A 57,671-nucleotide genomic window follows, 5' to 3' on the forward strand; every position below is an offset into this window, starting at 1 on the left:
TTCATATAAGCTACTTCATTCAATACACATACTTTTAAATCAACTTCATTATAATAACGATCCATAAAAAACACATACAACCGTTTATTTGTAACGATTAACACATTATTAATACCGAAGTTCATTGCAAGAACGCCTATCCCTAATGTCATGGCTGTGCCTGTCTGCCAATTTTTCACACGATGATTTTCGGCAAGCATACTATATAAAATCTCTTCGCTTCCCTGTAACTCTTCTTGTACAACCTCATAACAACGTTTCATTAAAATTGTTTTTGTTACAACTTCTTTTGTACGATCTATTTTCTTTTTATCTATTTTCTCATCATTTCTATAATCATCTACACAATTATCGCTATACTGTAAGTTATTTAATTCCTGAAGTAACTTTTCTTTATTCATTCCTTTTCCCCCCCAGCAGCTTCTTCAATTTCTTTCTCCCTCTTGAAAGCCTACTATATACCGTATCTCGTGTCATACCGAATTCAAGCGCTATTTCTTGTACGCTATATTCATCTAAATACCTTTTTATAAAAATTTTCTTATCTTCTTCATTCAATTCTTTAATTAAAACGTAAAAATTATAATCTCGCTCTTCTTTTGTTAAATTGACATTTTTTCTATCTTCATATATTTCTTGCTGAAACTCTTGTAATTGATAAGACTTATTACTTTTTCGTTTATAATCAATGGCCTTAAACCTAGCGACAGATATAAGCCAGTTTCTAAACTTCCCACGATTTTCATCATAACTACTAATGTTGTACCAAACGATTAATAAAATATCGTCAACACATTCATCCACTAACACCTTACTCTGTGCAGTATCTAAAATACTATGAACTACCTTATAAATTAAATCTCCATATCGATCAATTGCTGTATGTAATGCTAACATATCTTGTTTCCGAAGACCTTCTACTATTTCTATATCCTTCACCCTTATCACCACTCTTTATCCTATTCTTTATTCATTATATATACGAATGAGCACATTCGTTTCCTGACACTTTTACAAATATTTTCTAATTGTTTTCATATTGTAGCAATGCTTAATTAATTATTTCTTGTGGAACAGGGATTATATTATCTCTCACGAATTTAATCTATGAACAAAAATAGGAGGGATAACTATGTACCAAACTATTGACGGCTTCTTGCAATCATGGACATACGAAGCAGAGTCTACTCAGAAAATGCTTGACTCATTAACCGATGCATCTTTATCACAGGAAATTGCACCTGAACATTGGACGTTAGGTAGAGTTGCTTGGCACATCGTGACGGCAATTCCTGTTATACTATCTGGCACAGGGCTAAAGTTTGAAGGAGAATCGAAAGATTATCCTGTTCCAACTTCTGCAAAAACAATTGCAGATGAATACCGTAAAGTAAACGCGGCTTTTGTTGAAACACTTCAAAGTAAATGGACTGATAAAGACTTAGCTACTATTAATGACTTCTTTGGTCGCCCTATGCCGAATTCTATATTTTTAATGACACTCATTAATCATCAAAATCACCACCGCGGACAAATGACGGTTTTAATGCGACAAGCTGGCTTAACAGTTCCTGGCGTATATGGCCCCGCAAAAGAAGAATGGGCTGCGGCTGGAATGGAAGCTCCTAAAATGTAACGACAAAAAAGACAAGATGTTTACATATCTTGTCTTTTTCTGTAACTTGTTTCATGTGAAACTATTTTTTCTTAATGGTTGTTTTATGGAAAAGATAGGTTAAAATGAATACATATTACGAAGAGGAGTAACCAAATTGAATACAAAAAATAAAAAAATAGTTATTGGAACTATTTTACTAACTTCTATTATTGGAGTTATTAGTGTATCTCTTTATTTCACCTATTATGGTACCCCTTGGGGAAAACAAGCAGCAATTACGGAATCAAAAGAATATATTACAAAATATTTTAATCTAGATGCAGAAGTCAAAAACACTTCTTACGATGCTAAAATGAATAGCTATGCAATCTCCTTTGAAACAAGTACCGACGGCGAGTTTACTATCGAATATAAAAGTCCTAATAACTTTAACATTTCTCCAGAAGTGCAAAAGTATTTAAGCACACACTCTAAATTTACAGAGTAGTAACGAAGCGTACATATACAAAAAAGAGTTGGTGTAACGCCAACTCTTTTTTGTATATTCTTATCATACAGTTATATCTTCCTTCTCTATATTTTTAATGCCGTAATATGCAATCACAACTCCAATTGCTGCAAGTGCTATTTGAAGGGGAAGAAAAGTTGCTGTAGAAAACGCTGGGTTGGTATTCATTGCAATTGATACAACGATAAGAGACGAAACAATTGTAGCTGGCACTGAACGTTTACGCATTCCGAAATATATTGGGATTAAACTTATTCCCGCAGTGGCAATGGCTAAAGGAACCAGTTTTATTCCTTCTTGCGTCAATTGCTCTACTGTAAATGGATTAGGAAGAATTGAAAAATAGCTATCTATCCCAAAGAAAATTCCTACTATTAAAATGTTAGATACAATAACTGTTATACATGTTAATGTTGCTGTAATAACCAACTTACTAATCATCATTTTCTTCCGATTAATAGGATAAGAAAACATAAGTAGTATTGTTTTGTTTTTATATTCACTAATTATTAACCTTGCGATTAACACGCTACCAAAAATAATAAATGTTGCTCTTACTAATGTACTAGCCGTTAACAACATCATCTGTGGATCCCTTATTTCCGGATCCCCTTCTACTTGAGCAACGATGCTCGTAAAGATCATTAATGCCAGTATAGCGATATTTGCAATAATCGCTCTCCTTACATACCATCCAAGCTTAAACTTCTTCATTTCTAGCTTCATTAAACGTAACATGATAGTCCTCCCTCCTCCTAAGACTTAATCAATATAAATGACCCCTGTTTTACTTAAAATCTTCACTTCGTTTTTTGCATCACCAATAGTTCCTTCTTTTATTTTTTCTGTACTTTTATCTTTCTTAAATCCTTTTAAATCCACTATTACGTCAGCCGAATTACTTTTAGCCATAAGCTTCAATGATGCCGGGACACCTTTATACCGTACGCCAATATCCCCTGATTTTGTTTCTACAAATAATGATTTTCCTTCTGTCATATCTTTCAGTAATACTTCCCCAGATGTTGAAGTGATGTTCATATTTTCTTTTTTTACATTTTTTACATAATTATCACCAGTAGTGGAAGTTATATTTACTTCTTGTAATGAACTATCTTTTAACATTAAATCTCCACTTTCGGATGTAAATTCACCCTTCTCTGCCAATAGTCCTGTAATCATTCCATCTCCAGATTTTCCTCTTGTCACGATGCTTTTTACTACTATATCGTTTATTTTCACATCACCCGATTTATTATTTAATACAATTTTATCTATTTCTTTCTTCGGAATAGCTATACATATACTATTTTTCTTCCTAAACGTAAAACCATAAAAAAATCTGTTCACCTTTTGTTTTTGCTTAATCACAAGTTTATTTTCATCATTTTCTATTTTGACGGGATCTATCTCTTTATCTGCTTGTTCACCTTGAGCGGAAATTACTATTTTATTAGCGTCTGTACTTTTAAATTCAAGATTCCAGTTTTCAATGTCTACTTCTATTGCTTTTATATTATTTATCTCAAAAGACTTTTCTTTCTTAAAATCTTTCCCCTGAAATACCTTAATACCAAAAACTACACTAGCAATTGTAATGAATAATATTGCAATTACTATTATTTTTTTCACCATTCATACCCCAGTTCGTTTTTTGTTTTAAGCTTGCTTCACGCCACATCGATCTTGTCGATTTTACGAAACGATAGATAACTAATGAAAATTCCTAATAAACAGAGCACGATTGGGATAGCTATAAAATCAAACATACTTACTTGACCGTTTCCAGGACCAAAGTTACCACTAATCAGCATACCAATTATTACTGCCGAAGTAATCGTTGTCGGTGTCGATTTCTTTCTCATTCCAAAAAACAAAGGAATTAAACTTATACCAGATATCATAAATGCACTTATAATAGTACCTGGAACGATAGCTATTATTTCACCTATCGTAGCAGGTGTTTCAATCAGTCCCATCATTGGACTCACAAAATATACGAGCAAACTAATAATGAAAGTCGCGATAATGGTACTCACAAAACAAAAACAAAAAACAATTGTTAATTTCGCACTCATTAGCATTTTCCTTTGAAGCGGATACATAAATGATAGTTGTATCGTTTTATTCTTATACTCATCAATTACTAAACGTGATAAAATGACCGAACTAAAAATAATGAATGTTATCCTAATAAAAATATTTACTAAAGCCATATTCTGTGTGAAGTCAGAGAAGAGCATGTCTTCCTCGGCTTTCATTCCCAATGCCATAAGGCTTACTGCAGCGAAAATTGCTATAATACAAATTGCTAAACTTTTAAAGTAACTAGATAATTTATGTTTCTTCCATTCGAGCTTCATTAATTTAAACATATAAATTACGCCTCCATTCTTTATATACCTGTCTCTACGCTGCTAACATTCTAATTCCAGCAGTAACGAAGCTTAACATTCCTATCACTAGTACACTGAACAACCATTTCCGCTCTGGTTTTCTATAATATAAAATTCCACTTATTAGCATTACGATAAATCCACTTACCAGGTTCAGCCACAGTCCATTAAGCATGAATACCTTCTCCATCCATTACATTTAAGAAATATTCTTCTAAGGAACTATGTTTCTTATTAATACTTTCAATTTCCACATCGTTCATAATAAGTGCTTTTGAAATGGCCTGCTGAGACGCTGACGTATCATACACACGAATCATGGTTCCACTCATTATTTTGTAGTTTTTTATACCAAGTTTATCTTCTAAAATATAAACTGCACGTTTCACATCAGGAACAGTGATTTCAATGTACTCTGTTTGTTTTCCGTTAATACTCTTCATTGAAACTTCTTTTATTAGTTTTCCATTTTGAATAACACCAATTGTATCCGCCATTAGTTCCATCTCACCTAAAATATGACTAGAAACTAATAATGTAATACCGTATTCTTTGCAGAGCATTTTAAATAAGTCTCGTAACTCTTTAATACCAATTGGATCTAAACCGTTAATTGGTTCATCTAAAATGAGCAATTCTGGCTTTGTCACGATTGCCCTTGCAATACCGAGTCGTTGTTTCATTCCTAATGAAAAATCTTTTACTTTTTTATTATCTATCCCTTGTAGTTTCACTAAATGTAAAGCATGGTCAATTGCATTTTTATCGTAGTAGCCCATATATTCACAATGCAGGTCTAAGTTTTCTTTCGCCGTTAATTTATCATAAAAAATTGGGTATTCAATAATTGTCCCCATTCTTTTTAATACTTCATAAGATGTATCTGTTAATTTCTCACCGAAGATTTCAATATCACCACTCGTCGGTTTTATTAAATTTGTAATCATTTTCATAATCGTTGTTTTACCAGCACCGTTTGGTCCTAAAAAACCGTAAATTTCTCCTTTTTTCACATGCATGTTAACACCGGAAATAACTTCTTTCCCTTTAAACACTTTCGTTAACTGGTTTGTTTTTAATATATATGTCATGTTACTTTCCCCTTTCGCAATACTCTATATTTCTATAATAGACAACGGAAATCTCTTTTTTCTTACCCGTTTCTTACAAATTCCTTACGCTGAAAAAAAGCTTGTAGAATCTACTGCTCTACAAGCTAAAATTGCATCTTTGTTAATACAATTGTAAAAATTGTTTTTTCATACGGTTTACTAGAGAGGTGAATTTTTCCGTCCATCGCTTCCACAAGCCGTTTCGTAATCGTTAATCCTAGACCGCTTCCTTGGTACAATCTATTTCTTGAATCTTCAAGTGTGTACATACGCTCAAATACTTTATCAATATGAGATTCATCAATCCCTTTTCCTTTATCCCATACGTCTATATACACACTCGTTTCATCATCTCTTAACGTCATACCAAGTGCCTTTCCATCGTCTCCATATGTAATCGCATTTGATATTAAATTATTCAATACCCTACCTAATACTTCTACATTTCCAAGTGCGTATATATTTCTTTCTGGTATATCAATATGAACCTGAAAACCTTTCGTCGTCACTAAATCATAAAAAGATAAAATCTTCTCGCGGCAAACTTCATTCATATTTACTTTTGTCATTTCAATTGCTTTGTCACCAGATTCTAATTTTGCCAAGTCAAAAAACTTATGAATTAACTCCATCACTTCTAGTGTTTTCGTATGCACTTTTTCAAGTAATATTTGTTGTTCTTCTTTATTTATCGTTTTATCCTTATTTAACATTTCTGTATATCCAAGAATAACTGTTAGTGGTGTTTTCAAGTCATGCGAAATATTTGAAAGCATTTTTCTCATCGAAATTTCTACTTTTGCATGATCTGCATTCGTTTTCTGTTTTGCATCTAATAATTGATTAATTGCCACTAATAATTTTTGCAATTCTAGATCATCTGTCATAACGAGTAACGTCTCGCCTGTTTTGTCATTTACAATACTTTCTAACTTTTCATATGTGTATCGTAAATTTTCACTACTATTTTTTCTCATTCTATATTGCATATAAATAACACATAACAATATAAAAATAATACCTATTAACAAATTGACCATATTACATCACTTCCAACTTATAGCCGATGCCCCATAACGTTTTAATATATTCTGGATTAGATGGATCACTTTCGATTTTCTCACGCAATCTTCTCATATGAACATTAATAACGTTATCGTCACCGTAATACTCTTCATTCCAAACTAATGTATATATTTGCGCTTTCGTAAATACACGATTTTGGTTCTTTACGAATAGCTTTAAAATCTCAAATTCTTTTAAAGTAAGTTTGAGAGACTTCCCGTTTTTTTCAACTGTAAAATTAATTGGATCAATTGTTAAATCACCAATTTGAATCATCTTTTCTGTTGTTTCTGTAGCCGAATATTTCGTAGACCTCCGAATACCCGCTTTTACACGTGCAGCTAATTCAATCATAGAAAACGGCTTACAAATGTAATCATCTGCTCCAAGTCCTAATCCAACAGCTTTATCAACATCTGTATCTTTTGCCGACATCATTAAAATCGGAACAGCACTTTTTTCTCGAATGATTCGTACAACTTCTAAGCCATCTAGCTTTGGCATCATAATGTCAAGGATAATCAAATCAAATGAACCTTTTAAATATGTGTTCACGCCTTCCTCTCCATCAGACGCAATTGTTACTTGAAAACCCTCTTTTATTAAATACTTTTCCACCATCTCTTGAATTGAGATATCATCTTCAACTAATAAAATATGATGTGACATATGTCTATCCCCTTTTTACAAACGTTAACAATCCAATTGTATCGTAACTACTACAGACTGGAAACAATTATATGAATTTTCAAACCAACTTCCCTTCCTTCCTTAACAATGATATGATGAAATTCACTACGATTGTTCATAATTAACTTTATATAAAGGAGACTTATCATGTCAGAAAACAAAAAAGTAAGCTTAGCTGATTTAATGCGCGAACAACTTGCTAAGAAAAAGCAAGGAAATGGAAATGGTCAAAATGCAAAAAATCAAAGCCAAGAAACGAAAAAATTACAAAACCAACAAACAAAGAAAACAAACAACCAACGTAGACGTACAGGTGTGTAAATGAACGGACAAAAACGTTCTAATATCGCGCCCGGTCTTGAAGTTGATATTGTATTAAAACAAGATCAACGAACAGGCAAATTAACACGTGGAATTGTAAAAGATATTTTAACAAACTCCCCTTCCCATCCGCATGGCATTAAAGTGCGATTGCAGGACGGACAAGTCGGTAGAGTACAAAATATCGTTCAATAAGAAAAGGAGCTCAAGTAAACTCGAGCTCCTTTTCTTTATTAACCTTTAATTTTCTCGATGAAAACTACTTTTAAGTAGTCTCCTTCTTTAAATTGATCAATGGTACGGAAATCTTCTGGTAAAGAATGTTCTTCTAATATTTTATATTTGCCATTCATTTCTTTAAAGGCTGTATCGATAAAGCCTTTAAACTTTTTCATATCGAATGCGCTACAATTTGTAGAAGCAACGATAATACCGTTATTTTCTGTAATAGCAATTGTTTCTTTTAATAAATTTTTATAATCTTTTGCTGCACTAAATGTATATTTTTTTGAGCGGGCGAAGCTTGGAGGATCAAGTACGACCATATCAAATTTCATCTTTTTCTTAGCTGCATATTTGAAGTAAAGAAATACATCTTCTACAATAATATCTTGTGCTTCATAATCAACTTCATTTACACTAAACTGCTCAATCGTTTTACTTAAACTACGATTTGCAAGGTCAACACTCGTCGTTTTACTTGCTCCGCCAAGCGCTGCAAATACAGAGAAAGCACCTGTATAAGAGAACATATTTAACACTGTTCTTCCCTTTGCATATTTATCACGAATTTGTTTTCGAACGTTACGTTGATCTAAAAATACACCAACCATTGCCCCATCATTTAAATAAACCGCAAAGTTCACACCGTTCTCTTTTACGATAAGCGGGAACTCACCGCGCTCTCCTGCTACGAAATCATCACCTTCAATGTATTTCCCTTTCGTATCAAAACGCTTTTTCTCATAAATGCCTTTAAAGTTTGCTACTTTTTGAAGAGCTGCTATAATCTCATCTCTGAAAGTGTAAATCCCTTCACTATACCAACTTACTACATAGTAGCCGTCATAGTAATCGATAATTAATCCACCAAGACCATCACCTTCACCATTCACCACACGGAATGCTGTCGTATCACTTGATTTATAAAATTGTTTTCGTTTATGTAAGGCAGATTTGATTTTACTTTCAAAGAAAGATTGATTAATTTGTTCACTCTCTTTTCTCGTTAAAATCCAGCCGTATCCTTTATTTTGCTTTCCATAATAACCTTTTCCGACAAAGTTGTTCTTCTCATCTACTACTTTGATGATTGTTCCTTCTTCACGAACATCATTTAAATTTTGAATCGCATCTTTTAAAATAAGCGGATATCCACTTTTAATTTCTTTTATAAATTTCGGTTTTATTTTTACAGTTACTTCTAATCGCATATAATAACTTCCTTTCCATTTGCATGCTTTCTCTACAGGAAGCATTTGAAAAACGAGACTGAAAAAACAGCCTCGTTTCACTATACCATATTATTGCTTTGCTAGTACAACTAGCTCATTCTCGCACTTAACCGCCACATATTTACTACGTTTTGAAATGAAAATCTCACTGTCCAAAATAATAGAAAAAAACTTATATATTTCACATTTACCATTGACAATGATAATGATTTTCATTATCATTTGATGTATATGAGTTCTTGAAAATATAGCTACATTTATAGGAGGAATAAACATGATTATTGTTACAAATACAGCTAAAATTACAAAGGGAAATGGGCATAAATTAATTGAGCGTTTTAATAAAGTAGGTAAAGTTGAAACGATGCCAGGCTTTTTAGGTCTAGAAGTTCTTTTAACACAAAATACAGTTGATTATGATGAAGTAACAATTAGCACTCGCTGGAATGCAAAAGAAGATTTCCAAGGTTGGACAAAGAGCGCTGCATTTAAAGATGCTCACTCACATCAAGGCGGAATGCCAGAATATATTCTTGATAATAAAATTGCTTACTATGATGTAAAAGTTGTACGTATGCCAATGGCTGCAGCACAGTAAGAACAGTCCTTTTTTAAAGTATAGAATATGAGAAGCGTTATCTATCACTTCTCATATTCTATACTTTTTTCTTTAATTTCTTTTTACTAATTTTGCGTGTACAACTAGCCTTCCAGCCTCTGGATCAAGCGCATAATCACAAGTAGAAAGTGTTACGATTTCATCATTAGCCGTCAATTCCGTATCCGTTTTGTACAGTGATTCTTCTTGAATTTCCTTTAAGAACGATGTATATGCTGCATCATTTTCAAAATCCGTTTCAATGTAATAAAAGTCCGTTGTTGTCGTGTATACTGAAAAAACTTCAACGTCGTATCCTTCAAATAATGTATCGTAATATAATTTATGATGGGACATGAAAAAGTCTTCGTCCAACATCTTTTTTAAACTACCAAACATAGAACCGTCTTTCATACGATGACCATATAAAATCGTATTGCGATTTCGAGATTTCACATCATTACGATGATCCATAAAAATGCTGCCCGCTCTCATATCTTCACCTTTATAATTACGAAATAAATAGTACTCATTATCTTTTGCTTGAACGATTGGATAATTAATTTGTGTATCATCCATCGTAATCCATCCGACTATCTCTGGATTAATTTTCTGGAGATCCTGAAACTGTTTACGTACCTCTCCGTCTTCCGATTTTTCTTCCATTGGACTTCTTTTATAAATATGTTGTGCCTCAGCCATTACTTTACGATTTTCATAATAATCCATGAAAATCCCGCCCAACTCATACATTGAATAGAAAAAGATTCCTAAAAAAGCAATTGTAAGTATGCGTTGAAAAAAAGAATTCTTTTTCCGTCCTTTCTTGCTATTCAAATTATCACCTCAAAACGGATTATGCTCAGCCTTTAGATTCCCATAGGTACCATGTACAATCCGGTATCTTCATCCTGCTTTACAATGACATCTACACCATATATTGCTTTAACCATTTCTTCTGTTATTACATCATTAGGATTACCTTTCGTAATGATCTCTCCATCTTTCATAACGATAATATGGTCGCTATAACGAATGGCTTGATTAATATCATGTAATACCATTACAATCGTTAACCCATACACTTCATTTAACTCTTTCACTAACTCTAATATTTCTAGCTGATAGTAAATATCTAAATATGTTGTCGGTTCATCTAAGAAAAGCATTGGTGTATTTTGAGCTAATGTCATTGCGATCCAAACTCGCTGCCTCTCTCCACCAGATAAAGCATAGATTGGCTTATCACGCTTACTTTGTAAATTCGTACATACTAGTGCGCGCTCTATCGCTTCTCTATCTTCATCTGTTTGCGGAGAGAAAATATTTTTATATGGCATACGCCCAAAGCTTATTAGCTTTTCCACTGTAATATCTGCTGGAGCCTCATTTTGTTGATGGACAACTGCTAGCTTTCTAGCAAACTCTTTCGGTTTATATTCACTAATCGCTTTCCCATCAAGTATTACTTCTCCACTGCTAGGAACGTGATTTCTAGACATGACACTAAGTAATGTTGATTTCCCGCATCCATTCGGGCCAATGATTGTTGTAATTTTCCCAATTTCTATTTCACTACTAACAGACTTTAAACGATTTGTTATGTTATCGTATGAAAAGGTTACATTTTTAATTTCCATGAACTTTATCACTCTTTCTAAGCAAGAATATTAAGAATGGACCACCAATAACCGCCATAATTGTTGCTGCTGGAATTTCGTTAGGTGGCACAATTAACCTTCCAATCGTATCCGCCGTCAAAATTAATAACGCGCCTGCAAGAGCAGAAAATGGAATTAATACTTTATGGTCTGAACCGACTAATTGTCTTGAAATATGCGGAACTAGTAATCCTACAAAAGCAATAACACCTGCAATCGCTGTTGATACTGCCGCTAAGAGTACTGCAATGGCAGAAATAATAAGACGAACTCTCGTCACGTGCAAGCCTAAGTTTTTCGCAGTCTTATCTTGTAGCGATAATAAGTTACACCAAGCTCCTACGAACAGAGCAAGAATAAGACCAATCATTCCATAAGTCACCATTATTTCTACATCGCCCCACGTCTTCATTGTTATGTTAGAAGTCGTCGTTTGCTTAATACTCTTAATAAAATACCCACAAATCGTAACGAATGATTCATTTAATCCAGTAAACATCGCGTTAATGGCAATACCAATTAAAATAATGCGAAGCGGGCTTAACCCTGACTTCCATGAAAACGAATAAACGAGATAACACGCAAACGCACCACCTAAAAAGGCGAATACGGGTGTCCAGAAAAAGAATTGCGGGAACAATGTAATAATAACGAGTGTCATAAAACTAGCTCCTGAAGATATACCGATTACCCCAGCATCAGCGAGTGGATTCTTCATAACAGCTTGAAAAAGCACCCCTGAAACAGCAAGAGCCGCTCCAGTGAACAGCGCAATAATAATACGCGGGAAACGTAAATCTTTAATGACTTCAACATCTTCATTCCCACCTGTAAATATCCCTTGCACAAGTTCAACAATACCTACTTCTAAACTCCCTTTCATCGCTGACAATGATGTCATAACAATGAGCAATGCAGTAACAATGAGGAAACTCCAAGTTTTTTTATTCATTCTGCTCTTCCTTTATATTAAAATGCATCACGGATACATCATTTTTTTCAATTCATCTAACGCTTCAATTGCTGCTAAATTGCCTGTCGTTCCAAATAAACGCTCTTCTAAATCGTAAACACGGTTATTTTTAACCGCAGCAAAGTGTTTCCAAATGTCATTTGTTTTAAATTCTTTATCAAACATTTTTACAACTTCATCAGGCATACCATGAGCTGCTCGTAAAATAATATCTGGATCAGCTTTCTTTAAATACTCTGTATTAGAAGCTAAATATTCTACTTGTTCACCTTGCACAATATTTTTACCACCTAGTTGTTTCACTAAATCTCCAATATAAGAATGCTCTGTTGCTACTAAATAACTGCCCGGCACACCTAATAAAATAAGCACTGTCGGTTCTTTCTTTCCTTTTACTTCCTTTTGAATGCTAGCAACCTTTTTATCTAACTTAGTTACTACTGCTTCAGCCTGCTTTTCACGTCCATATTTCTTACCTAAATCGCTAATAGAACTTTGCATATTTTTTAAACTCGTTAAATCTAAAAAGTTTGCTTTCATACCCACACCATCAAAAACTGGCTTTAATTCATATTCAAGTGTTGTCACAGATAACACTTCTGAAGGCTTTAATGACTTTACCTTTTCCATATCTGGACTCATTGGATTCCCAACTTCAGGTAAACCTTTATATCGCTTCGGTAAAGTTTTAGAACTTGTTGGAACGCCGACTAAATCTACTTCTAACGCATCCATAATTTCAGTAACAGCCACTGTTGTTGCAACAACGCGCTCCTTACTCTCACTCTTTACCTGCTTTGCTGTTTCTTTTTTTGGTGATGAGCATCCAGCTATACTCATTAACAAAATGATAGCCATTAGTACACTTACGATTTTCTTCACTCTCAATCACCACTCCCTTCCATACAATATGAAACAAGTCTTGATGCACGCGAACATGCATCAAGACTCCAAAAATTACAATCTACCTGCTCTATATTTACGAACTAGTAAAGCAAGTGAACCTAGCAGTAACACCATGTATAAACCAAGTTGTGCTGTATCTGCAGTTTTTGAGTTTTTCTCTTTTTTCGAATCATTTTTTGTATCTTCTTTTTTCTTCTGACCATCTGCATTTCGGTTAAAATCAGGAGTACCTACTGTTTTTACATTATCTACTTTCGGTGTAGTCACTGGATTTTTCGGTTCATTTTTCGGTTCCTCTTTAATAGTTCCTAACGCGCCGATATTATTTGTATCAAATTGAATTTGTACATCGTAGAAATGATGGTAGTTCATCTCATCGATGTCTACCTTTACTTTTGCGTTTAATTTTTTAAATAGATCTTCTACTTCAAACTGTACTACTCGCGTATTTGCATTTTTATCTTCGCTTACTACTTTCGCATCAGCGAATAGTTCCTTGTTTTCCGTTTGGAATTTCGTAATCCACGCACTATTTTTCAGCGTCATCTCAATGTATTTTTTACCATCTTTTACGATTAATTTCGCTGGATTTACAACATAGTCATTCATCTTTGAAATCTCATCTGTTTTATCTTTTAATACTTTAAATGTAATATCATATTGGCCATCTACTAAATTTTTCGGATCAACTATTACTTTCGGGTTATTATTTCCACCTTGGTTTCCATTCCCGCCTTGGTTGTCGTTTCCTCCTTGGTTGTCGTTTCCTCCTTGGTTGTTATTTCCGCCTTGGTTGTCGTTTCCTCCTTGGTTGTCGTTTCCTCCTTGGTTGTCGTTTCCTCCTTGGTTGTCGTTTCCTCCTTGGTTGTTATTTCCGCCTTGGTTGTTATTTCCGCCTTGGTTGTCGTTTCCTCCTTGGTTATCTAACGGCTTAATGCTACCTTTATCAAATGCAAATTGAATATCGTAAAAATGGTGATAATTCATTGAATCGATATCTACTTTTACTTTTGCATTTAACTTTTTCGATAAATCTGGTACTTCTACTTCCACTACGCGTGTATCAGCTTTTTTATCTTCACTTATTACATTTGCATCAACAAACGAACCATTTTTCTCAAATTCAAATTTTGTAATCCAAGAACTGTTCGTTAACGTAAATGATACATACTTCTTACCATCTTTTACTTTTAGCACACCTGGACTTTTTGTATATGTGTTCATCATTGAAATTTCGTCTGTTTGATCTTTTAATGCTTTAAAATTGATGCTGTATTCACCATCTTTAATTGTTTCAGCATCTGGTTTTTCTGCTTCTGGTTTTTCTACTTCCGGTTTTTCTACTTCTGGTTTTTCTACTTCTGGTTTTTCTACTTCTGGTTTTTCTGCTTCCGGTTTTTCTACTTCTGGTTTTTCTGCTTCCGGTTTTTCTACTTCTGGTTGTTTCTCTTCATTTTTAATTTGTTCAAGTTTATCTTGTTCAAATAAAAGTTGTACATCATGCGTTTGCTTATAATTTCTTGATGCCATTTCGATAAATACTTTTGTATTTAGTTTTTTAGATAAATCGTTTACTTCAAACTCTACTACTCTTGTATCTTTTTCCTTATCCTCACTCACTACTTTTGCATCAACAAATGCGCCATCTTTTTCCGTTTGGAAATTTTTAATTAATGAGCTACTTTTTAGTGTTACAATTGCTTTTTTCTTACCGTTTTCTACTTTTAATACTCCTGGATTTACCATGTAAGTATTCATCTTAGATTCTTCATCTGTTTGATCTTTTAACACTTTAAATGGAATGCTGTACGCACCATCTGTAATTGTGTTAGAATTTGGTTGTTGATCTGGGTCAGGCTTTTGGTCGGGCTTCTGACCTGGATCGGTAGTTTCATTTGGATCTGGCTTATTAGCTGGGTCCTCTTTTTCATTTGGTTTTTCTACATGAATTGGTGTAATGCTATTTTGATCAAATGCAATACGAACGTCGTACTCATGATGATAATTTAAAAAATCAATATCTACTTTTACTTTTGCATTTAATACCTTCTCTACATCTTCTACATCAAATTCTACTACTCTTGTGTCTTTTTCTTTATCTTCACTAATTACATTTGTCGCAACTAGCTTACCTGCTTTTTCTGTTTCAAACTTCGTAATCCATGAACTATTCGTTAATGTAAAGGATACTTTCTTTTTCCCATCCTTCACTTTTAAAGTTCCCGGGCTTACTGAATATTGATTCATCATCGATTCTTCATCTGATGTATCTTTTAAAACTTTGAAGCCAATTGAATATTCACCGTCAGCCAACTTGGTAGCTGCTTGAACTGCAAGTGGTTGTAATGTTGATACGAATGTAAATATCATTAAAAACATAGCAACAATAATTTTTGTATACCTGTTCAATGGAACGACTCTCCCTTTTGAAAATTATTTAATACTGTTCCCATCAAATACAAAGCGAATATCATACGAAGCATTATAATTAATAATTGGAATATTAATTTTCACCTTGCCATTTAGTTTTTTTGACAAGTCAGCAACTTCAAATTCTACAACTCTAGTATTATCTTTTTTGTTTTCACTTAACACGGTTGTTTCTAAAAATTGACCATCTTTTTCTACTTGGAAACTTTTAATAGAAGCACTATCTTTCACTTTAAATGAAACATATTGTTTTCCATTTTTAACTGTTAATGTTGCTGGGCTTTCAAAATAACTATTCATTCTAGACGATTCATCTTTATCGCCTTTCCATACAGTAAAAGCAATATTATATTTTCCATCAGCTAGTTTTGTAGCAGCCTTTGCATCTTGTAAACCTAGTGTTGCGATAAACGTAAATAAAACGGCAAATACGGCAATAATCATTTTAAATTGTTTAAACATATATTCATCACCCTTCAAAAGATTTATTTACTCAATTTCACTTTACGAATTAAGAAAGCACCTGAAATAAGAATTAACGCTGTAAACAATCCAATACGTGCTTCATCGCCTGTTTTTGGGTTATCTGTTTTTTCAGCTTTTCCATTTTCATTTTTTGTTTCTTTGTTCGCTTCTTTAGCTGTTTCCTTACTCTCTACTTTTGTTTTCTCTTCTTTTACTTGTGTATCTGTTTTCGCTTGATCATTATTTTTTGTTGTAGCAGCTACGCCGTTATCGCCACCTACAGCTTTTACATTTGCATCAAAAGCAAAACGAATTGTGTAGTGGTGGTCATAGTTTGCATTTGGTACAACAACATGAATTTTTACAGCTGCTGGTTTGGATAAATCATCTACTTTAAACTCTACTGTTCTTTTATCTGCCGATTCATCTTTACTAACAACTTTCGCATCAACAAAATTCCCGTTCTCTGGTGCTTTAAATTCTGTAATCCAAGCACTATGATTCATCGGAACTTGTACTCTCATCTCACCGTTTTTCACTATTAATTTTGCTGGCTTTTCAAAATAGTCATTTGCCATTGAAGCTGAATCATTTTCCGCTTTTTGAATTACGTAATTAATATCGTAAGTACCATCAGCTAGTTTTGCTGAAGCATTCCCGTATGGCATTACAAGAAAAGCTAGCATACATACGAACGTTATAATAAAAGCGGGTAATACAGAAACCTTTTTCATTTTTCTTGTTTCCTCCTTTGTTATCTTTCACTTCACTTTTTGAAAATGATAATTATTCTCAATTTATAAGAAAAAAATAATCTCTTCTACCTATTATTTAATTAGCATTCTTTTATGTAATATAAGCATTATTGATTATCATTCTCATTGAATGTTAAAAATAATATCTCACCCTATTCCTTATATGAAGGCATAGAAACTGAGAAAAAATTTCAAAACTTATTTATTGATTATCATTCTCAATATAAATCAAAAAAAATAAACTATCTCTTCTCCTCTTCTTTCACCTCTTCCCCCTAACAACACTTTAGTTATAGAAAACCCTTTTCCCTCACTTCCCTTCCAATATTTCCACAACTAAGTCAATCTTAGCCTACTCATAAATTTTTTGTCAACTATATTACGTATAAAATTTTTAATATCTGAATTTCTCTATATGTGGCTTTTTCTACAAAAAAAGAGACTTTCTATTATAGAAAGCCTCTTTTCTCTATTTTTCTACAGCAATTTCCTGCTTTTGAAACTTAGAAATTATATAACCAAATCCTATACCGATTATGCCTGGAACTAACCAACCAATTCCTACACTATATAATGGAATCTTATCTAAAATAGGTGCTAGCGCTGCAATTTGAAGGTTTGCATTGTGTAACCCATCAAAGAAACTTATTGCAAATGCTCCTACAATCCCGCCCACATACATCGCTAATGGAAGACGAACGTAGTTTTCAACAAGTGATAATACGATAAGTACGATTCCAATTGGATAAATGGCGATTAAGATTGGTAATGCTAATGCATTTAACTGAGTTAACCCAAGGTTTGCTACCATAAATGCTAATACACAGAAAATGAAAACGACTTTTTGATAAGAAAGCTTTGGTAATAAGGAAGAGAAGTAATCACCACAAGCTGCAACAATACCTACAGAAGTTGTTAAACATGCTGCTGTAATTGCGATCCCTAGTAATAAAGTTCCGTAGCTACCAAATAAATGATTCACGACATTTGTTAAAATAATTCCTCCGTTTGCGCCCATTCCAAGCGATACACTAGAAGCTCCAAGATACGCAAGCGCTAAATATACAAGTAGTAAACCAAGTGCTGCAATAAATCCTGCAAAGATTGTTACTTTTGCAATACTATTTTTATTTGTAATGCCTTTTTCTTTTAACGCATGAATTACAACATTTCCGAAAACAAGTGCTGCAAGTCCATCTAAAGTTAAATATCCATCAATAAATCCTTTGAAGAGAGGAGCACTATACGCTTCTGTCGGTGCACCAAATTCTCCAATTGGTGTAATAAGTGCTTTACCTACGATAATTGCAATAACTGCTAATAATATTGGAGTTAGTACTTTACCAATACGCCCCACTAATTTCGAAGGATTTAAAGCTAAATAGAAAGTGACTGCAAAGAAAATAAGTGTAAAGATAACAAGTGGATATGACTGACCAGCTATCTCACTTGGTAAAAACGGTGCAACACTCATCTCATAAGCTACTGTTCCTGTACGCGGCACACTTACGAATACGCCTAAACATAAATAAATTGCAGTGATAAAAACAAGTGCGAATATAGGATGTACACGTCCTGCTAGCTCATTAATATCTCCCTTTAAAGCTATAACAATTACTCCTAATAAAGGTAGTCCAACCCCTGTTACGATAAAACCAAACAGCGCGATCCATACGTCCGTTCCAGCACCTTGCCCTAACGCTGGTGGAAAAATCATATTGCCTGCACCAAAAAACAGTGCAAATAACATTAAACTTATTGCAAACATCTCTGAAAACTTTAAAGATGATTTCATTTCTACTAACCTCCTAAAATAATTAATTGACAAAATATTCTGAATTAAAATCCGTCACATATCCTCTTTCAAGCATACTTCCCCGTAAAAGAACGCAAAAAACACCCGTCCCTAACAAAGGGACGAGTGTTGAAATCGTGGTTCCACCCTTATTCTAATAAAATGAATTTATAGCAAAATAAGCTCATTTTATAGCTCGTGTAAATTGATAACGGTTTTATCCGTCAAGAATTACAATGCATCATGCATGCAGTTCACTCTTGAAGTTTAGAGGTGGTAAGCTTGTCTTTTCGTATTAGGAAGCTCACAGCCTAAGGCTCCCCTCTCTGAGAATCGTAAAATACAACTCATGTCCTCATCATTACTTTTATAAAATATCTTGTCGAAACTTGTTGTTTTTTATTATATGGGCTATTTTTTAAAAAATCAATAGTTTTATTTTTTCTGACAAAAAAATATAGGGAGAAAATTTTTCCTCCCTATAACTGCCTTTTTAATATCTCTAATTCCTCAGTTGCAATGTTCCGCCATTTTCCTACTCCAAGCTCATTTAGCTCTATATTCATAATGCGCACTCGCTTTAGCTTTATTACAGTAAATCCGAAAGCACGACTCATTCTACGAATTTGCCTGTTCATTCCTTGCGTTAAAACGATACGAAATGTTGATTGATCGACTCTCGTCACTTTGCACGGCTTCGTCATACCATCTTTAATCTTTACACCGCTGGACATCTCATCAATAAACCAGTCCGTAAAAGGTTTATCGACTGTGACAACATATTCTTTCTCGTGTTCGTGATCACCGTGTAAAATTTGATTGGCAATCGCGCCATCATTCGTTAATAAAATAAGTCCTTCTGATGCTTTATCTAATCGCCCAACTGGAAAGATTCGCTCTGGGTAATTGATATAATCAATAATATTATCTTCAATATGATCAGCTGCTGTACAAGTAATTCCGACTGGTTTATGAAATGCGATATACACCTTTTCTTTCTCTTCTTTCGCAATACCCTGTCCATCAATCGTTACAACATCACCATCGCTCACAAGTGCACCGTGCGTACATATTTCGCCATTAATAGCCACGCGTCCACCTTTAATAAGGCGGTCTGTTTCACGTCTTGAGCATGATTTTGCTTCGCTTATGTATTGGTTGATTTTCATGTTTTGTTCCTTTTCATATATAATAAAAACGTCAATCTATGGCAATATCATTATGCCACGATTGACGCTTTTTCACTTCGCAAAAACAACTAAATAAATAACCCCAATCACCAAAAATATTCCACAACAAGCTAACAATACTTTTGCAAGTTTGTCCATAAACATATAATGGTTTCCCCTTTGTTTCGTTGTTTGCTATTTTAATTCGACAACTGTTACGCCTAGGCCTCCCTCGCCCATGTCACCGTAACGGTAATTCTTCACGCCGCGGTGCTTCTTCAAGTAATCTTGTACACCTTGGCGAAGCGCTCCTGTTCCTTTACCGTGAATGATTGATACACGAGGATAACTTGCAAGCTGGGCATCGTCTAAATATTTTTCAACGCGCATCATTGCATCTTCATAACGTTCACCGCGAAGATCAAGTTCCAATGAAACGTGGTAATCTCTACCCTTCACACTTGCGACTGCTTTTTTCTCTGTTTGCTTCGGTGTGTTAATGTATTCCATGTTAGATTCTTTTACTTTCATCTTCAGAATACCGATTTGTACGCTCCACTCTGTATCACTTACTTTTTCAAGTAATTGACCCTTTTGACCGAACGTTAATACTTTTACTTCATCACCTGCGCGTAACTGTTGTTTCGGCGCAGTGTTTTTCACGTTTACTTTTTGTTTCTTCACAAGCTCTGGCGCTGTTCCTTCTAGACGGCTCTTCGCTTCAATAAGCTCATGGTCTTTCACATTTACAAGCTGTGCTTTACGCAATTGACGAAGTTCTTGAATAATACCTTCTGCTTCTTTCTTCGCAGCTTCGACTTTTTCTTCCCCTTCTTTTTGCGCTTTTAATAATTTTTCATCACGCTCATCGTTAAACTCAATAATTTGACGTTGCAACTCACGATGAAGTTTCTCAGATTGTTTGCGAAGTGCCTCTGCTTCGTTCCAGTCACGCTCTGCGTTCTTCTGGCTTTCTTCTAACTTCGCAATCATATTTTCAATTTTATTTGTATCTGTACTAATGTGGTTACGTGCTTGATCAATAACGCGATCAGATAATCCAAGGCGCTTCGAAATTTCAAAGGCGTTACTGCGACCTGGTACACCGATTAATAACTTATAAGTTGGACTTAATGTATTTACATCAAACTCAACACTCGCATTAATAACTTGCTCACGGTTGTATCCGTATGCTTTTAATTCTGGGTAATGCGTCGTAGCAACAACGCGAGCACCGCGGTTACATACTTCATCTAAAATCGAAATTGCTAGTGCAGCACCTTCTTGCGGGTCTGTTCCAGCACCTAATTCATCAAATAAAACTAAGCTTTCAAAATCAGCTTTTTCTAAAATATCTACAATGTTCACCATATGTGAGGAGAACGTACTTAAGCTTTGTTCAATCGACTGCTCATCACCGATATCAGCAAAGATATTTTTAAATACACAAATCTCTGACTCATCCATTACTGGAATGTGAAGACCAGATTGCGCCATTAATACACAAATACCAACTGTTTTCAGCGTAACTGTTTTACCACCTGTATTCGGTCCTGTAATAACAATTGTTGTGAAATCTTTACCTAGCATAATGTTATTTGGCACAATAATTTCTGGATCGATTAGCGGGTGACGAGCTTGTCTTAAATCCATATAACGCTCGTTATTTACAATTGGTTTCGTTGCTTTAATTCGTTTCGCATAAAAAGCTTTCGCAAAGATGAAATCAAGATTTGCAACTACTTCTACGTTTGATAAAACGATATCGGCTTCTACTGCCACTTCTTCTGTTAACATTAATAAGATGCGTTCAATTTCTTGTTTTTCTTTCACTCGTGCTTCTTGTAGTGCATTATTTAATTCTACAATTACTTGTGGTTCAATAAATAACGTTTGTCCAGAAGCAGATTGATCGTGAACAATACCGCCATATACGCCGCGGTATTCTTGCTTTACTGGGATTACGTAACGTTCGTTACGAATCGTTACAATCGAGTCAGACAGCATCTTTTGTGCGTTTGAAGAACGCGTCATATTTTCTAACTTTTCACGAATACGGCTTTCCGCAGTACGAATTTGAGTACGAATACCACGCAGTTTATCACTCGCGCTATCGACTACTTCACCGCCATCACCGATGCAATTTGTAATTTTCTTTTCTAAATCATATAAAGATACAATTTGAGCGACGTGAGTTTCTAAAATCGGAAGCTCGACACCGTTATCAGCCATATCTTCAATGAAACGTTTCATATTACGACTACCATACATCGTATTCGCAATATCAAGTAGTTCATTAGGGCTTAACATACTTCCAATCTTTGCACGCTTCACATTTGAGCGAATATCCGTAATGCCACCTAATGGTGCACTACCTTTTAAACGAATGACTTTCGCTGCTTCATCCGTTGTATCTTGCATTTCTACAATTTCTTCAAAATCAGTGCTCGGCACTAAATTCTTCACTTTATCACGGCCAAGTGAAGAGGCTGTATGTTCAAGTAATTGTTCTTTTACTTTATTGTATTCTAATACACGCAACGTTCTTTCTAACATGTTGCAGGTCCCCCTTGTGTTACTTATTACGTTTAATATAGTCTAATAAACGTTCAATATCCCATGTGTTAATCACGTTATCTTTTTGAATCCAACCTTTACGTGCTGCAGCTACACCTGTTTCCATATCTTCTAACATTTCAAGTGTATGAGCATCCGTATTAATCGCTACTTTTACACCAGCGTCTTGTGCTTGTTTTAATAATTTCGCGCTTAAATCTAGACGGTTCGGATTCGCATTTAATTCTAAAACTGTATTTGTCTCTTTTGCGAGTTCAATTAATAAATCTGTATCTACATCATAACCCTCACGGCGCCCGAGAAGACGTCCTGTCGGATGGGCAATCATTGTGACATGTTTATTCTCAAGTGCAGTACGCAGACGTTTCATAATCGTTTCACGGTCTTGTGAGAAGCTAGAGTGAATCGCTCCAATGACATAGTCTAATTCTTCTAATACTTCATCATCAAAATCAAGCGAGGCATCTGGTAAAATGTCCATTTCAATTCCGCGTAAAATTGTAATGTCTGGATACTTTTCATTCATACGTTCAATTTCTTTCGCTTGCTCACGAAGACGCTCTTTCGTTAAACCATTCGCTACTTTCAAGTATTGCGAGTGATCAGTAATCGCCATAAACTTGTATCCACGAGCACGGCACGCTTGTACCATTTCTTCAATAGAAAAAGCACCGTCACTCCAAGTTGTATGCATATGTAAATCACCTTGTATATCGGAAAACTGAATTAAGTTTGGATACTCTTTAATTAATTCAATTTCTTTTCCATCTTCACGCACTTCTGGCGGAATAAATGGCAGACCGAAATGAGCGAAGAAGTCTTCTTCAGTCTCAAATGTTTTCACTTCACCTGTTTCCAAGTTCTCTACACCGTACTCACTAATTTTCTCGCCTTTATCTTTTGCGATTTGACGCATTTTTACGTTATGGTCCTTTGATCCTGTGAAATGGTGAAGAGTTGTAATAAACTCTTCTGGTTTTACTAAACGAAAATCGATTGAAATATCATATTCATATTGAAGACGGACAGAAACTTTCGTATCTCCACTCGCGATTACTTCAATCATGTTATCGAATTGTAGTAAATGCTCACGTACCGCTGCTGGTTCTGTCGTTGCAATGATAAAATCTAAATCTTTCACTGTCTCACGAACACGGCGTAAGCTACCAGCGCGAGAGAAACGAATTACTTCAGCAATATTCGACAATTTCTCCTCTATTTCCCCGGCAATAGGCAATACCATCGCAATTGGTAAACGCTCTGGACGAGAGCCTACTTGATCGATTGCTTCTAATATTTTCTCTTCTGTCTTCTTACCGAAACCTGCTAAAGCCTGTACTTTATTTTCCTCACAAACAGCTTTTAGCGATTCCATATCAACAACACCAAGTTCTTTATATAACTTAGCCACCTTTTTACCACCAAGTCCTGGTAGTTTTAATAACGGCAATAAGCTACTTGGTACTTCTTTCTCAAGTTCTTGCAATACTTCAGATGTTCCCGATTCTATATATTCTTGAATAACAGCTGCTGTTCCTTTTCCGATTCCTGGAATCTTTGTGAAATCTTCAATTTCAGAAAGACTACGATCGTCACTTTCTAATGCTGCTGCCGCTTTACGAAATGCAGATATTTTAAATGGATTCGCACCCTTTAGTTCCATAAAAAGCCCGATTGTCTCTAATAATTTGATAACTTGTTTTTTATTTACTTTCATCATTGCCCCGCCTTTCTTTCATAGAAAAAAACTTCTCTTTCCGAAAAAAGAGAAGTTATACTCTGCTACCTGTCTGCCATAGTTCCTTCACCTTTTCAGATAGAATCGGTGTATCGTCTACAATTATTTTGCTAATTAATGATTTTTGTAATGGTGTTTGTACCTGTTCAATCGGAAGAATATTTCCAATGATAATTAAGACAAACAAAATAATATATACTTCTAAAAATCCGAGGATTGCCCCCGCAAACGCATTTACTTGCTTTAAAACCGGTATTTCTGCAAACATATTTAACAAATTACCAAGTAATGAAAGTGCAATTTTAGTGATAATAAACAATATGATAAACGCAAGCGCTTGATAAAATACTGTCTCAATATTATTTGCATTAATCCATTCTGGAACAGATACGTTTTTATCAAATGGATACGGAATAAATTTCGCAAGTGCTGGCGCTAAATCTTTACAGTACCAGTATGCAACAAGGTATGCGATAATAAAGCTTGTTAACTTTACAAGTTGCAGAATAAACCCTCTGCGTAAGCCGAGGAAAAATCCCATAACAAGCAGTAAAATGATAATAATATCAATCATGTTATTCCATTCCTTTTTTTGTCATACTTTCTTTCAATTTCTCATGTTCTTCTTTTAATTTTATGTAATCGTGTATGACGTTTACCGCCGTCAATACCGCTAGTCTACTCGTGTCAAGCGAAGGATTCTTGGCATTGAGTTCGCGCATTTTATCATCCACAATCGCTGCTACCATGCGGATATGACTTGTACTTTCATCGCCAACAACTGAATATTGCTGACCATAGATTTCTACATTAATTCGACTTTTCTTTCCCTTTTGTTGTGACAACTCACCGGCCTCCAATCACGTACAGAATCCTAAAGTTTATCATACCATGAACCTTCATAATATGGAAACAGAAAGAACAATCCGATATGATAAAAATAACAATATAAAAAAAGGGGCGACCATTATGTCAAATTCTATCGTAATTCAAACAAATTCTACAGTAATTGAAGACATGAAACAACAATATAAACATTCGCTTAGTCCAAAAATTCCACAAGGCGGAATCTTCATGGCAAAGGTACCATCTTGCACAATTACAGCGTATAAATCTGGAAAAGTAATGTTCCAAGGAGGCCGCGCTGAAGCAGAAGCTTCTCGTTGGCAAACTGTCTCTCAAACACCGAAAACAGCTGTAAAAAAATCTGTCGATTCCCATCGTTATGCGCCGCCCGCTTCCATCGGTACAATGTCTATTGTAGGGTCTGATGAAGTTGGTACGGGAGATTTCTTTGGACCGATGACAGTCGTTGCTGTATATGTGGATGCAAAGCAAATTCCACTGCTAAAAGAACTTGGTATAAAAGACTCTAAAAACTTAAATGACGATCAAATTACTGCCATTGCGAAACAACTTCTACACGTTGTTCCTTACAGCTCCCTTGTCCTTCATAATGAAAAATATAACGAGCTATTTGACAAAGGAAACAACCAAGGTAAGTTAAAAGCTTTACTACACAATAAAGCTATTACAAACTTATTAGCTAAAATGGCACCTACAAAACCTGAAGGCGTCTTAATCGATCAATTCACACAACCTGATACATACTATAAATATTTAGCAAAACAAAAACAGGTACAGCGTGAAAATGTTTACTTCGCAACGAAAGGCGAAAGTGTCCATTTAGCAGTAGCCGCTGCTTCTATTTTAGCTCGCTACTCATTCGTAAAACAGTTTGACGAACTAAGTAAAAAAGCTGGTATGCCACTTCCAAAAGGTGCTGGTAAACAAGTTGATATCGCCGCAGCTAAATTAATTCAAAAGCTTGGTAAAGAACGATTACCCGAGTTTGTGAAACTGCATTTCGCTAATACGGAGAAGGCGTTTCGCTTATTAAAATAGTATCGACAAAAACAGGAGCCTACAAACTCCTGTTTTTTGTTTCACCCTACTATTGTCCTTGTAATTATGTCACAACATAAATATACATATTATTAAAATTAAAGAAGATAATTCCTATTACTATTTCTATAAATGATTCTAAACATCTTACTAGGTAATCCCATGAAAGACAATTCAAAATTAGGGAGAATATCCAACTATTAAGTGAGCAACAGGAGTTCCAAAATTTAATCGAAAGATATGGTAGATCATTCCTATTAAATTTTCGGATTCGAAAATTTATCGTGAAACACGATGCACAACAAGCTACAACACTTCTGTGAGGAATTTGAATTCATGATTAGAAGAAAAGGATTGTTTACATAAGGAGGGAATTCATATGGACGCTGTGAAAGTTAAAAAATTATTATATGTTTTCATACACCTCGTAGGTCCACTTTCTTACTTCATTATTTCTACTGTTTGGGGCACTTTCTTCACTACTAAATCCACATTCGAAAACATATCTGATAGCCTTAGCGTTATGGCCATCTATTACGTGTTCATAAGTTTACTGTGGTTTTTCTATTTCGATCGATTAGACAAAGACATAAATAAGATTACAAAAGAAATTAACGATAATATGATGTAACACATAACAAAGGAGAGCCCTTAAGACTCTCCTTTGTTATATTAGCTTCGTTTCTGCTTCTTATTAGATGAAGGTACTTTATGAGAACCTGTTTCATGTGTCGTCGTTCCTTGTCCTTCTACTTCTGGAGAACCTAGGCCCGATCTTGAATGATCTTTTTTTACTTTTTTACTCATTTATATTCACCCCTTCGCGTTACTTTTTGCTACGGGGTCATAAACTATGCAAACAAAAAAGCGAGAGGAAATCCTCTCGCTTTTTTCATATTTTAGAACTCAGAAGAACCTGGAGTTCTTGGGAATGGAATTACGTCACGGATGTTAGCCATACCAGTGATGTACATTAGGAAGCGCTCGAAACCTAGACCGAATCCAGCGTGTTTTGTACCACCGTATTTTCTAAGTTCTAAGTACCACCAGTAGTCCTCTTCGTTCATACCTAATTCTTTAATTCTGTCTACTAAAACGTCCATTCTTTCTTCACGTTGACTTCCGCCGATTAATTCGCCGATGCCAGGAACTAGAAGGTCAGTAGCAGCTACTGTTTTTCCATCTTCATTCATACGCATGTAGAACGCTTTAATGTCTTTCGGGTAGTCAGTTACGAATACAGGGCGTTTGAAGATTTCTTCTGATAAGTATCTTTCATGCTCTGTTTGTAAGTCAATACCCCATTCTACTGGGTATTTGAAGTCAGCACCTGATTCTTGAAGTACTTTAATTGCTTCTGTATATGTGATGCGACCGAAGTCAGAGTTAATCACGTTGTTCATACGCTCTAGAACTGTTTTATCAACGAAGCTGTTGAAGAAGTCCATTTCTTCTGGTGCATGCTCTAATACATATTTCATTGCATATTTCAGCATATCTTCTGTAAGATCCATTACATCGCCTAACTCAGCGAATGCAATCTCAGGCTCAACCATCCAGAACTCAGCAGCGTGGCGAGTTGTGTTTGAGTTTTCCGCACGGAATGTAGGTCCGAATGTATATACATCACGGAATGCTAATGCATACGCTTCAGCGTTCAGCTGTCCACTTACTGTTAAGTTTGTTTCTTTACCGAAGAAGTCTTTTGATTCATCAACTTGTCCGTCTTCACCTTTTGGTACGTTGTTTAAATCTTGTGTTGTTACGCGGAACATTTCGCCAGCACCTTCTGTATCACTACCAGTGATGATTGGTGTGTGAACATGTACAAATCCACGCTCTTGGAAGAACTGGTGAATCGCAAATGCTGCGATAGAACGTACGCGGAACGTTGCAGAGAATGCATTTGTTCTTGGACGTAAGTGAGCGATTGTACGTAAGTATTCAAACGTATGACGCTTCTTTTGAAGTGGGTAATCAGAATCTGATAAGCCCTCGATATCAATTTTTTCTGCTTTAATTTCAAATGGTTGCTTCGCTCCAGGCGTTGCAATTACTTTACCTTCTACTTTCACTGAAGAGCTAAGTGGAAGCTTTGCAATTTCTTTAAAGTTCTCTAATTCTGTATCGAAAACGATTTGAACGCTTTTGAAGAAGCTACCGTCGTTTAATTCGATGAAACCAAATGCTTTTGAATCACGTAAGTTACGAATCCACCCTGATACTTGTACTGTTTGACCTGCATACTTTTCTGTATCTCTATACAGACTTTTTACTAATGTGTTTTCCATAGTGAAATTCTCCTTTGCTGATATATTTAAATACAAAAAAACCTTTCATCCATAAAGGGACGAAAGGTTAAACTTCGCGGTACCACCCAATTTGTCATAAAGACCAACTTTAACTCGTATGTAATACATACTTCCCGGTTTGTAACAGGCCGGATTCCCGTCTAAGTCTACTCTTGAATACAAGATTCAATTTCGGTTAGCAACTCCAAGGTGTTCTTCACATATACCGCCTCATCAGGCTCTCACCGCCCCTGACTCGCTTTGGATTATAGTATATACTACTTTTCCTTATCATCGTCTTTCATTTTGTTAAACTAAAATTAATGTACTACATTCGAGAGAAAGATGCAAGATGCCAGAAAATATATAAGCGATTTTTGTAATATATCGACTTACCGACATCTTTCGACGATTGTGCAATAAAAAAAATTGCCGGAATGAATCCGGCAATTTTCTAATTACTTACGTAACTCCGCACCAAATTTCTCTTCTACCGTTGTTAATACACGGTTATGCGCTTCTGTTACTTCTTCATCTGTTAACGTACGTTCTGCATCGAAGTAAGTCATAGAAAATGCAAGTGATTTCTTGCCTTCTTCCATTTTTTCACCTTCGTATAAGTCGAATAGTGTTACGTCTTTCAGAAGTTCTCCGCCAGCTTCAGCAATGACTTGCTTCATTTCACCAGCTTTTGTTTCTTTTGTTACCACAACAGCCATGTCACGTGTCATAGATGGGAAACGCGGAATTGCTGAGTAGTAAGTTTCTTCAGCGTCTGCACCGAATACTTTTACAAGAGATAGTTCAAATACGAATGTATTTTTCACATCTAATTGTTTTTCTGCTTCTGGGTGCAATTGACCGATGAAGCCAATTACTTCGCCATCTAATACGATGTCAGCTGTACGGCCTGGGTGCATACCTTCACGTTTTGCTGGTGCATATGTGATTTGGTTTGAAACGCCAAGTACGTCAAATAGTCCTTCTAGTACACCTTTCATAACGAAGAAGTCTACTACTTTCTTCTCACCTTGCCATGCATGGTGAAGAGCAAGACCTGTCATAACACCTGCAAGGTGTTGTTCTTCTTTCGGAAGTTCTCCTTCTTCTGTTGGTAAGAAGATAGAACCTACTTCGTATAAAGCAACGCTGTCGTTTTTACGAGCAACATTGTATGAAACTGCTTCTAGCAATTGTGGCACTAAGCTTAAACGAAGTTGGCTACGCTCTTCGCTCATTGAAAGCGCAAGGTTTACAGGTGCTTTTTCGTTTGTCTCAACCATGTATTGTTTCGCTTTGTCAGCGCTTGTTAATGAATACGTGATTGCTTCATATAAACCAGCACCCTCTAAGAAGCGACGTACTTTACGACGTTTCGTTTGTGCTGATGTTAATTTACCACGAGTCATCGTTCCAGAAGGTAATGTAACTGGAATGTGGTCATAACCGTATAGACGGCCCACTTCTTCTACTAAGTCTTCTGAAATTGCAATATCAGGACGACGTGCTGGTACATTTACATGGAATGTTCCTTCTACTTCTGTGAATGGGAATTTCAAGTTTGTAAACATTGTACCCATTTCACTCGCAGAAATATTTGTACCTAATACACGGTTTACTTTTTCAGCAGTAACAGATACTGTACGCTCTTGTACTTGTAAGTTGTCAGCTTCTACTACACCTTCAAGCGCTTCACCGCCAGCATATTTCGCCATTAAAGCAGCTGCGTGTTGAATTGCTTCAAATGTACGTGTTGGGTCGATTCCTTTTTCGAAACGTGCACTTGATTCACTACGAAGACCTAAGTCTTTTGATGTACGACGCACTGTTTGACCTGCAAAGTATGCAGACTCAATTAGAACGTTTACTGTCTCATTTGTAACTTCAGAATCCGCTCCGCCCATTACACCAGCAACAGCTAAAGCTTTTGTTCCGTTTGTAATTACAAGGTGGTGGCTTTGTAATGTACGCTCTTGATCATCTAACGTTTCAATTTTTTCGCCTTCTTTTGCAAGACGAACAACGATTTCTTTTGAACCTAATTTATCGTAATCGAATGCATGTAACGGTTGACCGTATTCCATTAAAATGTAGTTTGTAATATCAACTACGTTGCTAATTGGACGAATGCCAGCTGCCATAAGGCGAGTTTGCATCCACATTGGTGATGGACCAATCTTTACGTTTTTAACCATTTTTGCAATGTATAATGGGTTTTCTTCTTTCGCTTCTACACTTACAGAAATATAATCAGAAGTTTTTTCTGCTGTTTCTTGTAATTCGATAGCTGGAAGTTTTACTTCTCGCCCGTAAATAGCAGCCACTTCATATGCAACACCTAACATGTTTAAGCAATCTGCACGGTTTGGTGTTAAACCAAGCTCAAGTACTTCATCGTGTAAGTTTAAAATTTCAAGTGCATCTGCACCAACTTCAGCGTCACTTGGGAAGATGAAGATACCATCTGCATATTCTTTTGAAACTAACTTTCCATCAATGCCAAGCTCTTGAAGAGCACAAACCATACCGTGAGAAGCTTCACCACGTAGTTTTGCTTTTTTAATTTTGAAGTTACCAGGAAGTACAGCACCAACTTTTGCAACTGGTACTTTTAAACCTTTTGCAATGTTAGCAGCTCCACAAATAATTTGAACTGGCTCTTCTTCACCGATATCGATTAAGCATTTGCTTAATTTATCAGCTTCTGGGTGTTTTTCACATTCTAATACGTGACCAACTACAACACCTTTTACACCTTTATTTAATACTTCAACGCCTTCTACTTCAATACCACTTTTCGTGATTTTGTCTGCTAGTTCTTGTGCTGTTACATCTTTAATATCTACATACTCTTGTAACCAACGATATGATACGAACATATTTATCCTCTCCTTCCCTTACGCTCGTTTGAATTGTTGTAAGAAACGTACATCATTTGTATAGAAATGACGAATGTCATCTACGCCGTATTTCAACATTGCGATACGCTCTGCGCCCATACCGAATGCGAAACCTTGATATTCTTTTGAATCATAACCAGCCATTTCAAGTACGTTCGGGTGAACCATACCTGCGCCTAAAATTTCAATCCAGCCAGTTCCTTTACAAGTGCCGCAACCTTTGCCATGACACATCATACAAGAAATATCCATCTCTACAGATGGCTCTGTGAATGGGAAGAAACTTGGACGAAGACGGATTTCACGATCTTCACCGAACATCTTTTTCACGAATACTTGCAGTGTACCTTTTAAGTCACTCATACGAATGTTTTTATCAATTACAAGACCTTCAATTTGCATGAACTGATGTGAATGCGTCGCATCATCATCATCGCGGCGATACACTTTACCAGGACAGATAATTTTGATTGGGCCTTTTTCTTTATTATTTTCCATCGTACGTGCTTGCACAGAAGATGTATGTGTACGTAGTAACGTTTCTTCTGTAATGTAGAATGTATCTTGCATGTCACGTGCTGGGTGATCTTTCGGTAAGTTTAGTGCTTCGAAGTTGTAGTAGTCTTTTTCTACTTCTGTTCCTTCAGCTACTTCATAACCCATACCGATGAATACATCTTCAATTTGTTCAACAACAGCTGTTAACGGATGGTGACAACCTGTTTCAACAGGACGACCTGGTAATGTAACATCAATTGTTTCCGTAGCTAATTTCGCTTCAATTACTGCTTTTTCTAAGTTACCAATTTTGTCTTCTAGACGCGTTTGAATCGCTTCACGTACTTCATTTACTAATGCTCCCATACGTGGACGCTCTTCTGCTGATAATTTTCCCATGCCGCGTAATACTTCTGTAATTGGACCTTTTTTTCCTAAATACGCTACGCGTACGTCGTTTAAGCCCTTTAGCTCTTTCGCTTCTTCAATAAGCTCTAACGCTTTTTGCTTTAGCTCTTTTAAACGTGCTTCCATTTTGGAACCCTCCTAATTTTAAAAATAAAAAAACCTCGCTCCCAAAAAGGGACGAGGTAAATTCGCGGTACCACCCTAAATTGACAGAACAAGTCTGCCCACTCATTAGTTATAACGATCAATTCTGACCGGAACGCCTTTACATATATATGGTCCTGGCGTCAACTCCAGAGGTGAATTCACTTCCGTCTACCATAAGAATGCTTTCAGTCTACGGCATTCTCTCCCTATATGGCGATTTTGTAAGCTACTCTTCTCTATCAACGTTTTTCGTTATTTAACTTTTAATATAATGTACTTCAACTTATTATAAGAAGTTTTTTATTTGTTCGCAACCGGGCTTTGCAAATAATACGTTAAAATCCCTGCTGCAACCGCAACATTTAATGATTCTGCCCCACCGTAAATCGGAATATACAAGTTTTGATCCGTTTTTGCAAGAATTTCTTGGCGTACGCCATTTCCTTCATTTCCAACAATTAATGCAAAACTTCCAGCCGGAGTTACTTCACCATACGGAACTCCATTTTCAAGAGCTGTTCCATATACAGGAACGTTATTTTCTTTTAACTTGTCTACCCATTCTTCTAAGTTCCCTTTTACAATTGGTAAGTGGAAAATAGAGCCTTGTGTAGAGCGGAGTACTTTACTATTGTAAACATCAACACAACCTTCTCCAAGCACAACGGCGTGAATACCAGCTGCATCAGCTGTACGAATAATTGTTCCTAAATTACCTGGGTCTTGCAGGCCATCTAATAAAAGGAATTTCCCATCAGTAAGAGCTACTTCTTTCTCATGCTTCTCACAAACAGCAAATACACCTTGCGTCGTTTCTGTTTCACGAAGTATTTTTACAATCGCCTCAGGCACGATATACATTTCCACATCATTAACTGTCCAATCTTTCGGAAGGTCTGTCTGATCTGAAACGATAAGTTCTGTTACAATTCCTGCCTTCAGAGCTTCCTCGACTAAGTGAAATCCTTCTACAAAAAATAAACCTTTTTTATCGCGTTCTTTTTTCGTTTGCAGCTTTTTCCACTGCTTTACACGCGGATTTTGTACTGAATCAATGTTTTTCATAATATGTATTTCCCTCTCTTCTTGTCTTATCATTATAGCCTATTTTTCATACATATTTACATAAAAAAGAACAAAAACTAACGTCAGTTTCAATTCTGAAGAAGAGGTGAAAGCAATGAGTTTTAATTTACGCGGTGCCGTATTAGCGAATGTATCTGGTAATTCACAAGATCAATTACAAGAAACAATTGTCGATGCAATTCAAAGCGGTGAAGAAAAAATGCTTCCAGGTCTTGGTGTTTTATTTGAAGTCATTTGGAAAAACGCTGATGAAAATGAAAAGCACGAAATGTTAGAAACACTAGAGCAAGGATTAAAAAAATAAGCAATTTGAAAATCACCTTCGCATAAGCTAAGGTGATTTTTTTACGAAAAAAATTTTTCTTCTCCTAAACATTTCTACTTTACTAACGAACTATGATGGAGTACAATGTTCAAAATACATTTAAACCGATCGATTTTTCTTCGTATACATCATTAGATAAAAGGAGTGAATGTTTTATGCACCGTATTACGCTTGAACAAGTTTTTAAACATCACATTACACAAAAATACGTAAACCGTTCTGGAATGGTCCACGCGATCGCTGTCGCTTACCATGCGTTTCACCTAGCCAAAAAGCATCACGCCTCAGTCGATGCTGCGACAAAAGCCGGTTTCCTTCATGATATCGGACATCATACGTGGTACACAGGCGGCGAATGGGACTATGACTTATATAAAAAGAATGATATCCATGCAATTAAAGGTGCTGAAAGAGCACATAAATTGCTTATTAGATTAGGAGAACATCCAAAACTAGCAAAAGAAATTTCTATCGCAATTCTTCTGCATACAGATTCTTTCTTAGTGGAACAAGAAATTGAAAGAACATCTCTTCAAAACATTATTAAATGGGCAGACGAAGCAGATGAAGAACCAGGCGGAGCTCATCATTATAGAACGATTTCTTATGAAAAAGCACTTAAAGCTATTCAGCAATTAGATCGATTGGTAGAGCGTGAATTGCAAATAGAGCAAGCAAAATTGAATAACAAGGCAGAACATAGTTATCAATGAGAAAGAGGCATCACTACAGGGTGATACCTCTTTTATTATTTTATGGAAAATAAACCTTTATCCCGCATTAACGGGCAGTAAGACCCCCACCTCGAAATTCAGCAAAGACGAGGAAGTTAGGTGGGGAATCAACTGCCCGTAAAAGCCCGATTGGTGAGGGCTGATAATCAGTGGGGGATGAACCTCCCCAATGATTAAAGTTTCACTTTATATGTAATATTTAAATATTACATTCAAAAACATTTTACTTTATAATTAAATATACAAATATAAAAGAGGTGATTTTACAAATGCAACCCGCTACACAGCTTTCTAATGAACAAAAACACTCGATGTCATGGGGACAATTTATTAGCTCTGTTTTATTCGCCTTTTTTGGGACTGGACTTATTACTGTGTTCCTCGCAATGCCATTAACAATTTATACAGCAGGTCTTACAGATAAAAAACAAGTTGCCCTGTATGAATCTATTGCAAATACTGCAAGTACCGTATTACAACTAGCTGTATTGTTATTCTTCATTTTTAAATTCGAACCCGCAAAAAAATTACTACTAAAATCTTTTAACTTTAAAACACTGAAAGAATGGCGCACATACGTATACTTACTTCTTTTCTTCGTTATCAACATCATACTCAATTACATCTTGTTAAATTATGTGTTCCAAGACGCAACAAAGCAGCAATCTTCCGCACTAAGCTTAGACGTCTTTAAGCAATATCAAATATTATTACTTCTCAGCTTTGCAATACTCACACCCATTTTTGAAGAACTTATTTTCCGTGGTTTTATACTTCGCTTCTTCTCAGAACGCTTTCCATTTTGGATTGCAGCCATCATAACAAGTTTCTTCTTCGGTATCGCTCATACATACTCACTTGGGGTAATGGTAATTACTTTCTTTATGGGATTATTAATGGCCATTTTATGTAAAAAAACAAAGTCCATTATTCCAGCTATGTTATTTCATATTATGAATAACATGTTGGCATTCTTGAGTTAAAAAGAGGTATCATCGCGATACCTCTCTTTACTCTTTTATCATAACTTCAAACTCTTCTGCGGTTAGCGTTTTTGATAATCCGTATCGTTATTACCCATTCCCTTCAATTTATATATACTCATTAATAATATCCAAAATAAACCTCATGTAGTAAAATATAACTTAATTCACATAAAGGAGTTTACATATGTTCAGTATTATTTGGATGCTTTTCACGCCACTTCTCTTACTATGCGGGATTGCTGGTGGTATTTTTTTAATAGTAACGGGGATTAAATATCGGAAATTACTCGTTGGTTTAATGGGGCTACTTAGCCTATCCTTTGTCACACTACCTTTTGTTCTTTTAAGTGTAGGGATTCATATCGATACAATTTTCCCGATTCCAACTGCTCTTTACTGGACCCTATTTTCTTTAACTGGATTATTAGCAGGGGTAAGTGGAGTACAAGCCAAAATTAAAAGTATACGTAATACGGGATTCATTATTTTTACCATTGGAATATTAGGGGTTATTTTCTGGGTACTCATGTCTGTAGGTGATTCATTCTATATATAACATTTTTTGAAACCCACAAATCGGAGGTAATACAGAAGTGTTTGGAATATTAACTTGGATGATTTTGGCTCTTACTTTAATGTTATGCGAATTCATCGTCGGCATTTTTTTAATTATTGCTGGCATGAAACATCGTAAATTACTTACCATTATAGCTGGTTTCACTAGCATATTACTCATCGTTGTTCCTATTGTTTGTATAGGTTCTGGAATAGATTTAGAGGGGATGGTTCCAATTTCGGGAACTTTATATTGGTGCTTCTTCTCTTTAGCTGGACTATTAGCTATTATAAGCGGTAGGCAAATATCGAGTATTTGTTCTATGGGGACAATTTTGTTTATAACAGGGCTGTGCTCCGCAACTGGTTATCATTTTTTATATCTCACTCTTTAAAAAGGCAAAAAAGCAGGGAAATTAATTCCCTGCTTTTCTATTTGGTTTATTACCTGATGGTAAGAAGAACGATAACACCCAAGCAATCCCTGCAAGTATCGTTGCAATTAAGAAGGCATCGTTAATACCGTTAATTGCAGATAGCTTTGAAATTTGTCCATATAATAGTTGTGTGCTCATCGCGTCTCCTGCTTGAGCTGATCCAGCTAAGGCCGCTAAGCTTTGACCCATGCCGTGTACTTTATCAACTAAAATTGGGTTTGATGTTGTTAACATGTTGCCGTAATCTGCTACGTGAGCAGTCGTTTGTTGCGTCATAAGTGTGATTAAAATCGCTGTTCCGATTGAACCAGCTACTTGTCTTGACGTATTTTGCGTTGCTGTACCGTGAGAAATTAATTTCATCGGTAGCGCGTTCATACCAGCTGTCATAATTGGCATCATAATGAATGACATACCAATTGAACGTATAATATAATCCGTCATAATAACGCTATACGGTGTATCCATCGATAATTTTGTAAATTCATATGTCGCATACGTCGTAATTGCCAATCCAATTATCGCTAATGGACGAATGCCATATTTATCGAATAATTTACCCGCTACTGGTCCCATGATCCCCATAATTAATGATCCTGGAAGAAGTAGTAAACCAGATTCAATTGGCGTAAAGCCACGAATGTTTTGCAGATATACTGGAAGCAATAACATACCTCCGAATAATGCCATCGTAACGATTGCGTTAATTACTAAAGTAAAAGTAAATACTGGATATTTAAATACTTGTAAATCAAGCATTTTATTGTCCGTTGTTAACTCTCTCCAAATAAATAACGCTAAACCAATTACACCGATAACAAGTGAAATAATGACTTCTGCACTAGTCCAACTATTATTTCCAGCTTCACTAAACCCGTACAATAAGCTTCCTAGTCCAATACTTGAACTAACCACACCGAATATATCTAATTTCGTTTTAGACACTGGCTGAGCTAGTGTAAAGAATTTTAAAGATAGGAACGTAATAATTAAACCAATAATAAACATCGCATAGAACATTAAGTTCCAGCTATAGTTTTCAATCACCCAACCTGTTACAGTTGGTCCGATAGCTGGCGCTAAAATCATCGCTACACCTAGTAATCCCATCGCCGCTCCGCGTTTATGAGGCGGGAATAACGTCATAAAGATATTCATACCAACCGGCATTAAAATACCCGCACCAACTGCTTGAATTACGCGACCTGTCATCATCATTGTAAAGTTTCCTGAAGTAGCACAAATGATAGATCCTACCGTGAAGAATAACATTGCTGCTACGAATAATTTACGATACGTAAATCGTGAAACTAAAAAGGCACTAATCGGTACTAAAATACCATTTACAAGCATGAAGCCTGTAATTAACCATTGTGCTGTTGAAGTTGATACATTAAATTCATTCATTAACGGAGGTAATGCAACGTTAATGATTGTTTGGTTTAAAATAGAAACGAACATGCCGAGAATTAATACAGCTACAACTGCTTTTACGTTCACATTCTCTACAGGCATAGACATTTGTTTTTTCGGCACTTCTTTTTCTTGTTTTACTTCTTCTTGCTTTCCTGTTTCTAACTCAACTACATTAGAAATTTCCGATTCTTGCTTTCGTTCAATTTCTTTCTCTTCTGTTTCAACTTTACTTACTTCTATTTTACTTACGGCTGGGACTTGTTCTTCTCCCATTTTCGTTTTTTTCTTTCGTAAAAGACGATTTACAAGGAAGAAGACGATTATACAAAATAGTGCATATCCTGCAATTACAATTGAGGACATCTCATCTCCCCCTTACTTATGAATACGAACTGTCACATTCATGCCAGGAACAATATTTACTGATTTGCTATGATCTAAAGAAATTTTAACTGGTACTACTTGTGTTACTTTCGTATAGTTCGCTGTTGCGTTGCTTGATGGCAACATAGAGAATGTATTCGCTGTTGTTAGGCCAACTTGTTCTACTTTTCCTGTTAACGTTGTATCTGGGTATGCATCTACATACACATCTACATCTTGACCTTTTTGAACATCATCAACATCTGTTTCTTCAATGTTTGCTGTTACCCATAAATTGTTCATATCAAATGCATAAGCAATCGGGCTACCTGCTCCAACGAAAGCATTTGTTGTTGCGTTTGATTGTACAACTGTTGCATTTTGTGGAATTGTTACATCTACTGTTTGTTCTCCATTAGCTGCCGCTACAGTAACAGTACCTAATTTATCGTTCTCATTATAATTTTTTCCTACTTCAGCTTTCCAGTCAGTTAGTTTACCTGCTACTGGTGAAGCAACCGGAATTACCTTTCCATCAATCTTTGCATTGTCTGTTTTTAAGTAATTTTCCGTTTGATTGTAATAGTAATAACCGCCAATACCGCCGCCAACTAGTACAATTAATGTGATAATGTTGATAATTACCATTCTTCGAAACTGATTCATTGCATTCCTCTCCTTATATCGCATATAATTTTTTTCTAAACTATTTATGTCCTTATTGTTTAGATTGTTTAATTGTTAATTATATTAACCTTTTAACAAAAAAATCACACCATCTGCAGCGTAAATCGAAATTTATCTACCTGCGAGCGGTGCTGATTTCTGAAGGACTATCGTTTATAATTATAAATAATTATTTTGAATCTACAACCGACAATTTACGTATGAAATGTCGTTTAAACAACAATATAATACCAATATGTTGTTTAAGTACAGAAAATTAAACGAGGGGAAATAAAAATGTCTATTAAAAATACAAATGATCCACGTGTAAAACGGACGAGACAACTCATACAGGATGCTTTTGTCGCTTTAGTAGGCGAAAAAGGTTTTGAAAATGTTACTGTTCAACATATTGCAGAACGCGCTCCTGTAAACCGCGCTACATTTTATAGCCATTACCACGATAAATATGACTTACTAGACAAAAGCATTGAAGAAATGTTAGAAAAGCTAACTGAAGTAATTAAACCGAGAAATAGAAATAAAGAAGATTTCCAACTAACATTTGATTCGCCACATCCAAGTTTTTTGGCCTTGTTCGAACATATTGCAGAAAACACTAACTTCTATAACGTCATGCTTGGTGATAAAGCTGCCGGAAACTATACGTATAAGATGATGAAAGCAATTCAAACGCATTTAACATTAAGCCTCTCTATTTCACAACCTAACGATGAAAAACTAATGGTTCCACGCGATATTCTCATTAGTTATGTTACTGGTGCCCATCTAGGGATGATTATGTCATGGCTTAAAAGAGGAATGATATATACCCCGCATTTTATGGCGATGCAATTAACTCGTTTAATTATTTTAGGCGCTCATACTGCAGCGGGATTAGAACGGCCTTTTTAAAACATAAAAAAGCGAAGGAGAATCTCCTTCGCTTTTTCTATTAATTAAATGTAATGTTATGTACAGCCTCTTTATCAAGACGTTTAATAACTTCTACAATTAACTTCACTGCATTTTCATAATCATCACGATGTAACATTGCCGCATGAGAATGGATATAGCGCGTTGCAATTGTAATTGCCATAGAAGGAATACCATTTACAGCAATGTGAATCGCACCCGCATCCGTTCCTCCGCCCGCTACTGAATCATATTGATACGGGATTTGTAATTCATCAGCAACATCAACTACGAAATCACGTAAACCTGTATGTCCAATAACAGAAGCATCATATAAAATGATTTGTGGTCCATCGCCCATTTTACTTTGCGCTTCTTTTGACGTTACACCCGGTGTATCTCCAGCGATACCAACATCTACTGCGAACGCGATATCTGGTTTAATATAATTCGCAGATGTTTTTGCACCACGAAGACCAACTTCTTCTTGTACAGTTCCAACGCCGTATACAACGTTTGGATGCTTTTCATCTTTTAGTTGTTTTAATACGTCAATTGCAATTGCACAACCGATTCGGTTATCCCACGCTTTTGCAAGTAACATTTTTTCATTCTTCATCACTTGGAATTCAAAGTACGGTACAACTTGATCTCCTGGTCGTACGCCCCACTCCATCGCTTCTTCTTGGCTAGAAGCACCGATATCGATGAACATGTCTTTAATTTCAACTGGCTTTTTACGAGCTTCTGGAGGTAAAATGTGCGGTGGTTTTGAACCAATTACACCTGTTACATCTCCTTTACGCGTTACAATCGTCACGCGCTGTGCAAGCATAACTTGTGACCACCAGCCACCAACCGTTTGGAAGCGAAGGAAACCTTTGTCATCGATTTGTGTAATCATAAATCCAACTTCATCTAAATGACCTGCAACCATAATTTTCGGACCGTTTTCTTCCCCTACTTTTTTCGCAACTAAACTCCCTAAATTATCAGTAGAAAGTTCGTCCGCAAACGGCTCGATATATTTCTTCATTACTTCACGTGGTTCACGTTCGTTACCAGCAATACCACGTGCATCCGTTAATTCTTTTAGCATTGTCAATGTCGCGTCTAATTTTGTCATTGCCAACACCCTCCTTTTTCTTCAGTCAATTCATTATACAATAATTAAATTGAAATATTCAAAAATTAAATTAGTATCCTTGTGTTTGACGCTGATGATTTACCTCATTTTTATCTAAATATGCTTTTTCAATCTCTTCTTGCTCAAATTCAAGTGCTTGTCCAAGTCGAAGATAGCTCGTAAATAATTCAATATAGTTTGTAATAGATGGTTGATCTGTAAAACGAATTACTTTCGCATATGTGTCTAAGAAAATTTCCACTTGTGTTTTATTCGTTTGTGCACATTTATAGAATAAGAAGTTTTTATCAATACCTAAATCAATTCCGATTGATAAAATAAAATGCAAACCATCTACGTATTCTTCTAATATTACTTCACGTTCCGAAGCTGGTTTGTTGCTCCAATATTTAAAACAACGTGTTTCATTTGCAAGTTCACCAATTTCTACAAGAAGAGCTAACATTTTTTCTTTTAACAATTTTTTCGGTTGTAAGTCATGTTCTTTTGCAATACGGTCATCTAATTCTTTTTGTAATTTAAATAGTTGTAGTAAGTCCATTCTATTGTCCTCCTCCAACATCGCATTTTACGCAACAATGTTGTTTCATCTCAAAGTTCATTATTATGTTTCAGTTCTTATGAATAAGTCAGCTATCTACCTCTTTATAAAATAGCTTGTCCTTAATTTGCAAATACGTTTCAGTCATCACTCTTAAATTGTTCATCTGATGAAAGTTCCATATCATCTTTCCATTATAGCAGTGTCGTTTCGGCTAGGAAAGATACTCTTCTTTCCAAACGTGCATAATTAAAAAAAGCCAGGAGGATTCTCCTGACTTCATATATATATTCTTCTATATCACTATAGTTTTTATGTTGATTTTGTCATATCGATAACAACACATCCGTTAATCTTTAGAACTTCAAACTTCTCTCTGAACACAAACAAAAAAACCTTAGAAGAAAATTCTTCTAAGGTTTCAACTAATTAATTAGTTAATGTTGTTTTTTGCAACTGTTGCTAATTCAGCGAAAGCTTTTTCGTCATGAACAGCTAAGTCAGCAAGCATCTTGCGGTTAACTTCGATGCCAGCATTTTTAAGACCGTGCATTAAGCGGCTGTAAGAAAGACCATTCATACGAGCTGCTGCGTTGATACGTGTAATCCATAATTTACGGAAGTCACGTTTCTTTTGACGGCGGTCACGGAATGCATACATTAGAGATTTCATAACCTGTTGGTTAGCAACCTTGAATAATGTATTTTTTGAACCGTAGTAACCTTTTGCTAATTTAATTACTTTTTTACGACGTTGACGAGTAACTGTACCACCTTTTACTCTTGGCATAATATTACCTCCTAATTGTTCTATATATCAGCCGAACTTATTTTAAGTTGTCAAGCATTTGACGAATGCGTTTGAAGTCACCAGCGCTTACTACACCAGCTTTACGTAGTTTACGTTTAGCTTTTGTAGATTTGTTAGCGAATAAATGGCTTGTGTAAGCGTGAGAACGTTTCAGTTTACCTGATCCAGTCTTTTTGAAACGCTTTGCAGCGCCGCGATGAGTTTTTTGTTTAGGCATAGGTATTTCCTCCTCTATCTATTACTTATCGTTTTTCGGTGCTAAAACTAAGAACATACTGCGTCCTTCCATTTTAGGCTTAGATTCAACTGTACTAACTTCAGCACAAGCTTCTGAGAAGCGATCTAAAACACGTTGACCGATTTCTTTATGAGTAATGGCACGTCCTTTAAAGCGAATTGACGCTTTAACCTTGTCGCCTTTCTCTAAAAACTTGATAGCATTACGAAGTTTTGTGTTAAAGTCGTGTTCATCAATTGTTGGACTTAAACGAACTTCTTTCATGCTAATTACTTTTTGATTTTTGCGCTGCTCTTTTTCTTTCTTCTGTTGCTCAAAGCGGAATTTACCGTAGTCCATAATGCGGCATACTGGCGGTTTCGCATTTGGAGCAACTAATACTAAATCAAGATTAAGATTTGCAGCTAAGTCTAAAGCGTCATTACGAGACTTGATTCCAAGTTGATCGCCATTTGCGCCAACTAAACGTACTTCACGTGCACGAATTTGCTCGTTAATCATCATATCCTTGCTAATAGTAAGCCACCTCCAAGGTTTTCTCAGAACATATTTTGTAGTCATAGAACCCGACAAAAAAAGTGCGGGCATACGACACCCACACTTGTAAAATCTTAAGTAAGAAATACATTTACCTGCTAACTGCGAATGCGTCCATCAGGTGAGAAGCGGGTGCTTCTACTTGTTCCACAAAACAATATTCTATTATCCTTGATGAGTTTATCATAGGACATGACGTCTGTCAAGAAGACGCGATGTGTTTTACTAACAACAAGAAATATTGTAACAAACAACTAACATACTTGCAATACTTTTTTATGATAAGTGTTACATGGTTATTTTTTCTAGTTTTTCTCTTTTATATTACAAAGAAAAGCCGCGGTATACCGCGGCTTTTTCTTATCGTTTTCCTTCTACTTTAATCATATCAACAAAAGCATCTAATGCGATTGTTTCTGATTTTTGTTCACCATATTTACGTACGTTTACGCCGTTTTCAGTTACTTCATTGTCACCTACTACAAGCATGTACGGAATTTTTTGCATTTGTGCTTCACGGATTTTGTAACCGATCTTCTCTTCACGAGTGTCTAATTCAACACGGATACCAGCACGACGCAATTCGTCTTGTACTTTCTTCGCATAGTCTAAATGTACTTGCGGAGAAACTGGAATTACTTGTACTTGAACTGGAGCTAACCAAGTTGGGAATGCACCTTTGTATTCTTCAATTAAGAAGGCTACGAAGCGTTCCATAGTTGATACAACACCACGGTGAATTACAACTGGACGATGTTGCTTACCGTCTTCGCCAACATAAGTTAATTCAAAGCGTTCTGGAAGTAAGAAGTCTAATTGTACAGTTGAAAGTGTTTCGTCTTTTCCAAGAGCAGTACGAACTTGAACATCAAGTTTTGGACCGTAGAATGCTGCTTCACCTTCAGCTTCATAGTAATCAAGACCCATTTCATCCATAGCTTCTTTTAACATACCTTGTGCTTTTTCCCACATCTCATCATCCGCATAATACTTTTTAGTATCTGCTGGATCACGATAAGATAGACGGAATGAGTAGTTCTCTAAACCGAAATCTTTGTACACTTCTAGAGTTAAGTTTACAACACGTTTTAACTCTTCTTTAATTTGATCTGGACGAACGAAAATGTGCGCATCGTTTAAAGTCATTCCGCGTACACGTTGTAACCCAGATAACGCACCTGACATTTCATAACGGTGCATTGTTCCAAGTTCCGCAATACGGATTGGTAATTCACGGTAGCTGTGAATATCATTTTTATAAACCATCATATGGTGAGGACAGTTCATTGGACGAAGAACTAATTCTTCACTATCCATTTCCATTGATGGGAACATGCCATCACGGTAGTGATTCCAGTGACCAGAAGTTTCATATAACTCTCTACTTCCTAATACTGGAGTGTATACGTGATCATAGCCTAAGCTTGCTTCTTTATCAACGATGTAACGCTCGATAATACGACGAATTGTTGCACCCTTTGGTAACCAAAGTGGTAAACCTTGTCCTACTTTTTGGCTATTAGTAAATAGTTTTAATTCTTTACCTAATTTACGGTGATCGCGCTCTTTCGCTTCTTCAAGCATACGTAAGTGCTCATCTAATTCTGCTTTCTTAACGAATGCAGTACCGTAAATACGTTGTAACATTTTATTATTGCTATCGCCGCGCCAGTAAGCACCTGCAACGCTTAATAATTTAAACACTTTAATTTTCCCTGTAGATGGAAGGTGAACACCACGGCAAAGGTCGAAGAATTCGCCTTGCTCATAGATTGAAATAACTGCATCCTCTGGAAGATCGTTAATTAAATCTAATTTTAACTCATCACCAATTTCTTCAAAGCGACGAAGTGCTTCTGCACGTGGTACTTCATGACGAACGATTTCTAAGTTTTCGTTCACGATTTTTTGCATTTCTTTTTCGATTTTCTTGAAGTCTTCAACTGTAATAGCTTCTTCCATATCGATATCGTAATAGAAGCCATTTTCAATTACTGGACCAATGCCAAGCTCAAGCTTAACATCTTTATATAAACGTTTTAACGCTTGTGCTAAAAGGTGGGCTGTTGAATGGCGTAAAATATATAAGCCATCTTCAGAATCTAATGTAATAATAGAAACTGCACCATCTTCTTCGATTGGTGTAACAAGATCGATCATCTCATCGTTTAATTTTCCAGCTACAGCTTTTTTCTTTAAGCCTGGGCTAATAGAAGCTGCGATTTCTTCAGTTGTTACGCCTTTTGGAAACTCCTTCACAGCTCCATCAGGGAAAGTAATTTTAACTACATCTGCCATCACTGGTCACTCCTCTTTTTCTCAAAATAAAAAACACTCATCCCGTAAAAAGGGACGAGTGTTGAATTCGTGGTTCCACCCTTGTTCCAATTAACATAATTGTTAATTGCTCAAGTTCAACATAACGGTGTTGTCCGTTAGCAATTACTAGAAAAACCGTTCACTGCTAAAGTTTAGAGGTGGTAAGTAATAATCCCGTACTAGGAAGCTCACACCCTAAGGCTTCCCTCTCTGAAAATCGTAGAAAACTACTCATGTCCTCATCATAACATTTCGATATATTTCATTTATGTAGGTAATTATATGCTCAAAAACTTAGAAAATCAAGGGCGTTACCTTTATTTTTTAAATTTTTCACATTGCGCTCAAAATCATGTAATCCATGTAATTGGACCCGTTCTTGAAACACATTTCGCAAAGTAATAATCATATTATGGTCTTGTTCTTTCGTATATAAATAAATCTTTTTGGGCGAAATAGAAAGAAGCGGCGCAATTACTTTCGTATCAATATATACATCATTTTGCTTTAACAATTCCTCATCTATATATTGGACCAACTTCTCCTGTTTTAAACGTCTACCTTTATCATCATAAAAGATAAAGCTTTCATCAAAAATAAGATGCACGCAGGACAAGCGTGATTTACGGCTACTTACTTGTTGCCGAAGCGTCTCAATGAACATTTGGTATTCTTGCTCCATCTTATATTCATCAATTGCCACTTCCGCAAGTTTAGCCACCATTTCCCTATATGTACGAAGACGAAAACGGATATATGATGAAAACGAGAATGAGAGCGGATCACAAAGCCAATTATTTAAAGAAGACTTAATATATGACTCAAATGCGTTACGCGTTAAATCCTGAGCTACACCTTTTCTTCTTCCCTTTAAAATCTCATGTGCCATGTGCAATATTTGATGACACTCTTCTTGTTCTTCATAAAAAAACTTTTCTTTTAAGATCGTATAAATCCACTCATTTTGTTTCACATTCACAATAAAATACACCATTACCGGCAATAAGATCTTTTCAATATAATTTGATTCACGTACTGGTATGTGAATCACCACTTTTTGTTCCTGTAAATACACACTCGTTTCCTTATATAATACTTCCGCTCTTTTCAGCAATTGTCTATATACGTGCATAGCATCATTTTTTTCTTCGAAGCAAATTTCAATCACTTTTGTCCCCCCTTTTATCCCTGCTCTAAAGGACTGTATCTATACGTTACAAATCCTATAAGAGTCCGTCCCGCGTGAAGTTCACTCTTAGTAGAATTACATTTCCTATCGTTAGAAAATCCACTCAATATGGCTTGCTAATTTTATATATATTAAGGGAGGGAGAAAAAAATGATACAAGCTACTATGAATTTTTTTATTGTATACTTTACTTATTACTAAAGGGAGGCATCTGAATGTTTGAATATAAATTCGTAAAAGTCGAATTTCATTGGGGGCTCACTCGCTCAAAACTAGCTGAAGACTACCAAGAAATTATTCAAGAACATGCTAGAGATGACTGGAGGTTCGTACAGATTGTTGCCCCTACGATTGGCAGTTCTGGACAACCTGAATATTTCGATCTCATATTTGAAAAGAAAATATCACTATAATACAAAAGAGCAAGCTTCTCAGCTTGCTCTTTTACTTATGACGACGGTTTTTCCCACCAATTGGAATTGGTTTCGCTAAATATTTAATTCGTTCCATAATACGTGCTGCCTTCATTTCTTCAGCCTCACCACGTTGTGTATACGTTAAATGATGTTCCAATTGTTTAAAATCAAAATTAGACGTAAAGAACGTCGGTAAGTTTTCTAACATACGGAATTGCAAGATTGCACCAAGCACATCGTCACGCACAAAGCTCGACATCGCTTCTGCCCCGATATCATCTAACATTAAAACTTGCACGCGTTTAACCGCATCAATCTTTTCGCCAATCGAATTATCTTGAATCGAACTTTTAATTTCACGTAAAAATTCCGGGAAGTATACGAGCATCGAACTTATTTTCTTTCGAGCAAGCTCGTTCGCAATTGCTCCTAAAAGGTACGTTTTTCCTACACCAAATTTACCGTACAAATATAAACCTTGTGCTTTTTTACCTGGTTCATATGTACTTAAAAATTCATTCGCTGCGCCAATTGCATCGATACGTGCATTTAAGTCAGAAGGGTCTAAGTTTTCCATAGTTGCCTGTAAAATATCCGTTGGCATATATACACTTTGAACGAGTTTTTCATATTTCTTTCTCTCGTCATATGCTACTTTTCTAACGCAACGATCGTATTGAATATCAATCATCTTCCCTTGAATAACAAGCTTTGGCTCGTATCCTTGCAGCATATTTTTACATGCACCTAAATCCGGACAATCCACGCAACCTACACTTTGTCCAATATATTCATATAACTTTACAAGACTGCGCTCAATCATAGAAGTCGTTACTTCACCTTTATGTTCGTCTATAAATTCTTTTACACGCGGGTGCGCCATTACTTCTGCCTTTAATACTTCATATCTATTTTTAAAATTTTCATTTTCCATTAATTTTGTAAATGAATTTTGAATATGCTCCATTTTCTCACCTCAAAGAGCGTTCATTCTCTTCTATTAATCACGCTTATATTTTTTTAACACTTCTTCTAATCGTTTTCGTTCATCTTCTAGCGTACTTGCATCTTTTTCTACACTTACATCTTTCTTCGCCGTTTCTTTCTCTTGTTCTTTCGGCTCTTCTTCCTTAAGCCAATCTGGCACCATTTCTTTTCGTACCGTTTTCTTCGCCGTACGGCCTTTTTTCTTCGTCTCAGCCCACTCTTGATATTGACGGTTCTCTTCTTTCGCTAACGCCATCGCGTCCGCTACTGTACCGACCTTTTTACGTGCCCAATGCCCAGCAATCTTCTCGACATACGTTTTCGCAAGTTTCATATCTGAGCGTAGCATAACGTAATAAATAAGTACATTCACAACTCCTGGTGTCAATTTTTGATTAATCATGACATCTTCAACGATTTGCAAGTCCGCTTTCGTTGCCTCTGCACCACCAGAAATCTCTTTCAATAGTTGTTTTGGCGAGATTTCCTCTAGCTGCTTTATTAACATCTCCTCTTGTGATGAAGGCTCTTTCTCTTTCATCGTACGTGCAGCATGAGGCTGTACTCTTTCACTTAGTACCGGTAATGCTTGACCATTTTCAAATTGATACCAATCTCGCGCTCCTTTTCTAAGCCTTTCCATATCAATTGTTTGCATCTCTGTCACCGCACCAAGAACGATATTTTGCATCGATAACACATCTACACCATACACGTAAGCAAGTGTTATAACGCAGTCTCTTACTTGATCTGTAATCGCCTTTTTAGGAACAAGAGCGGACAATCCATCTACAAATAAAGAGAAATCAAAGAAATCATTCCAAACTTTCGGAGCGTCTCCCTTCTCGTTACTTGGCATAGTTGTCGTTTTTGGAATACGAAGGTCTTCTTGCGCATGCTCAAGCTGTCCTGGATTAAACGAACCAAACACATCATTGAAAGAGCGCGTAACATTTTCATAAGAAGCAAAATCAAATTCTTCTTCTAAGAAATATTGCTTTACTTGATTATATTTTGTCCGACTCAATCGATTGTATAAAAAGATACTTAAAACAATATCATCAAAAAACTGCTTCGGAGATAAAGGTGGTTGCAACTCATATATGAACATTCGAATATCTTTTTCTTTCTTAATATATACCTTCAAAAGCCCAATTGCCTCTAACTTTACTCGTTCCTCATATATTTCAGGAAGTTGCATTTGCATAGTCACCATAAGGGAATGATGTGTATTCTCTTTTCCAAATACACGATCTTGCTCTAACTCCCCCCATAGTGTCATGTATAAGCTAAAAGCTCTACTACCTATTAACGGCTGATACAACATCGTCAATACTTTTCGGTCGTAATTATGCAGTAGCCCTTTCGCACTTACTTTATAACGATCAATCGGCAATAGCTCCATCCATGACTGTTTTTCCATTCTTGCTTTTCCTTTCTCTCATCCAATCTATCCTCTACTTCATTCCTTCTATCTTCATTATATAAATTCTTAGTGAAAAAGAGCTATTAGCTTTCGCTTCTAGCTCTCTTATCCTATTACTTACGGTATGTAAAGAGAATAAAATACAACTTCTACTCTCTTTCTTTTTGCAGTATATCTTTTAATTCTTCAATAAATACATTTAAATCTTTAAATTGACGATATACAGAAGCAAAACGTACATAAGCAACATCATCAATATCGCGAAGTTCTTCCATAACAATTTCACCAATCATATCACTTTTCACTTCTGATATACCTAAATTACGCAGTTCACGTTCCACGCTTTGTGTTACTTCTTCTAATTGTCTTAAAGATACTGGTCTTTTTTCACACGCTTTAATTAAACCACGTAAAATCTTTTCTTTATTAAACTCTTCTCGTGTGCCTTCTTTTTTAACAACGATAAGAGGTGACTCTTCTACCCTTTCAAAGGTCGTAAAGCGACTTAAACAACTTTCACACTCTCTTCTTCTTCGAATAGAGCGCCCCTCGTCTACCGGACGCGAATCTAACACTCTTGTACCATTATGAGAACAGGATGGACAACGCAATTCATTCACTCCTTTACACTATACTCTTTATTTTTCTCTACTCAATTCACCTAAAATATATATACAATATTATATAACTCATTCTAACTCTCTTACCACTTTAAGTTTCAGCGCATCACTTTATCATCTCATACTTAAAAATAAGATGGTATATAGGGCACTACCTCATTTGCAAGAGTCCAATGTATTCAACTAACGAGTACGTTATATTTTTCCTTTTTTATAAACTAAAAAAGAGGTGCATTATACACCTCTTTACATTTTAAATCAATTATGTTCTTTTTTAAAGAGCTTTTGTTTCTCTCTGCTTAATTTCGAAGCTACCAGTGCCTCGAGGAAGCTCGATGCTCTCACGCGTTTTCGCGTTTAAACCTTCTGCAATATATTCTGCAGCAACATTTGGATCAATACGATCCCCACAAGTATAAACATCAATACTTGCGTAACCGTGCTCCGGAAAGCTATGAATTGTTAAATGTGATTCTGAGATAATTACTACTCCACTTACACCTTGTGGTGCAAATTTATGGAAAGCAACCTCACGCACTTCAGCACCAGCTCTTAGTGCTGCATCCACAAATAATTGTTCAATATACGGCATGTCATTAAGCTTGTCGAAATCGCAATCCCAAAGTTCAGCAATCACGTGACGACCCATCGTATCCATAGTATCCATTCTACAGTTCCCCCTTGTAAATTTATTCTAACTGTTCGAATTGAAAACTAATTTGCAATTTGGCTTGCTCCACTACCACGGGGGAAAGTTAGTCCAGAGAGGTCCTAACCCTTTAAGTAGTGACTACGTACCTCAGCTCTTAAGTTTACGAGTGTTAGTATACTTTGTTTATTTTCATTTTGCAACAACAGTTTTTTCGATTTTCTGTCATATTTTCCTCTTTACTTTTCCCTAAAAAAAATAAACGATTCACAAATGCAGTAATCACAACGTTTCGTGGTATGTCCACTTTTTAAAATATACTTATATAATTTTTTTCCTTTTCAGAAAAAAATAAAAAAAGAGGGCAAATATTGCCTTGCCCTCTCCTCCCTTATTCACTTAAATGTGTTGCACATTTTCTTGTTTCGCTAACTCTTCAACAACTAACGTTACAAGATCTACAACACGACGAGAGTAGCCCCACTCGTTATCATACCAAGCAAGTACTTTCACTTTACGATCACCCATTACCATTGTAGATAAACCATCGATAATAGCTGAATGTGTATTTGTATTAAAGTCGATAGATACTAAAGGCTCTTCGCTGAATTCTACAATACCTTTTAACGCACCGTTTGCAACAGTTTTGAATGCATCGTTAATAGCTTCAACTGTCACATCGCGTTTTACATCTACTACTAAGTCAACAAGAGACACGTTTGGTGTTGGTACACGAAGTGCCATACCATGAAGTTTTCCGTTTAAGTGCGGAAGAACTTTTGCTAGCGCTTTCGCAGCACCTGTCGTTGTCGGAATGATTGATTGTCCGCAAGCACGTGCTCTTCTTAAATCTTTATGTGGGTTATCAATATTTTTTTGGTCATTTGTATAAGCGTGAACTGTCGTCATTAAACCGTTTTCAATTCCAAACTGCTCATCTAACACCTTCACAACAGGCGCTAAACAGTTTGTTGTACAAGATGCATTTGAAATAACAGTATGTTTTGTAATATCTAATTGGTCTTCGTTCACACCAACTACAATTGTTACATCTTCATTTTTACCAGGCGCTGTTAAAATAACTTTTTTCGCTCCAGCTTCAACGTGAAGAATTGCTTTTTCTTTTGAATTAAATTTACCAGTTGCTTCAATTACAACTTCAACACCTAAATCTGTCCAAGGCAATTCCTTTGGATCGCGGTTGTTTAAAAGGCGAATCATTTTTCCATCAACTAATAAGTGATCTTCAAATGCTTCTACTGTTCCGTCAAACTTGCCATGAACTGTATCATATTTAATTAAGTGTGCTAACGTTTCAGATGGATAGCTTGCATTGATTGCTACAATTTCGAATGCGCTTTCTTTTATTGCTTGACGAAATACCATTCTCCCAATACGTCCAAATCCATTAATTGCCACACGAGTCATAATATGTTATCCCCCTTGAATGCGTTATACTATTTATCTCCAATCCCAATAATAGTATAACACAAAAAGGAGATATGTCACTAAGCATTTTCATTAATTTCACAATTTTTTAGTCAATAATGTTCCACTTCTTTAAAATTACCTGCAATTGTGTTTTCGTTCCCATAATTGTGCCATCATTATTTATCACTTCATCTGCATTTTTCACTTTTTCTTCTAACGGCATTTGAGATTGAATACGAGCTGTTGCTTCTTCTTCTGAAAAGTTATTTCGTTTCATTAAACGCTCTAATTGCGTATGCGGCTTAACTGCTACAACTAAAACGCGGTCAACAAGACTTGTTAATTTGCTTTCAAATAAGAGAGGAATATCTAACACAACCGCTTGCATATCTTCTTTTATGTACATTTCCTTTTGCCTATTCATTTCCTCACGCACTGCAGGATGAACAATTTTATTTAACTGCAATCGTTTTTCTTCATTATAGAAAACGACACTTCCCAGTTTTGGACGATCTAGTTCTCCATCTTCTTGTAACACTTCCGTTCCAAATACTTCTACTATTTTGTTATATGCTGGTTTTCCTTGCTCTACAACTTCTCGTGCAATAATATCTGCATCAATAACCGGTATGCTCAGTTCACGAAACATTTGAGATACTGTACTTTTTCCACTTGCAATGCCTCCTGTTAATCCAATTACTACTGTCATAATAAGCCTCCTCATAATAAAAGGCGCGAAACTAATGTTCCACGCCCATACTTACATTTTCCAAATTCCAATAATGATGAGTAATACTCCAGGCAGGAATGTAAATTTTTGTAACCACTTCATATTCGATAAAACCGTTCCAAGTTTCATTCCAATAAATAAAAACAAAGAACTCATAATTGCAACTAATATCGCCATCATAGCGGGTGCATACCCTAATAAAGATGCACCAATTCCGGCACCAAATGAGTCTACAGAAAGAGCGATACCAAGAAGCAATGCCTCTCCTGCAGAAATGGTGCCTGATTTATCAAAATCTGCTACAGTCGGTTTCCGTAAAATTTGAATCACTAGCCCTAGCGAGGCAATCTCTAATTTCCAGACCTTCTCCTCTTGCTTCGGTTCTTCTTTTTTCTCACTTCGAAAAAATTGATACAATACCCAAATCCCTATTCCAATAAGAACAAGCCCACCGATACGCGTTGCGATAACAGGTGAAAATACTTTCGCGATCATATGTCCAATTCCCATTGAAACAAGCATAACAGCCGCTGAACACATTCCGATAATTATAATTGATCTTAGTGGAATTCTTACGCTTCTTAAACCATATGTTAGCCCTACACTACAGCTATCTAAGCTTAATGTAAAAGCTAATAAAATAAGAGATAAATAAAGGTACATCGGTAAGCTCCTCCCTTATACATAGCTCTGCTGTATGTATATGACAAATGCCTATCCGATGTTATCTCTTTTCTATATTCTTGGCTGACAAATTGGGCAGTAATGCGTTCCTCGCCCGCCAACAACTGTTTTTTCTAATATCGTACCGCAAGTTACACACGGTTCTCCTTTTTTTCCGTATACATTTAGGAGTTCTTGGAACGAACCAATTTGCCCTTGTGAGTTGATATACGTTCGAATTGTACTTCCGCCACGCTTCACTGCTTCTCCTAGCGTTGTAACCGTAGCCTCATAAATTCGCTCAATTTCTTCTTTTGTCAAAGACGACGCTTCTCGTTCCGGATGAATTTGAGAACGGAATAAAACTTCATCCACATATATATTTCCAAGCCCTACTAAAAGACGCTGATCCAATAGCACAACTTTTATTTTACGATTTATCTTTTGCAATCTTTCTTGTAAATACTGTGGTGTCAATTCAGCATCAAACGGCTCCGGCCCTAAGTCAGCAAGAGGCATTTGGTTCATCTCTTCACCTTTCTTAAAGAGATGCATCGTACCAAACTTTCTCACATCTTTATAATGTAATTCAGTTCCATCTGTAAATAAGAAACGGACGTGCGTATGTTTATCAATCGGCTCATCCTCTTGATGTAGTAAAAACTTACCTTCCATACGCAAATGTGAAACAATAACATAATTTGTTACATATAGAAGCAAAAACTTTCCTCTTCGCTTTATATTTTCAATCTTCTCGCCTTTTAGCATTTCTTTAAAGATTTCTGCATCATCTGGTCGTTTCACTATTTTTGGATAAGTAACAATAACATCTTCAATCGTTTTTCCTGTTACAAGATTTTCAAGTGTCCGTCTGACGTTTTCAACCTCTGGTAATTCAGGCATTTCATCACTTCCTTATTTTGCGTCGTACCAAGTTGGACCGTAAGAATAATCAACTTTCAGCGGAACTGCGAGTTCAATCGCATGCTCCATTACTTCAGGTACAAGCTGCTCTAATTTTTCAATTTCTTCTTTTGGTGCTTCAAATATTAATTCATCGTGTACTTGCAGAAGAAGACGCGCTTGTAATCCTTCTTCTTCTAAACGATCTGCCATAATAATCATCGCTTTTTTAATAATATCTGCTGCAGTACCTTGAATTGGTGTATTCATCGCTGTACGCTCAGCAAAGCTACGTAAATTGAAATTACGACTCGTAATTTCTGGAATATAACGACGACGATTTAATAATGTAGCCACATATCCTTTTTGTTTCGCATCTTTTACGATGTCCTCCATGTATTCTTGTACACCAGGGAAACTTTCTAAATACTTTTCAATAAATTCCGCTGCTGCTTTTCTTGTAATTCCTAAGTTTTGTGAAAGACCATAATCACTAATACCATACACAATTCCGAAGTTAACAGCTTTCGCTTGTCGTCTCATATTTGAAGTTACTTCATCTTTTTCAACGCCAAATACATCCATAGCTGTTTTCGTATGAATATCCATGTCATGCTGGAATGCTTCAACTAGCCCTTTATCATTTGCAATATGAGCTAATACACGTAGTTCGATTTGTGAATAATCAGCCGCATACATAATCCAACCTTCTTCTGATGGAACAAATGCCTGACGAATCTTTCTTCCTTCTTCTAATCGAATCGGGATATTTTGCAAGTTCGGATCCGTTGAACTTAATCGACCTGTTTGCGTTAACACTTGATTGAAACGAGTATGGATTTTAGATGAATCTTCATGTACAACTTTCAGTAAACCTTCAATATAAGTTGAATTTAGTTTCCCTAATTGACGATAATGTAAAATATTTGGAATAATTTCATGGCGATCCATAAGCTTGTCTAATACATCAGCTGACGTAGAATAACCTGTTTTCGTCTTTTTAATAACCGGTAAGTTTAAGTTCTCAAACAGAATTACACCAAGCTGCTTCGGTGAATTAATATTAAATTCTGTTCCCGCAAGCTTATAAATTTCCTGTTCCATTTCCTTTAATCTACCTGCAAGTTCTTCTCCCATATTACGAAGACGCTCCGTATCAACTTTTACACCTTTTACTTCCATATCAGCTAATACACGCGCAAGTGGCAATTCTAACTCTGTAAACAGTTCATATTGCTCATTCTTCTTTAACTCTTCAACGAATGTTTGCTTTACATCATATAATACATGCACTTTACGGGCCACATGCTCCGCTACTACTTCTAACTCTGGAACAGCACGCTTCGCACCTTTTCCGTAAACTTCTTCATCTGATTTCACAGCATGCGTTTCTTTCATTTTCGCTACAGTACGAAAATCTTTATCTGTATCAGCCGGGTCAAGTAAATAAGCAGCGATTAATAGATCAAAGTCAATCCCTTGCATATCTATCCCATTCCATTTCAGTGCAACGATTGCTCGCTTCGCATCAAATGTATGCTTTCTCATTTCTCCATTTGCAAGCCATGCTTTAAATGCATCCGATGCAAGAGCAATATCCTTCTGAATAAAGTAGCAACCATTTTCATTTTGAATACCAAAGCCTTGAATGTCCGCCTTATGATAATTATCTTCTTGCACTTCTACGATAAGCGCACTATCTTGCTGAAGCATTTCTTCTGTAACTTCTTCCACAATATCAAATGTAATATCATCTAATTCAGCTGGAGCTGTTTCTTCTGGTGTAACGCCTAATTTATTTAAAAGAGATGTAAATCCTAAACTCTCGAACATTGGAATCACATCACTTGCTTCATATCCTTTATACGCCATATCATCCACATGAACTGTAATCGGCGCATCTGTAATAATAGTCGCAAGATCTTTACTCATAAGAGCTTGTTCTTTATTTTCTTCCAGTTTTTCTTTTAATTTCTTCCCGCTTACTTGATCTAGATTTTCATACACTTCTTCAACCGTTCCAAACTGTGTTAACAATTTAATCGCCGTTTTTTCACCAACTCCTGGTACACCCGGAATATTATCTGATTGGTCTCCCATTAAACCTTTCATATCGATAATTTGCTTTGGTGATAAGCTATATTTTTCAAATAAAGATTCTTTCGTATATTCATCTACTTCCGTAATCCCTTTTCGCGGAATACATACAAGCGTGTTATCAGAAACAAGTTGAAGTAAATCTTTATCTCCTGAAATAACTTTTACACTTGCTCCTTGTTCACTCGCTTCTTTTGCTAGCGTTCCCATAATATCATCCGCTTCATAATTTTCTAATTCATAACGCGGTACATTGAACGCATCCAGCATCTCACGAATAAACGGGAACTGCTCTGATAATTCAGGTGGAGTCTTTTGACGTCCTCCTTTATACTCACTATACGTTTTATGACGGAAGGTTGTTTTGCCTGCATCAAACGCCACTAACATATGAGTTGGCTTTTCTTCCTCTAATATTCTCATTAACATCATTGTAAAACCGTAAATTGCGTTCGTATGTATACCTTTGTCGTTATTTAAAAGCGGTAGTGCAAAGAAAGCACGATACGCGATATTATTACCATCTACTAATACGACCTTTTTTTCCAAAATTGAAACCTCCCCATACAAATTTGAAATGATTTTTTTCACAGAAAAAAACCGTTCCTTTCCTCTCTCTATATTAACATGACTAATAGAGAGAAGAAAAATAACGGTTATTTTCTTTCATATATAAAACAGACTTATATTGGCATAAAGGGAAGTGACGAGAACAGCTTAACTATTCTCGTCCAAAATTACTCCTTGGATGAAGGGGTTTTCATGTATTATATTAACAGAGCTTTATTAATATTTAATTAAGCCATTGTTAATATATTGTAAACATCCTTCATCCTATTTTTCAGTTGCTGATTTTGGTAAAACAACTGTAAATGTTGTCCCTTCCCCAACTTCACTATCCACTGTAATTGTACCGTGATGCGCCTCTACTAAATGCTTTACAATTGATAATCCGAGGCCTGTACCACCAGTATTTCTACTTCTCGCTTTATCCACTCGGTAAAAGCGTTCAAAAATACGTGGAATTTCCTCTTTACTAATACCAATTCCAGTATCCGATACTTTTATATAAGCATTATACTTATCTTCCGCTAACTCTACTGA

General features: G+C 35.9%; 61 protein-coding genes, 1 pseudogene and 5 other annotated features (2 of these 67 running past the window's edge). Of the genes and pseudogenes, 15 read left to right on the forward strand and 47 right to left on the reverse strand.

Features of this window, described 5'->3' with window-relative positions; all coding sequences use genetic code 11:
- Window positions 1–401: the 5' portion of a septation ring formation regulator EzrA gene (locus ACUXVC_RS22735; protein WP_144465100.1), read on the reverse strand. Its footprint begins 268 nt before the window's first position; 401 of the gene's 669 nt are visible here — the first part of the coding sequence; it begins with the start codon at window positions 399–401; its stop codon lies beyond the left edge, outside the window.
- Window positions 394–897, reverse strand: coding sequence for a sigma-70 family RNA polymerase sigma factor (locus ACUXVC_RS22740; RefSeq protein WP_206702468.1), 504 nt, complete (start codon window positions 895–897; stop codon window positions 394–396). Before ACUXVC_RS22740 ends, ACUXVC_RS22735 begins: the two co-directional genes overlap by 8 nt.
- Window positions 898–1,132: 235 nt before the next feature.
- Between ACUXVC_RS22740 and ACUXVC_RS22745 the strand changes: the two genes are divergently transcribed.
- Window positions 1,133–1,636 carry a DinB family protein gene (locus ACUXVC_RS22745; RefSeq protein ID WP_000284950.1) on the forward strand — a complete coding sequence of 168 codons (504 nt, stop codon included), beginning with the start codon at window positions 1,133–1,135 and terminating at the stop codon, window positions 1,634–1,636.
- A gap of 136 nt (window positions 1,637–1,772) precedes the next feature.
- Entirely contained in the window at window positions 1,773–2,105 is a 333-nt protein-coding gene (locus tag ACUXVC_RS22750) for a YfjL-like protein (RefSeq protein WP_095690165.1), read from the forward strand.
- 63 nt (window positions 2,106–2,168) lie between these two features.
- Here the strand turns inward: ACUXVC_RS22750 and ACUXVC_RS22755 are convergent, their stop codons facing one another.
- The 7 genes from ACUXVC_RS22755 to ACUXVC_RS22785 all read right to left on the reverse strand — a co-directional run bounded on the left by ACUXVC_RS22755 (window position 2,169) and on the right by ACUXVC_RS22785 (window position 7,368).
- Window positions 2,169–2,864 carry an ABC transporter permease gene (locus tag ACUXVC_RS22755; protein WP_095690164.1) on the reverse strand — a complete coding sequence of 232 codons (696 nt, stop codon included), beginning with the start codon at window positions 2,862–2,864 and terminating at the stop codon, window positions 2,169–2,171.
- Between the two features lie 24 nt (window positions 2,865–2,888).
- On the reverse strand, window positions 2,889–3,761 hold the full coding sequence (locus ACUXVC_RS22760) for a DUF4097 family beta strand repeat-containing protein (RefSeq protein ID WP_144465101.1): 873 nt from the start codon (window positions 3,759–3,761) through the stop codon (window positions 2,889–2,891).
- Between the two features lie 35 nt (window positions 3,762–3,796).
- On the reverse strand, window positions 3,797–4,501 hold the full coding sequence (locus ACUXVC_RS22765) for an ABC transporter permease (RefSeq protein WP_095690163.1): 705 nt from the start codon (window positions 4,499–4,501) through the stop codon (window positions 3,797–3,799).
- 34 nt (window positions 4,502–4,535) lie between these two features.
- Window positions 4,536–4,697, reverse strand: a complete 162-nt coding sequence (locus tag ACUXVC_RS22770; RefSeq protein WP_075719099.1) for a hypothetical protein — start codon at window positions 4,695–4,697, stop codon at window positions 4,536–4,538.
- Window positions 4,690–5,613: an ABC transporter ATP-binding protein gene (locus ACUXVC_RS22775; protein ID WP_088024405.1), complete on the reverse strand. Its 924-nt coding sequence runs from the start codon at window positions 5,611–5,613 to the stop codon at window positions 4,690–4,692. Before ACUXVC_RS22775 ends, ACUXVC_RS22770 begins: the two co-directional genes overlap by 8 nt.
- Before the next feature lie 125 nt (window positions 5,614–5,738).
- Complete coding sequence (locus tag ACUXVC_RS22780) at window positions 5,739–6,674, reverse strand: HAMP domain-containing histidine kinase (protein WP_144465102.1); 936 nt, start codon at window positions 6,672–6,674, stop codon at window positions 5,739–5,741.
- 1 nt (window position 6,675) lies between these two features.
- Window positions 6,676–7,368, reverse strand: a complete 693-nt coding sequence (locus tag ACUXVC_RS22785; protein WP_000018035.1) for a response regulator transcription factor — start codon at window positions 7,366–7,368, stop codon at window positions 6,676–6,678.
- 168 nt (window positions 7,369–7,536) lie between these two features.
- On the opposite strand from ACUXVC_RS22785, the gene ACUXVC_RS22790 reads away from it, so the two are divergent.
- Entirely contained in the window at window positions 7,537–7,710 is a 174-nt protein-coding gene (locus ACUXVC_RS22790) for a hypothetical protein (RefSeq protein ID WP_001293578.1), read from the forward strand.
- A complete protein-coding gene (locus ACUXVC_RS22795; RefSeq protein WP_001014310.1) occupies window positions 7,711–7,905 on the forward strand; it encodes a YwbE family protein in 195 nt (64 codons plus the stop codon).
- 38 nt (window positions 7,906–7,943) lie between these two features.
- On the opposite strand, the gene ACUXVC_RS22800 is transcribed toward ACUXVC_RS22795, so the two are convergent.
- A complete protein-coding gene (locus ACUXVC_RS22800; protein WP_001235507.1) occupies window positions 7,944–9,143 on the reverse strand; it encodes a class I SAM-dependent rRNA methyltransferase in 1,200 nt (399 codons plus the stop codon).
- Between the two features lie 295 nt (window positions 9,144–9,438).
- Between ACUXVC_RS22800 and isdG the strand changes: the two genes are divergently transcribed.
- The gene (gene isdG, locus ACUXVC_RS22805) at window positions 9,439–9,762 is read left to right on the forward strand and encodes a heme oxygenase (RefSeq protein WP_000587818.1); all 324 of its coding nucleotides are present in this window, start codon (window positions 9,439–9,441) and stop codon (window positions 9,760–9,762) included.
- A 72-nt stretch (window positions 9,763–9,834) separates the two neighbouring features.
- On the opposite strand, the gene srtB is transcribed toward isdG, so the two are convergent.
- From srtB to zapA, 13 genes are all read right to left on the reverse strand, one after another.
- On the reverse strand, window positions 9,835–10,599 hold the full coding sequence (srtB, locus tag ACUXVC_RS22810; protein ID WP_144465103.1) for a class B sortase: 765 nt from the start codon (window positions 10,597–10,599) through the stop codon (window positions 9,835–9,837).
- Window positions 10,600–10,631: 32 nt separating this feature from the next.
- Complete coding sequence (locus tag ACUXVC_RS22815) at window positions 10,632–11,402, reverse strand: ABC transporter ATP-binding protein (protein WP_097920310.1); 771 nt, start codon at window positions 11,400–11,402, stop codon at window positions 10,632–10,634.
- Complete coding sequence (locus ACUXVC_RS22820) at window positions 11,392–12,375, reverse strand: FecCD family ABC transporter permease (protein WP_144465104.1); 984 nt, start codon at window positions 12,373–12,375, stop codon at window positions 11,392–11,394. The genes ACUXVC_RS22815 and ACUXVC_RS22820 overlap by 11 nt, the downstream gene beginning before the upstream one ends.
- A gap of 27 nt (window positions 12,376–12,402) precedes the next feature.
- A complete protein-coding gene (gene isdE / locus ACUXVC_RS22825) occupies window positions 12,403–13,284 on the reverse strand; it encodes a heme ABC transporter substrate-binding protein IsdE (RefSeq protein ID WP_001264109.1) in 882 nt (293 codons plus the stop codon).
- A 69-nt stretch (window positions 13,285–13,353) separates the two neighbouring features.
- A complete protein-coding gene (locus tag ACUXVC_RS22830; RefSeq protein ID WP_446025839.1) occupies window positions 13,354–15,711 on the reverse strand; it encodes an NEAT domain-containing protein in 2,358 nt (785 codons plus the stop codon).
- Window positions 15,712–15,735: 24 nt separating this feature from the next.
- Window positions 15,736–16,194, reverse strand: coding sequence for an NEAT domain-containing protein (locus ACUXVC_RS22835; protein WP_050844565.1), 459 nt, complete (start codon window positions 16,192–16,194; stop codon window positions 15,736–15,738).
- A 23-nt stretch (window positions 16,195–16,217) separates the two neighbouring features.
- Complete coding sequence (isdC, locus tag ACUXVC_RS22840) at window positions 16,218–16,931, reverse strand: heme uptake protein IsdC (RefSeq protein WP_053563579.1); 714 nt, start codon at window positions 16,929–16,931, stop codon at window positions 16,218–16,220.
- A gap of 490 nt (window positions 16,932–17,421) precedes the next feature.
- A complete protein-coding gene (gene brnQ6 / locus ACUXVC_RS22845) occupies window positions 17,422–18,747 on the reverse strand; it encodes a branched-chain amino acid transport system II carrier protein BrnQ6 (protein ID WP_071731434.1) in 1,326 nt (441 codons plus the stop codon).
- 115 nt (window positions 18,748–18,862) lie between these two features.
- Window positions 18,863–19,118: a binding site (T-box leader), on the reverse strand.
- Between the two features lie 108 nt (window positions 19,119–19,226).
- Window positions 19,227–19,916, reverse strand: a complete 690-nt coding sequence (locus tag ACUXVC_RS22850) for a 23S rRNA pseudouridine(2604) synthase RluF (protein ID WP_144465105.1) — start codon at window positions 19,914–19,916, stop codon at window positions 19,227–19,229.
- A 195-nt stretch (window positions 19,917–20,111) separates the two neighbouring features.
- Window positions 20,112–22,472 carry an endonuclease MutS2 gene (locus tag ACUXVC_RS22855; RefSeq protein WP_016080118.1) on the reverse strand — a complete coding sequence of 787 codons (2,361 nt, stop codon included), beginning with the start codon at window positions 22,470–22,472 and terminating at the stop codon, window positions 20,112–20,114.
- Window positions 22,473–22,491: 19 nt separating this feature from the next.
- Window positions 22,492–24,210 carry a DNA polymerase/3'-5' exonuclease PolX gene (gene polX, locus ACUXVC_RS22860; RefSeq protein WP_000867533.1) on the reverse strand — a complete coding sequence of 573 codons (1,719 nt, stop codon included), beginning with the start codon at window positions 24,208–24,210 and terminating at the stop codon, window positions 22,492–22,494.
- 55 nt (window positions 24,211–24,265) lie between these two features.
- Entirely contained in the window at window positions 24,266–24,805 is a 540-nt protein-coding gene (locus ACUXVC_RS22865) for a CvpA family protein (RefSeq protein ID WP_144465106.1), read from the reverse strand.
- Window position 24,806: 1 nt separating this feature from the next.
- Window positions 24,807–25,076, reverse strand: a complete 270-nt coding sequence (zapA, locus tag ACUXVC_RS22870; protein ID WP_000082701.1) for a cell division protein ZapA — start codon at window positions 25,074–25,076, stop codon at window positions 24,807–24,809.
- A 124-nt stretch (window positions 25,077–25,200) separates the two neighbouring features.
- Between zapA and rnhC the strand changes: the two genes are divergently transcribed.
- From rnhC to ACUXVC_RS22885, 3 genes and pseudogenes are all read left to right on the forward strand, one after another.
- Window positions 25,201–26,136, forward strand: coding sequence for a ribonuclease HIII (gene rnhC, locus ACUXVC_RS22875; RefSeq protein ID WP_144465107.1), 936 nt, complete (start codon window positions 25,201–25,203; stop codon window positions 26,134–26,136).
- 132 nt (window positions 26,137–26,268) lie between these two features.
- A pseudogene (locus ACUXVC_RS22880) lies at window positions 26,269–26,502 on the forward strand (hypothetical protein).
- A 13-nt stretch (window positions 26,503–26,515) separates the two neighbouring features.
- Window positions 26,516–26,767, forward strand: a complete 252-nt coding sequence (locus ACUXVC_RS22885) for a hypothetical protein (RefSeq protein WP_000340262.1) — start codon at window positions 26,516–26,518, stop codon at window positions 26,765–26,767.
- A 41-nt stretch (window positions 26,768–26,808) separates the two neighbouring features.
- Here ACUXVC_RS22885 and ACUXVC_RS22890 read toward each other — a convergent pair whose 3' ends face one another.
- From ACUXVC_RS22890 to ACUXVC_RS22910, 5 genes are all read right to left on the reverse strand, one after another.
- Complete coding sequence (locus tag ACUXVC_RS22890) at window positions 26,809–26,943, reverse strand: YuzL family protein (RefSeq protein ID WP_000039588.1); 135 nt, start codon at window positions 26,941–26,943, stop codon at window positions 26,809–26,811.
- Window positions 26,944–27,035: 92 nt separating this feature from the next.
- On the reverse strand, window positions 27,036–28,427 hold the full coding sequence (gene asnS, locus ACUXVC_RS22895; RefSeq protein WP_000432189.1) for an asparagine--tRNA ligase: 1,392 nt from the start codon (window positions 28,425–28,427) through the stop codon (window positions 27,036–27,038).
- A gap of 52 nt (window positions 28,428–28,479) precedes the next feature.
- Window positions 28,480–28,731: a binding site (T-box leader), on the reverse strand.
- A 154-nt stretch (window positions 28,732–28,885) separates the two neighbouring features.
- Complete coding sequence (pheT, locus tag ACUXVC_RS22900) at window positions 28,886–31,306, reverse strand: phenylalanine--tRNA ligase subunit beta (RefSeq protein ID WP_144465108.1); 2,421 nt, start codon at window positions 31,304–31,306, stop codon at window positions 28,886–28,888.
- 18 nt (window positions 31,307–31,324) lie between these two features.
- Window positions 31,325–32,359: a phenylalanine--tRNA ligase subunit alpha gene (gene pheS / locus ACUXVC_RS22905; protein WP_000388220.1), complete on the reverse strand. Its 1,035-nt coding sequence runs from the start codon at window positions 32,357–32,359 to the stop codon at window positions 31,325–31,327.
- Between the two features lie 44 nt (window positions 32,360–32,403).
- Window positions 32,404–32,632: a binding site (T-box leader), on the reverse strand.
- A gap of 48 nt (window positions 32,633–32,680) precedes the next feature.
- On the reverse strand, window positions 32,681–33,478 hold the full coding sequence (locus tag ACUXVC_RS22910; protein ID WP_001986644.1) for a TrmH family RNA methyltransferase: 798 nt from the start codon (window positions 33,476–33,478) through the stop codon (window positions 32,681–32,683).
- Between the two features lie 82 nt (window positions 33,479–33,560).
- On the opposite strand from ACUXVC_RS22910, the gene sspI reads away from it, so the two are divergent.
- The 5 genes from sspI (at window position 33,561) to ACUXVC_RS22935 (ending at window position 36,461) form a co-directional block, all read left to right on the forward strand.
- Window positions 33,561–33,770, forward strand: a complete 210-nt coding sequence (sspI, locus tag ACUXVC_RS22915) for a small acid-soluble spore protein SspI (protein WP_000009509.1) — start codon at window positions 33,561–33,563, stop codon at window positions 33,768–33,770.
- A gap of 176 nt (window positions 33,771–33,946) precedes the next feature.
- Complete coding sequence (locus ACUXVC_RS22920) at window positions 33,947–34,504, forward strand: HD domain-containing protein (protein ID WP_000554803.1); 558 nt, start codon at window positions 33,947–33,949, stop codon at window positions 34,502–34,504.
- A gap of 290 nt (window positions 34,505–34,794) precedes the next feature.
- Window positions 34,795–35,508: a CPBP family intramembrane glutamic endopeptidase gene (locus ACUXVC_RS22925; protein WP_098125964.1), complete on the forward strand. Its 714-nt coding sequence runs from the start codon at window positions 34,795–34,797 to the stop codon at window positions 35,506–35,508.
- A gap of 187 nt (window positions 35,509–35,695) precedes the next feature.
- A complete protein-coding gene (locus ACUXVC_RS22930) occupies window positions 35,696–36,067 on the forward strand; it encodes a DNA-binding protein (protein WP_088024390.1) in 372 nt (123 codons plus the stop codon).
- A gap of 37 nt (window positions 36,068–36,104) precedes the next feature.
- Window positions 36,105–36,461 (forward strand): ammonia permease, encoded by a 357-nt coding sequence (locus ACUXVC_RS22935; RefSeq protein ID WP_098125963.1) that lies wholly within the window; start codon window positions 36,105–36,107, stop codon window positions 36,459–36,461.
- Window positions 36,462–36,482: 21 nt separating this feature from the next.
- Here the strand turns inward: ACUXVC_RS22935 and ACUXVC_RS22940 are convergent, their stop codons facing one another.
- On the reverse strand, window positions 36,483–38,282 hold the full coding sequence (locus ACUXVC_RS22940) for a DHA2 family efflux MFS transporter permease subunit (RefSeq protein ID WP_000095293.1): 1,800 nt from the start codon (window positions 38,280–38,282) through the stop codon (window positions 36,483–36,485).
- 12 nt (window positions 38,283–38,294) lie between these two features.
- Entirely contained in the window at window positions 38,295–38,948 is a 654-nt protein-coding gene (locus ACUXVC_RS22945) for an HlyD family secretion protein (protein ID WP_001071419.1), read from the reverse strand.
- A 297-nt stretch (window positions 38,949–39,245) separates the two neighbouring features.
- Here ACUXVC_RS22945 and ACUXVC_RS22950 point away from each other — a divergent pair, with 297 nt between their 5' ends.
- The gene (locus ACUXVC_RS22950) at window positions 39,246–39,863 is read left to right on the forward strand and encodes a TetR/AcrR family transcriptional regulator (protein WP_000023672.1); all 618 of its coding nucleotides are present in this window, start codon (window positions 39,246–39,248) and stop codon (window positions 39,861–39,863) included.
- A gap of 40 nt (window positions 39,864–39,903) precedes the next feature.
- On the opposite strand, the gene ACUXVC_RS22955 is transcribed toward ACUXVC_RS22950, so the two are convergent.
- The 7 genes from ACUXVC_RS22955 to ytxC all read right to left on the reverse strand — a co-directional run bounded on the left by ACUXVC_RS22955 (window position 39,904) and on the right by ytxC (window position 46,624).
- Window positions 39,904–40,989 (reverse strand): M42 family metallopeptidase, encoded by a 1,086-nt coding sequence (locus ACUXVC_RS22955; RefSeq protein ID WP_000163555.1) that lies wholly within the window; start codon window positions 40,987–40,989, stop codon window positions 39,904–39,906.
- Between the two features lie 70 nt (window positions 40,990–41,059).
- The gene (locus ACUXVC_RS22960; RefSeq protein WP_000365050.1) at window positions 41,060–41,551 is read right to left on the reverse strand and encodes a dUTP diphosphatase; all 492 of its coding nucleotides are present in this window, start codon (window positions 41,549–41,551) and stop codon (window positions 41,060–41,062) included.
- Between the two features lie 433 nt (window positions 41,552–41,984).
- Window positions 41,985–42,341, reverse strand: coding sequence for a 50S ribosomal protein L20 (gene rplT, locus ACUXVC_RS22965; protein ID WP_001138362.1), 357 nt, complete (start codon window positions 42,339–42,341; stop codon window positions 41,985–41,987).
- A 37-nt stretch (window positions 42,342–42,378) separates the two neighbouring features.
- Window positions 42,379–42,579: a 50S ribosomal protein L35 gene (gene rpmI, locus ACUXVC_RS22970; protein ID WP_001125945.1), complete on the reverse strand. Its 201-nt coding sequence runs from the start codon at window positions 42,577–42,579 to the stop codon at window positions 42,379–42,381.
- 21 nt (window positions 42,580–42,600) lie between these two features.
- Window positions 42,601–43,104 (reverse strand): translation initiation factor IF-3, encoded by a 504-nt coding sequence (gene infC, locus ACUXVC_RS22975; protein ID WP_000973215.1) that lies wholly within the window; start codon window positions 43,102–43,104, stop codon window positions 42,601–42,603.
- Between the two features lie 62 nt (window positions 43,105–43,166).
- Window positions 43,167–43,287 (reverse strand) — a sequence feature (ribosomal protein L20 leader region).
- Between the two features lie 210 nt (window positions 43,288–43,497).
- Complete coding sequence (gene thrS / locus ACUXVC_RS22980) at window positions 43,498–45,435, reverse strand: threonine--tRNA ligase (protein ID WP_144465109.1); 1,938 nt, start codon at window positions 45,433–45,435, stop codon at window positions 43,498–43,500.
- A 47-nt stretch (window positions 45,436–45,482) separates the two neighbouring features.
- Window positions 45,483–45,711, reverse strand: a binding site (T-box leader).
- A gap of 31 nt (window positions 45,712–45,742) precedes the next feature.
- Window positions 45,743–46,624 carry a putative sporulation protein YtxC gene (ytxC, locus tag ACUXVC_RS22985; protein WP_000569629.1) on the reverse strand — a complete coding sequence of 294 codons (882 nt, stop codon included), beginning with the start codon at window positions 46,622–46,624 and terminating at the stop codon, window positions 45,743–45,745.
- A 236-nt stretch (window positions 46,625–46,860) separates the two neighbouring features.
- Between ytxC and ACUXVC_RS22990 the strand changes: the two genes are divergently transcribed.
- A complete protein-coding gene (locus ACUXVC_RS22990; RefSeq protein WP_000464454.1) occupies window positions 46,861–47,058 on the forward strand; it encodes a DUF4177 domain-containing protein in 198 nt (65 codons plus the stop codon).
- 31 nt (window positions 47,059–47,089) lie between these two features.
- Here ACUXVC_RS22990 and dnaI read toward each other — a convergent pair whose 3' ends face one another.
- From dnaI to phoR, 10 genes are all read right to left on the reverse strand, one after another.
- Entirely contained in the window at window positions 47,090–48,028 is a 939-nt protein-coding gene (gene dnaI / locus ACUXVC_RS22995; RefSeq protein ID WP_000400120.1) for a primosomal protein DnaI, read from the reverse strand.
- A 33-nt stretch (window positions 48,029–48,061) separates the two neighbouring features.
- Window positions 48,062–49,471: a replication initiation and membrane attachment family protein gene (locus ACUXVC_RS23000; protein ID WP_000415025.1), complete on the reverse strand. Its 1,410-nt coding sequence runs from the start codon at window positions 49,469–49,471 to the stop codon at window positions 48,062–48,064.
- Between the two features lie 152 nt (window positions 49,472–49,623).
- Window positions 49,624–50,085: a transcriptional regulator NrdR gene (nrdR, locus tag ACUXVC_RS23005; RefSeq protein ID WP_001203687.1), complete on the reverse strand. Its 462-nt coding sequence runs from the start codon at window positions 50,083–50,085 to the stop codon at window positions 49,624–49,626.
- A gap of 283 nt (window positions 50,086–50,368) precedes the next feature.
- The gene (speD, locus tag ACUXVC_RS23010) at window positions 50,369–50,752 is read right to left on the reverse strand and encodes an adenosylmethionine decarboxylase (protein ID WP_002003660.1); all 384 of its coding nucleotides are present in this window, start codon (window positions 50,750–50,752) and stop codon (window positions 50,369–50,371) included.
- Between the two features lie 390 nt (window positions 50,753–51,142).
- Window positions 51,143–52,171 (reverse strand): glyceraldehyde-3-phosphate dehydrogenase, encoded by a 1,029-nt coding sequence (locus tag ACUXVC_RS23015; protein WP_000198974.1) that lies wholly within the window; start codon window positions 52,169–52,171, stop codon window positions 51,143–51,145.
- A 109-nt stretch (window positions 52,172–52,280) separates the two neighbouring features.
- Window positions 52,281–52,883, reverse strand: coding sequence for a dephospho-CoA kinase (gene coaE, locus ACUXVC_RS23020; protein WP_053563572.1), 603 nt, complete (start codon window positions 52,881–52,883; stop codon window positions 52,281–52,283).
- A gap of 51 nt (window positions 52,884–52,934) precedes the next feature.
- Window positions 52,935–53,567 carry a sporulation membrane protein YtaF gene (gene ytaF / locus ACUXVC_RS23025; RefSeq protein ID WP_000281743.1) on the reverse strand — a complete coding sequence of 211 codons (633 nt, stop codon included), beginning with the start codon at window positions 53,565–53,567 and terminating at the stop codon, window positions 52,935–52,937.
- 72 nt (window positions 53,568–53,639) lie between these two features.
- Window positions 53,640–54,470 (reverse strand): DNA-formamidopyrimidine glycosylase, encoded by an 831-nt coding sequence (gene mutM / locus ACUXVC_RS23030; RefSeq protein ID WP_144465110.1) that lies wholly within the window; start codon window positions 54,468–54,470, stop codon window positions 53,640–53,642.
- A 12-nt stretch (window positions 54,471–54,482) separates the two neighbouring features.
- Window positions 54,483–57,116, reverse strand: coding sequence for a DNA polymerase I (gene polA, locus ACUXVC_RS23035; protein ID WP_063548740.1), 2,634 nt, complete (start codon window positions 57,114–57,116; stop codon window positions 54,483–54,485).
- A 285-nt stretch (window positions 57,117–57,401) separates the two neighbouring features.
- Window positions 57,402–57,671, reverse strand: partial view of a sensory box histidine kinase PhoR gene (gene phoR, locus ACUXVC_RS23040; RefSeq protein WP_144465111.1) — the 3' end only. It continues 1,494 nt past the right edge of the window; 270 of the gene's 1,764 nt are visible here — the last part of the coding sequence; its start codon lies beyond the right edge, outside the window; it ends in the stop codon at window positions 57,402–57,404.

The sequence above is a fragment of the Bacillus sp. N6 genome, from assembly GCF_052805735.1.

Bases quoted from the DNA above. Each gene is read 5' to 3' on its own strand.
- ACUXVC_RS22740 (WP_206702468.1), bottom strand. From the start codon at position 897: ATGTTAGCATTACATACAGCAATTGATCGATATGGAGATTTAATTTAT.
- ACUXVC_RS22745 (WP_000284950.1), top strand. From the start codon at position 1,133: ATGTACCAAACTATTGACGGCTTCTTGCAATCATGGACATACGAAGCA.
- ACUXVC_RS22755 (WP_095690164.1), bottom strand. From the start codon at position 2,864: ATGTTACGTTTAATGAAGCTAGAAATGAAGAAGTTTAAGCTTGGATGG.
- ACUXVC_RS22760 (WP_144465101.1), bottom strand. From the start codon at position 3,761: ATGGTGAAAAAAATAATAGTAATTGCAATATTATTCATTACAATTGCT.
- ACUXVC_RS22765 (WP_095690163.1), bottom strand. From the start codon at position 4,501: ATGTTTAAATTAATGAAGCTCGAATGGAAGAAACATAAATTATCTAGT.
- ACUXVC_RS22770 (WP_075719099.1), bottom strand. From the start codon at position 4,697: ATGCTTAATGGACTGTGGCTGAACCTGGTAAGTGGATTTATCGTAATG.
- ACUXVC_RS22775 (WP_088024405.1), bottom strand. From the start codon at position 5,613: ATGACATATATATTAAAAACAAACCAGTTAACGAAAGTGTTTAAAGGG.
- ACUXVC_RS22780 (WP_144465102.1), bottom strand. From the start codon at position 6,674: ATGGTCAATTTGTTAATAGGTATTATTTTTATATTGTTATGTGTTATT.
- ACUXVC_RS22785 (WP_000018035.1), bottom strand. From the start codon at position 7,368: ATGTCACATCATATTTTATTAGTTGAAGATGATATCTCAATTCAAGAG.
- ACUXVC_RS22790 (WP_001293578.1), top strand. From the start codon at position 7,537: ATGTCAGAAAACAAAAAAGTAAGCTTAGCTGATTTAATGCGCGAACAA.
- ACUXVC_RS22795 (WP_001014310.1), top strand. From the start codon at position 7,711: ATGAACGGACAAAAACGTTCTAATATCGCGCCCGGTCTTGAAGTTGAT.
- ACUXVC_RS22800 (WP_001235507.1), bottom strand. From the start codon at position 9,143: ATGCGATTAGAAGTAACTGTAAAAATAAAACCGAAATTTATAAAAGAA.
- isdG (WP_000587818.1), top strand. From the start codon at position 9,439: ATGATTATTGTTACAAATACAGCTAAAATTACAAAGGGAAATGGGCAT.
- ACUXVC_RS22815 (WP_097920310.1), bottom strand. From the start codon at position 11,402: ATGGAAATTAAAAATGTAACCTTTTCATACGATAACATAACAAATCGT.
- ACUXVC_RS22820 (WP_144465104.1), bottom strand. From the start codon at position 12,375: ATGAATAAAAAAACTTGGAGTTTCCTCATTGTTACTGCATTGCTCATT.
- ACUXVC_RS22835 (WP_050844565.1), bottom strand. From the start codon at position 16,194: ATGTTTAAACAATTTAAAATGATTATTGCCGTATTTGCCGTTTTATTT.
- isdC (WP_053563579.1), bottom strand. From the start codon at position 16,931: ATGAAAAAGGTTTCTGTATTACCCGCTTTTATTATAACGTTCGTATGT.
- brnQ6 (WP_071731434.1), bottom strand. From the start codon at position 18,747: ATGAAATCATCTTTAAAGTTTTCAGAGATGTTTGCAATAAGTTTAATG.
- ACUXVC_RS22850 (WP_144465105.1), bottom strand. From the start codon at position 19,916: ATGAAAATCAACCAATACATAAGCGAAGCAAAATCATGCTCAAGACGT.
- ACUXVC_RS22855 (WP_016080118.1), bottom strand. From the start codon at position 22,472: ATGTTAGAAAGAACGTTGCGTGTATTAGAATACAATAAAGTAAAAGAA.
- polX (WP_000867533.1), bottom strand. From the start codon at position 24,210: ATGAAAGTAAATAAAAAACAAGTTATCAAATTATTAGAGACAATCGGG.
- ACUXVC_RS22865 (WP_144465106.1), bottom strand. From the start codon at position 24,805: ATGATTGATATTATTATCATTTTACTGCTTGTTATGGGATTTTTCCTC.
- rnhC (WP_144465107.1), top strand. From the start codon at position 25,201: ATGTCAAATTCTATCGTAATTCAAACAAATTCTACAGTAATTGAAGAC.
- ACUXVC_RS22885 (WP_000340262.1), top strand. From the start codon at position 26,516: ATGGACGCTGTGAAAGTTAAAAAATTATTATATGTTTTCATACACCTC.
- ACUXVC_RS22890 (WP_000039588.1), bottom strand. From the start codon at position 26,943: ATGAGTAAAAAAGTAAAAAAAGATCATTCAAGATCGGGCCTAGGTTCT.
- asnS (WP_000432189.1), bottom strand. From the start codon at position 28,427: ATGGAAAACACATTAGTAAAAAGTCTGTATAGAGATACAGAAAAGTAT.
- pheT (WP_144465108.1), bottom strand. From the start codon at position 31,306: ATGTTCGTATCATATCGTTGGTTACAAGAGTATGTAGATATTAAAGAT.
- pheS (WP_000388220.1), bottom strand. From the start codon at position 32,359: ATGGAAGCACGTTTAAAAGAGCTAAAGCAAAAAGCGTTAGAGCTTATT.
- ACUXVC_RS22910 (WP_001986644.1), bottom strand. From the start codon at position 33,478: ATGATAAGACAAGAAGAGAGGGAAATACATATTATGAAAAACATTGAT.
- sspI (WP_000009509.1), top strand. From the start codon at position 33,561: ATGAGTTTTAATTTACGCGGTGCCGTATTAGCGAATGTATCTGGTAAT.
- ACUXVC_RS22920 (WP_000554803.1), top strand. From the start codon at position 33,947: ATGCACCGTATTACGCTTGAACAAGTTTTTAAACATCACATTACACAA.
- ACUXVC_RS22925 (WP_098125964.1), top strand. From the start codon at position 34,795: ATGCAACCCGCTACACAGCTTTCTAATGAACAAAAACACTCGATGTCA.
- ACUXVC_RS22930 (WP_088024390.1), top strand. From the start codon at position 35,696: ATGTTCAGTATTATTTGGATGCTTTTCACGCCACTTCTCTTACTATGC.
- ACUXVC_RS22940 (WP_000095293.1), bottom strand. From the start codon at position 38,282: ATGTCCTCAATTGTAATTGCAGGATATGCACTATTTTGTATAATCGTC.
- ACUXVC_RS22945 (WP_001071419.1), bottom strand. From the start codon at position 38,948: ATGAATCAGTTTCGAAGAATGGTAATTATCAACATTATCACATTAATT.
- ACUXVC_RS22950 (WP_000023672.1), top strand. From the start codon at position 39,246: ATGTCTATTAAAAATACAAATGATCCACGTGTAAAACGGACGAGACAA.
- ACUXVC_RS22955 (WP_000163555.1), bottom strand. From the start codon at position 40,989: ATGACAAAATTAGACGCGACATTGACAATGCTAAAAGAATTAACGGAT.
- ACUXVC_RS22960 (WP_000365050.1), bottom strand. From the start codon at position 41,551: ATGGACTTACTACAACTATTTAAATTACAAAAAGAATTAGATGACCGT.
- rplT (WP_001138362.1), bottom strand. From the start codon at position 42,341: ATGCCAAGAGTAAAAGGTGGTACAGTTACTCGTCAACGTCGTAAAAAA.
- rpmI (WP_001125945.1), bottom strand. From the start codon at position 42,579: ATGCCTAAACAAAAAACTCATCGCGGCGCTGCAAAGCGTTTCAAAAAG.
- infC (WP_000973215.1), bottom strand. From the start codon at position 43,104: ATGATGATTAACGAGCAAATTCGTGCACGTGAAGTACGTTTAGTTGGC.
- thrS (WP_144465109.1), bottom strand. From the start codon at position 45,435: ATGGCAGATGTAGTTAAAATTACTTTCCCTGATGGAGCTGTGAAGGAG.
- ACUXVC_RS22990 (WP_000464454.1), top strand. From the start codon at position 46,861: ATGTTTGAATATAAATTCGTAAAAGTCGAATTTCATTGGGGGCTCACT.
- dnaI (WP_000400120.1), bottom strand. From the start codon at position 48,028: ATGGAGCATATTCAAAATTCATTTACAAAATTAATGGAAAATGAAAAT.
- ACUXVC_RS23000 (WP_000415025.1), bottom strand. From the start codon at position 49,471: ATGGAAAAACAGTCATGGATGGAGCTATTGCCGATTGATCGTTATAAA.
- speD (WP_002003660.1), bottom strand. From the start codon at position 50,752: ATGGATACGATGGGTCGTCACGTGATTGCTGAACTTTGGGATTGCGAT.
- ACUXVC_RS23015 (WP_000198974.1), bottom strand. From the start codon at position 52,171: ATGACTCGTGTGGCAATTAATGGATTTGGACGTATTGGGAGAATGGTA.
- coaE (WP_053563572.1), bottom strand. From the start codon at position 52,883: ATGACAGTAGTAATTGGATTAACAGGAGGCATTGCAAGTGGAAAAAGT.
- ytaF (WP_000281743.1), bottom strand. From the start codon at position 53,567: ATGTACCTTTATTTATCTCTTATTTTATTAGCTTTTACATTAAGCTTA.
- mutM (WP_144465110.1), bottom strand. From the start codon at position 54,470: ATGCCTGAATTACCAGAGGTTGAAAACGTCAGACGGACACTTGAAAAT.